Here is a 57,671-nt window from a genome sequence, read left to right as displayed (position 1 = left end):
GGCAGCGCTCGGCCAGCCCGGTCACCTCGGCGAGGCCGCGCGCGGCCTCCGCGTCCGCCTCCGCCTTGGCGGTGGCCGCGGCGAGCACGGTCGTCCCCCAGATCCCGGCCTCGGCGGTCCGCACCGACAGTTCCGGCTCCCACCGCAGCCGCCATGTCTCCCGGAACGTGCCCGTGCTGCCGGGCGAGGCGGCCGGCTCGCCCCACCGGACGCGCAGCAGCCGCAGCCGGTGCAGGAGCCTGCTGCGCCCGGCGTCGTTCTCCTTGCGCAGATCGAGCGCCAACTCGCGTTCCTCCGCCTCCGGTTTGAGCCGCAGCCGGCGCTGAAGCCGGTCGAGGTCGCGCTGCAACGGCACGGCGGGCGCACCGGCCGGCACCTCACCCAGCACGTCCCCGACCACCAGCCGGTCGCGCACCAGGGCCAGCGGAACGTCCGAACCCTCGCACAGCACCGCGCGCACGGCGTCGGTGGTCTCGCTGAGACCCGGCAGCGGCCGGCCGCGCACCGCGGCGAGCGTCTCGGCCAGCCGGACCGCCTCGATGACGTGCGCCGAGGACACGATCCGGTCCTCCGCACGCAGCAGCACCGCCACCTTCGTCAGCCAGCGCTCGACCGGCCGGTCCGGCGCGCCGAAGAGGTGGGCGTACCAGCCCGGCGAGTCGATGCCCGCGCCGTAGCCCCCGGCCCGGGCGAGCCTGCGGTGCGTCCACGGCACCCAGGTCAGGTCGGCCCTGACCTTGGGCAGCCCCTTGAGCAGCGCGCGGTCGGCGGCGACGGCTGCCTTCCGGCGCAGTGCGGGCACATGCCACGCCCCGCACACCACGGCCACCGCGTCCGACCCGAACTCCCGCTGCGCCACTCGCACTTGGATGCGCATGTACGCCTCACGCACGAGGTCCCGGTCGCCGACCTCCCCCCTCGCGTCGGTGTCGCACGCCTCCCTCAGCGCCCCCATGGCCTCCTCGATCGCGGCGAACGGCGCGAACGGATCATTCGATCCCGCCGACCGATGCTCGACGACGTCCTCCCACCAGCCCTCGGCGTCGTCATACCCGGCGACCGCGGCCAGCGCCCCGAGTGGATCCCCCCGCACCCCGTTCCCGACGCCCCCCTTCGCGTACTCCTGCTCCTTCCCGCCCCCCTCCTCGTGCTCCTTCTCCCTCTCGTGCTCGTTCGCGCGCCCGCTCTCGGTTTCCTCTCTCCCCCAGGCCAGGGTGTGGGTGGCCGGGAGGTCGATGAAGCGGGCCGGGACCCCGTGTTCCAGGGACCAGCGGAGCGCGACCCACTCGGGGGAGAACTCGGCGAGCGGCCAGAAGGCCGAACGGCCGGGCTCGTCGACGGCGTGGGCGAGCAGCGCGACCGGCGGTCGCATGTCCTCGTCGGCGGCCAGCGGGATCAGCGCGTCGGCCTCGGGCGGCCCCTCGATCAGTACGGTCCGTGGCCGGGCGGCATCCAGCGCCGCCCGTACCGCCCGCGCCGACCCCGGCCCGTGGTGACGCACCCCGAGCAGCAACGGCCACTCCGCCCCCGCGTCCCGGCCACCGCCCTCCTCGACGCCTGTCATCCCGTCCACCCGCGCCTGCGGGGCCACCTCGTGTCGTCGTCCACAGCCACCCTCCACGCTCCGCGGGCCCGCGCCCGCATCCCCTGGTTGCCGTTGGTTCCGCTGCTCCCGTTCACGCGCTCACCTCCCGGCAGGCCCGGTAGAAGTCCGTCCAGCCGGCCCGTTCACGGACGACCGCCTCCAGGTACTCCTGCCAGACGACCCGGTCGGCCGCCGGGTCGCGGACGACGGCGCCGAGGATGCCCGCGGCCACGTCCCCCGCCCGCAGCACACCGTCACCGAAGTGCGCGGCCAGTGCGAGCCCACCGGTGACGACGGAGATGGCCTCGGCGGTGGACAGCGTGCCGCTCGGCGACTTCACCTTGGTACGGCCGTCGGAGGTGACGCCTGCGCGCAGTTCCCGGAAGACCGTCACCACCCGGCGGATCTCGTCGATGCCGTCGGGTGCGGCCGGCAGGTCGAGGGAGCGCCCGATCTGGCCGACGCGCCGGGCGACGATGCCGACCTCGGCCTCGACGCTCTCCGGCAACGGCAGCACCACGGTGTTGAAGCGGCGGCGCAGGGCGCTGGACAGCTCGTTGACCCCGCGGTCGCGGTCGTTGGCCGTGGCGATGAGACTGAATCCGCGGACCGCCTGCACCTCCTGCCCCAGCTCCGGAATCGGCAGTGTCTTCTCCGACAGGATGGTGATGAGGGCGTCCTGCACGTCGGCCGGAATACGGGTCAGTTCCTCCACCCGTACCGTCGCCCCCTCCGCCATGGCCCGCATGACGGGGCTGGGCACCAGCGCGTCCCTGCTCGGCCCGTTCGCGAGCAGCTGCGCGTAGTTCCAGCCGTAACGGATCGCCTCCTCCGGTGTGCCCGCGGTGCCCTGCACCAGCAGCGTCGAGTCACCGCTGACGGCCGCAGCCAGGTGCTCGGAGACCCAGGTCTTGGCGGTGCCCGGGACGCCGAGCAGGAGCAGGGCGCGGTCGGTGGCGAGGGTGGACACGGCGACCTCGACGATGCGGCGCGGGCCCACGTACTTCGGCGAGATCGCCGTGCCGTCCGGCAGGACGCCGCCGAGAAGATAGGTGGCGACGGCCCACGGTGACAGCTTCCAGCGGGCCGGGCGCGGGCGGTCGTCCTGCGCGGCCAGCGCGGCGAGTTCGTCGGCGAAGGCATCCTCGGCGTGCGGGCGCAACGCCTCCGCCGACGCCTTCCCACTCGGTTGCGCGGACGTTGGTTCTACGGACACGGACATGGCTGAGGCCCCCTCCAGCTCGGCCGGTTCGGCATCTGGTGTCCACCGTGCACCACCCCACTGACAATGCGATCCGACCTGCGGAAACGTCCTCGCGACCGGAGACGCCGGACCGATTGTCAGTGGGAGGATCTACCTTCGATGACATGACTCAGCAGGGGGTGCGCTGGACCGCGGACCAGGTGCTGGCACTGGCGCCTGACTCCACGTCGCGCAAAGCGGGAAGCAAACTCGGCACGGCCGATCCGTGGTCCGGGACGGGCAGTTCGCCGGAGGGGGCGGTGTGGGGTCTGTGCGAGGGCAGCGGAAGCCTGCCGTACCGGACGGTCGTCGACACCGCCGGCGGAACCGGTCCGGCGTACAGGTGCACCTGTCCGAGCCGCAGGTTCCCGTGCAAGCACGCGCTCGGGCTGCTGCTGCTCTGGTCCGGCGGCGAGGGGGCGATGCCGGCGGGGCGGGCGCCGGACTGGGCCGAGCAGTGGATCGCGGGGCGCAGGCGTACGCAGGAGGAACGGGAGGCGGGCCCCGCGGGTTCCGTGGGCGGCCCCGCCGATCCGGAGGGGGCGCGCCGCCGGGCGGAGCGGCGCGCAGAGCGGATCACCTCGGGGGCGACGGAACTGGAGGAGCGGCTCACCGATCTGCTGCGCTCCGGCCTGGCCACGGCCGAGCAGTCGGGGTACGGGCTGTGGGAGGAGACGGCGGCCCGCATGGTCGACGCGCAGGCGCCCGGACTGGCCGCACGGGTGAGGGAGTTGGGCTCGGTTCCGGCGTCGGGACCGGACTGGCCGGTGCGGCTGCTGGAGGAGTGCGCGCTGCTCCACCTGCTCGACCAGGGCTGGCTGCACCGCGAGCTGCTGCCGGACGCCCTGGCGGTGACGGTCCGAGCCCGCGTGGGTCTCCCCTCCTCGCCGGTGGGTCCGCCGGTCCGGGACCACTGGCTGGTGCTCGCCCAGTACGACAGGCAGGACCCGAAACTGACGACCCGCCGCATCTGGCTGTACGGCACCACCTCGGGCCGGACCGCACTCCTCCTCTCCTACGGCGCCGCGGGACGCGCACCGGAAATCACGCTGCCCGTCGGCCTCGTCCTGGACGCCGAACTGTCCGCGTACGCGGGCGCCGGACAGCAACGGGCGGCACTCGGCGAGCAGTTCGCCCCGCCTGCCCCCACCGGAACCCGGCCTCCGGGCACGACCACGACCGAGGCGACCGCCCGCTACGGCGAGATCCTGCGCCACGACCCCTGGCAGGACTCCGTACCCGTGACACTGAACGCCGTCATACCGACCCCGGACGGCGACTCCTGGCAACTGGCGGACGCCGAAGGCGACACGGCCCTGCCGCTCACCCCCGCGGCGCTCTCCCGCCCCGGCCTGTGGCGCCTGGTCGCGCTCTCGGGCGGTGCCCCCGTCAGAGTCTTCGGCGAGTGCGGCCACCGCGGCTTCACCCCGCTGACGGCCTGGCCGACGGGCGAGGGAGAGGCGGTCCGCCTGTGCTGAACGACCCTGCGGCAGCGACAGCGAGCAACAGCGAGCACAACAGCCGCGACCGCGGCCCCACCGACGACCACGACCTCGCCGGCGATCAGAACCCCACCTGCGACTGCCCACCGACGGCTACGGCCGCCGCGACGGCACAGAAGGGAGCCTCATGAACGCCACCTCACCCGTCCCCCCGCCGCCGGCCTGGGAGGAACTGGTCAGCACGGCCCTCCTCGGCACGGACCGCCGGACGCCTGCGGGAGCGGCCCCCGGTTGGACCGCGCCGAGCGCCCTGTTGGACGCGGCGGCCGCGGAGACCGTGCGCCGACGGGCCGGTCTGCGCCCGGGCCCGGCGGCCCCCCTCCTCGAGCCGGCCGCCGAGGACCCCCGCCCGGCGCTGCCGATCGCGGCGGCCCGGCGACTGAGCCTCCTCCTGGCCGACCGCCCCGGAGGCGGGGCAGGCGGCCGCAGAGGCACGGCCCCGGACCTCATGGAGCTGCTGCCGCAGTGGCTGACGGCGGTGAACGCCCGGGGGTTCGCCGCGCCTCCCGAGTCCCTCCCCGCGCTGCTCGACGCGGCACGCGGGCGTACGGATCTGCGCCTGGCGGCGCTGGAGTTCGCCGGACCGCGCGCCCTGTGGCTGGCCCGGCTGAACCCCGACTGGCGGTTCGCCCTGCGCGCGACACCCGGCGGCGGCACCGCGCTGCCGGGCCCCGCGGAGCGGCAGCGCGTGGAAACGCTCTGGCAGGAGGGCCTGTTCGCCGAGCGGGTCACCCTCCTGACGTCGATCCGCTTCCGCGATCCCGACGCGGCCCGTGAGCTGCTGTCCGCGACCTGGTCGACGGAGCGCGCCGAGGACCGGCTGATGTTCCTCGACTCGCTGCGCACGGGCCTCGGCGCACGGGACGAGCCCTTCCTGGAGCAGGCGCTTGCGGACCGGAGCCGCAATGTGCGGGCCACCGCCGCGGAGTTGCTCTCGGCACTGCCGGGTTCGGCGCTCGCCGCACGGATGGCGGTCCGGGCCGGCACCTGCGTGGCCGTCGACCACACCGGGGACACGCCGACGCTTGTGGTGGAGGCTCCGCACGAGTGCGACGCGGCCATGGAACGCGACGGAGTGTCGGCCAAGGCGCCGCCCGGCCGGGGCGAACGGTCCTGGTGGTTCGGTCAGCTGGTGGAGGCGGCCCCGCTCGCCACCTGGCAGGTGCGACTGGGCGGCCGTACTCCGGAACAGATAGTGGCGTTGCCGGTGGCCGACGACTGGCTGGGCGAACTGCACGCGGCGTGGTGCCGGGCCGCCGTACGGCAGCGCGACGCCGACTGGTCGCGGGCGCTGCTCGGGGCGCCGTCCTCGCCCGGCGCGGGCGGGCCGGGCGCGGTCTCCCTCGCCGAACGGGCCAAGCTGCTGGGCACGCTTCCGGTGGCCGAACGCGCCGGGTGGGTCGCCGGTTTCATCGCGGCCCACGGGCTCTCCGAGGCCTTCCAGCTACTCGGCGTCTGCGCCGTTCCGTGGGCCACCCCGCTCGGCCGTTCCGTCGTCGACGCGCTCAACATCGCCCGGGACGCGGGCAGTTACCCCTGGAGCTTCAGCGGCGTGATGGGCCTGGCCGAACGCTGTCTCGACCCCGCGGAGGCAACCCGGCTCGACGCCCTCCTGGCCGTCCCGGACGAACGGGAGGACGCCTCACCGGGCGCGGGCGGGTACTGGGCGGAGGCGTTCCAGCGCCTGGGAAGGACGCTGCGGCTGCGGGCGGTGATGGCAGAGGAACTCGAGCTGCCCCAGGGACGGCGCCGGGGAAGCTCCGGCCAGCACCCTCCAGCCCGTCCGGGGATGCCCCCGCTGGGGGAGTTCGAGGAAGGGGCCCCTTGATGGCCGAACGGGGCCCGGGTGGGCAGCGCCCCCAGTGGAGGCCACCCGAGCCTCCCGCACGACAACCGGTTCAACCGCCGGAGGCAGTCGGCTGGCGCACGTTCGCCCGGACCCAGTCCACGATCGAAGCGGTGGTCGCCCCCGGCGTGAAGATCTCCGCGACGCCCTTCTCCTTCAACGGCGCGATGTCCGCCTCCGGGATGATGCCCCCACCGAAGACCAGGATGTCCGCCGCGTCCCGCTCCTTCAGCAGCTCGATCACCGCGGCGAAGAGCGTGTTGTGGGCCCCGGACAGGATGGAAAGACCGATCGCGTCGGCGTCCTCCTGGATCGCGGTGCCGACGATCTGCTCGGGCGTCTGGTGGAGCCCGGTGTAGATGACTTCCATGCCGGCGTCGCGCAGTGCCCGCGCGATCACCTTGGCTCCGCGATCGTGACCGTCGAGCCCCGGCTTGGCCACCACCACGCGGATCGGACCGGCTGCCACACCCATCACTGCCTCCATGAAGCGACTACGTCCATCCTCAATGGCACGGACACCCCGTGCCAGACCGCCCGGGGAAGTGAACGAACGTTATCGCCACCATCCCGCAACCGGCAGTTTCGCGGTGTGGACCGAGGGGGAAATCACACGAAGGGACACGTTCACCGCGCACCGCTCCCCCTCGCCACGGGGGAACAGTCGCACCGGGAGCCGCACGAGGTCGCCGTACCGTCGCGCCACAGGCCGCTGGCGTGGCGGTACGGCGCATCGGAAGGCACGATGGGCATGTAGGACAGGTAAGGCACGACAGCGGGAGCCTCGTCGCCACACCGGCGGGAATCCTTGCCGTCAGCGGTGTAACGGGTGTCACACAAGCCGTACACACCCCGCACTCCGGCCGCACCCGCCCCACTCCCTGCCGTGCCCGATCGACCTCCTCCACCGCGACTTCCACGAGGGCACACGGGGGGACAGAGACGTCCTCAGCGTGCCGACAGGAGGTCGGCCATGATGGTCACCCGGGCACTTCAGCCCTTCCTTCCGTTGTGTCAGCGACTGTTGCCGGACATGCGGACCCTTCCGGGCATCCTGAACCTCTCAAGCCTCCCGAGCCTGCCGAACCTCCCAGGCCTCCCCCGCCTTCCCGGGCTTCCCGGGCTTCCCGGGCTTCCGAGCAGACTGGCCGGACTCTCCCTGACGCTCCTCAAGGCGACCGCGCTGGACCTCGCGATCCTCGCCGGACATCTGCTCCTCTACCCCTCCGGCATCGCCCAGGAGCGCCGCGCCGCGGTCCGCCCGGCGCTGCCCGGGGCGGCCACCGCCGAGGACCCGCCCCAGCTGCCGACCCAGGCCCCGCCCCCGGTCGTCCTGCTCCACGGGTTCATCGACAACCGTTCCGTTTTCGTCCTGCTGCGCCGGAGCCTGGCCCAGCACGGCAGGCACCGGATGGAGTCGCTCAACTACTCACCGCTGACCTGCGACATCCGCACGGCCGCGGAACTGCTCGGCCGGCACATAGAGGAGATCTGTGAGCGCACCGGCAGCCCGCAGGTCGACGTGGTCGGACACAGCCTGGGCGGCCTCATCGCCCGCTACTACGTGCAGCGGCTGGGCGGCGACGGCCGCGTCCGGATACTCGTCACGCTCGGCACCCCGCACTCCGGCACGCGGGTGGCCCCGCTCGCGAACGCGCACCCGATCGTGCGCCAGATGCGCCCCGGCTCCGAGGTGATCGAGGAGCTCTCCAGGCCGGCGCCGGGCTGCCGTACGCAATTCGTCAGCTTCTGGAGCGACCTCGACCACCTCATGGACCCGCTCGAGAGCGCCTGCGTCGACCATCCCGACCTGTCGGCGCAGAACGTCCGGGTGACCGGGATCGGCCACCTCGCCCTGCCCGTGCACCCGGCCGTCGCCACCGGCATCCGGCAGGCCCTCGACACTGCCCACCCGGACGCACCCTCCGACGCACGGGCCGGCACCCGCCCGGGCAGCCCCCGTACCGGCACTCAGACCGACGGCCTGACCGTCGCCTGACCGTCGGCGTCACCGTCGGCTTCACCGTGGCCTGACCGACCGTCGCCTGACCGTCGGCCCGACCGCGCCCCCGACAGGGCCTCGACAGGCGTCCGACGACTCACGGACGGCCGGTCGACAGCCGCTCGAAATGGAACGCTATTCGAACGTAAGGCCAAACCCGCGCCCGCCGTCCCCCGAAACACGGCCGAATGCCCCTTTCCCCCAGGCATGAAACCTGCAGAAGATTGTCGTGCCCGCGTACTGCCGGGTACAGTCGCCGCACTGCTCTGGCAGCCCCTGTTGTCGGCGAAAGAGAAGTTGGTGAACGACCGTCACCCGTCGGGGATCATGACCACCCCGACCCCGGCTTCCGACGCCGCTTCGGCGCACTACACGTCGTACGGGACCCAGGAAGCCTCGTGCGACGGCTTCACCACGTACCACGGGTACGAGACCGGCGCGTTCGACGCGGTCGCGCACACCACCGGGCACTTCACGCCGGCCGACCCGCTCTTCGGTGAACTCCCGGGCGACGGCACGGCCCTCGCCGCCGGCACGTACGACACCACCCAGTGGGACGCCGACGGTCACCAGACGCAGGACACCGGCAGTCACCAGACTTTGAATTACGACGGGTACGCGGCCCAGCACCACGCCGCCGCCTACGACACGGGCGCGTACGACGCCTCCGCCTGGTCGGCCGATCACCACCAGCAGCTGTCCGTCGTCCCGCAGCAGGGGACGGCACCGGATGCCAGCGGCCAGTGGGACGCGAGCGCCTGGCTGCAGCCCGACCAGTCCGCGAGCCCCGCCGACCGGACCCAGCAGTGGGAATGGGGCACGCAGGCCTTCGACACCGGCGCGTACGACGCCACGCAGTGGAACTCCGACGGCGGCGAGGCCACCCGGCAGACCGCCGAAGAGTACGAGCAGCAGGCCGAGGTCCCGTTCGACCAGCAGGCCACCGCCACCTTCGAGCAGGTCGGGTACGACGAACACGCCCCCGCCGAGGGTGAGTTGCCCGACGACGCCCCGTTGCCCCTCCTGGACGACCAGGAGGAGACCGCGCCGGCCCCGGCCTTCGCCCCGGGTGGGCGGGCGGCCGCCCGCAACGCCAACCGTTCCCGGCGCCGGATCCCCGCGAAGCGCTCCGCCCTGCTGACGGTGGCCGTGCCCTCGGCCTGTGTGATGGGGGTCGCGGGCATCGCCGCAGCCTCGGTCGGCACGCTGACCGGCGGCGACGACAAGGACACGACGGCGTCCGCCTCGGACGCGCAGGCCGTGAAACCGTCCGCCGCCAACAACAAGCTGGACGCCCAGCTCGAGACCCTCAGCGCCGGCGCCGACGACTTCGCCGACCGGGCCAGCCGCACGCAGGAACGTATCGACCTCAAGACGCAGCAGGAGGCCGAGCAGAAGAAGGCGGCGGCCGAGGCGGCCCGCAAGGAGCGGCTGCGCCCCAAGTACGCACTGCCGGTCGCGCAGCGCGGCCTCAGCGCCTACTTCGGCCAGGCCGGCATCAACTGGATGTCCCAGCACACCGGTATCGACTTCCCGGTGTCCTACGGCACGACCGTGATGTCGGCGACCGACGGCACCGTACGGACGCAGTGGAACAGCGCCTACGGAAACATGCTGATCATCACCGCGAAGGACGGCACGGAGACCTGGTACTGCCACCTCTCCAGCTACCGGGTGTCCTCCGGTACGACCGTCAAGGCAGGCGACCCGGTCGCGTACTCCGGGAATTCCGGCAACTCCACCGGTCCGCACCTGCACTTCGAGGTCCGGCCCGCGGGAGGCTCCGCGATCGACCCGCTGCCGTGGCTGCGCAGTCACGGGCTCAACCCGACGTAAGGCCCACGTCACGTAAGCCGGCGTAAGCGCTCGTCGCGCCCCGAGCCCCCGCTGTCGCAGCGGGGGCTCACTCGTGCGTCAGAGCTTCTCGACCGGCGCGTACCGCAGCAGCAGCCGCTTCGGTTTGACGTCGCCGAAGTCGACCGTGGCCTCCGCGTTCGCGCCCGTGCCCTTCACGCCGACGACCGTGCCGAGCCCGAACTGGTCATGGGTGACCCGGTCCCCGACGGCCAGCGCGACCACCGGTTTCTCGGCGCTGCGGCGTGTCGCGAAGCCGGAGGCGCCCGCGGCCGAGGACCGCGAGCGGGACGAGGACAGCGAGGCCGCCACACCGGAGACGGGCCCGGAGGACGCGGGCGCGGTCGCCCCCGTCCGCTTCCAGTCCACGTACGTCGGCGGGATCTCCTCCAGGAACCGGGAGGGCGGGTTGTAGGAAGGCTGCCCCCACGCGCTGCGCAGCGCGGACCGCGTCAGGTAGAGCCGCTCCCGCGCGCGTGTGATGCCGACGTAGGCCAGGCGGCGCTCCTCCTCGAGTTCCTTGGTCTGGCCGAGGGCGCGCATGTGCGGGAAGACGCCGTCCTCCATGCCGGTGAGGAAGACGACCGGGAACTCGAGGCCCTTGGCGGTGTGCAGGGTCATCAGGGTGATGACTCCCGAACCGTCCTCCTCGTCGGGGATCTGGTCGGAGTCGGCTACCAGGGCGACCCGCTCCAGGAAGGCGGAGAGCCCGACCGGCGCCGTGGCCTCGCCCTCCGCCTCGCCGGTCTCCTGCTCGAACTCCAGGGCCACGGCGGCGAGTTCCTGGAGGTTCTCGATACGGGTCTCGTCCTGAGGGTCGGTGGAGGCCTGCAACTCGGCGAGGTAGCCGGTGCGCTCGAGCACCGCCTCCAGGACCGTCGCCGGAGCGGCTCCCGACTCGACGATCGTGCGGAGCTCCTCCATCAGCGCGTTGAACCGCTTCACGGCGTTCGTCGACCGTGAGGCCATGCCGTAGGCCTCGTCGACCCGCTTCAGGGCCTGCGGGAAGCTGATCTTCTCCCGCTGGGAGAGGGCGTCGATCATCGCCTCGGCGCGGTCGCCGATGCCCCGCTTGGGCACGTTGAGGATCCGGCGCAGTGGCACCGAGTCCTCCGGGTTGGCCAGCACGCGCAGGTAGGCCAGGACGTCCCGGACCTCCTTGCGCTCGTAGAAGCGGACCCCGCCGACGACCTTGTAGGGCAGTCCGACGCGGATGAAGATCTCTTCGAAGACACGGGACTGGGCGTTGGTGCGGTAGAAGACGGCGACGTCGCCCGCCTTCGCGTCGCCCGCGTCCGTCAGCCGGTCTATCTCGTCGGCGACGAACTGCGCCTCGTCGTGCTCGGTGTCGGCGACGTAGCCGGTGATGCGCGCGCCCGCGCCCGCGTTGGTCCACAGGTTCTTGGGGCGGCGGGACTCGTTGCGCTCGATGACCGCGTTGGCGGCGGACAGGATCGTCTGCGTGGAGCGGTAGTTCTGCTCCAGCAGGATCGTCGTCGCGTCCGGGTAGTCCTCCTCGAACTGGAGGATGTTGCGGATCGTCGCGCCCCGGAAGGCGTAGATCGACTGGTCGGCGTCACCGACGACGCAGAGCTCGGCCGGCGGCACGTCGTACTCGCCCGAGGGTACGTCGACGGGGTGCTCGGAGCTGCCGACCAGCTCGCGCACGAGGGCGTACTGGGCGTGGTTGGTGTCCTGGTACTCGTCGACCAGGACATGGCGGAACCGGCGGCGGTAGTGCTCGGCGACGTCGGGGAAGGCGCGCAGCAGGTTGACCGTGGTCATGATCAGGTCGTCGAAGTCGAGGGCGTTCGCCTCCCGCAGCCGCGACTGGTACATCGCGTAGGCCTGGGCGAGGGTCTTCTCGAAACCGTCGGTGGCCTGCGCGGCGAAGTCCTCCTCGTCGATCAGCTCGTTCTTCAGGTTGCTGATCTTGGCGCTGAAGGACTTGGGCGGGTAGCGCTTGGGGTCGAGATCCAGGTCGCGGCAGACCAGGGCCATGAGGCGCTTGGAGTCGGCGGCGTCGTAGATCGAGAAGGACGACGTGAAGCCGAGCCTCTTGCTCTCGCGGCGCAGGATGCGCACGCACGCGCTGTGGAAGGTCATCACCCACATCGCGTTCGCGCGCGGGCCGACGAGCTGCTCGACGCGTTCCTTCATCTCGCCCGCGGCCTTGTTGGTGAAGGTGATCGCGAGGATCTGCCCCGGGTGCACGTGCCGCTCGGCGAGGAGGTGGGCGATGCGGTGGGTGAGCACGCGCGTCTTGCCGGAGCCGGCGCCGGCCACGATGAGCAGCGGGGTGCCCGCGTGGGCGACGGCCGCGCGCTGGTTGTCGTTCAGCCCCTCCAGGAGTGCGGCCGCGTCCAGGACGGGGCGCGGGGCGCCGTCGCGGTAGTGGGTGTCCCGGTCCGGAGGCATGTCGAACTTCCCGCCGAACAGATCGTCCGGAACCGACTCCGGTCCGTGATCGTCCTCGGGCGGTGGCGGGGGTTCCTCCTCATGGGCGCGGGGGCCCTGGAGGTTCGCCAGGAAGCTGTCGTCAAAGAGGCTGCTCATCGCCCTCCGAGTCTAGGGGGCGCCACTGACAACCGGCCGCCGTCCCGGAACATCTCCCGCCCTCACCCTCCGGGAGACCCTTGTCACCATCCGCGACCAGTACGCCCGCGACGCGGAAACCTGGTCTTAGGTCACGAAAATGTATCGGGCATATCGCCCAGCAACCTTCACACGGGCCACACGAGTTGGCTACCGTGCCGAACAGGTCGTACGCCCCCCGACCGGCGAACCCCGCCGGCCCGTACGGCCTCCGCCGAGTCCGCCGCGTCCGCTCACGCCGGCCGGAACCGGGAACCCACCGAAACCCGGGGTGAATCGGCCCAACGCTCCTCCGGGGGCGGGCCGTAGGGCAACCCTTCCGATGTACCTGCCCGCGCCCTCCCCCAGCGCCCGAGCGGCCGGGGAGGGACCCCACCGCGTACCCGGTAGGCGGAGCGTTGGAAGGAGTCGCCTCCCTTGGCGTCGCAGCACCGCAAGCCGCGTTCCGCGGGCACGCGCGTGGCGGGCATACGCACCCCCGCCCTCGCCACCGCCGCCTTCACGTCCGTGGCCCTGCTCTCCCAGACGGCGAACGCCGCTGCGTCGGACGACGGCAGGCCGAGCCTGGAGGAGGTCGAGAAGAAGGTCGGCGACCTCTACCGTCAGGCGGAGTCGGCGACGGAGAAGTACAACGCAGCCAAGGAGAAGACGGCCAAGCAGCGCAAGCAGGCCGGCAGCCTCCTCGACGATGTCGCGCAGCGCACCCAGAAGCTCAACGAGGCGCGGGAGAATTCGGGTTCCCACGCCACGGCCCAGTACCGCACCGGCGCCTCCGCGCCCGACACGGCGGCCTTCCTGCTCGCGGACACCCCGCAGGACCACTTCGACCGGAACCAGCTGATGAGCCGGCTGACCGATCGCCAGAACGGCGCGGTCGACAGCTACGTCACCGAGCAGTCCGCGACGGCGAAACAGCGCCAGGAGGCCACCGAGAGCCTCGCGGGGCTCACCGACTCGCAGAACGGCCTCAGAACGGCCAAGGCCAGCGTCCAGAAGAAGCTCGGCGACGCGCGCGAGCTGCTGTCCCGGCTGACGGCCCAGGAGAAGGCACGCCTCGCGGCGATCGAGAAGCAGCGCCAGGAGGAGGCCGCGCGCCAGGCGGCGGAGCTCGCCCGGCAGCATGCGGCGGCGCGGGCCGCGGCCCAGCAGGAGAGCGGCGGCATCTCGGCGGTCACGGGGTCGAGCATGGGGTCGGTCACGGCGCCGAGCTTGGCGTCGGTCACGGGGTCGAGCACGGGGTCGGTCACGGCGCCGAGCATGGCGTCGGTCACGAGGTCGAGCATGGCGTCGGTCACGGCGCCGAGCATGGCGTCGGTCACGGCGCCGAGCATGGCGTCGGTCACGGCGCCGAGCATGGCGTCGGTCACGGGGTCGGGCACGGGGTCGAGCTTGGCGTCGGTCACGGGGTCGGGCACGGGGTCGAGCTTGGCGTCGGTCACGGGGTCGGGCATGGGGTCGGCATCGACCGGCACCTCCTCCGGGGACCTCTCGTACGCCACGAAGGCCGAGAAGGCGCTGGCCTTCGCCCGCGCGCAGATCGGCAAGCCGTACGTCTGGGGTGCGATGGGACCCGACTCCTACGACTGTTCGGGCCTCACCCAGGCCGCCTGGAAAGCCGCCGGCGTCACCCTCCCGCGCACCTCCTACGACCAGGTGAACGCGGGCACCACGGTCTCCCTCGCCGACGCCCGGCCCGGCGACCTGGTCTTCTTCTACGCCGACTTCAGCCACGTCGGCGTCTACATCGGCAACGGCATGATGATCCACGCCCCGAAGCCGGGCGCGTACGTCCGCGAGGAGTCGGTCCTGTACGACGGCGAGTCAGGCATCCACAGCGTGCTACGCCCGGCCTGAGGACACTGTAGGTCCGCATGTGAGTTGGCCTTTGTCCATCGACCTGTCCGAGGCTTGTCCGGTTGGACATGGCGATGAGAAGTCCACGGAGCCGGATTACGACCTCCTCCCCGACGACCCCGAGGACCCCACGAGCGACGCGAACTGGGAAGGGCGTAGATCTTCTGGAGGGAAGGGCTGAGCAGGGTCGATGCTGAAACGCGCTGTGAAAGGGGACCGCCGGCGCTGAGCTCAGTGAACGCAGAACTCGTTGCCCTCCGGATCCTGCATCACGACGAAACAGGAGCCCGATTCCTCCGACTCCTCGACGCGTAGCCGGGACGCACCAGCGCTCTCCAGTCGCGCCACTTCGGCAAGGACGCGCTCCTTACGGGTTGCGAACGGGACGCCGCGCCCACCGCTCACGCCGAGGTCGAGGTGGAGCCGGTTCTTGGTGGCCTTGGGCTCGGGCACCTGCTGGAACCAGATCCGCGGTCCGACGCCCTGTGGATCGACGACGGAGTCACTGCAGTCACCCGTGCCTAGCTCCTCCTCTGGCAAGCCCTGGTCCAACCAGTACGCGCGCCAGCTGGCGAAGGGCGCTGGTGGCGGCTCGACTTCGTAGCCCAGCGCTGCGGCCCAGAACGCCGCGAGTCGCTCCGGCTCGGCACAGTCGATGGTCAGCTGGAGTTTCGGATTGCTGATCATCGGCCAACACTACCGGCTGCCTGCGGGGGCCCCGGGATCAGTACCTGGCGCGTGCCCCGCTCTCGCGGCGCACCGTGCTCCTTAGCATCGGCCGCATGCCAGGCTCCCCCGCTTCCCCGCCCGCGGCACCCTCCCTCGGCTCCGTGCTGCGCGTCTGGTGGGCACGGCGGCCGCCGGTGGCGGGGGCCGCCGTCATGGCGACCGGCATCCTGTCTATCGGACTGCACCTGACAGGAAACGAGGTCGTGTCCCGGGTCGCCCTGGCGATGACGGCCGCCGCCTGGCTGGCGCTGGCGGCGGACTTCGCGGTACGGCTGGCGCGCAGGCGCGAGCGGTGGCTGACGGAGGCGGGCACGCCGGGGGCGCTGACCGCCGTGGCGGCGACGACCGTGCTCGGCACCCGCCTCACCGCGTTCGGCCGGCACACCCTCGCCGAGGCGCTGCTGGCGCTGGCGGCGGTGCTGTGGCCCGTGCTGCTCGGAACCGTCGTTCGGCGGCTGCAGCGGGGCATGCCCGGGACGGTTTTCCTGTGCTGCGTGGCCACCCAGGGCCTCGCCGTGCAGGGAGCGGTCCTCGCCGGGGCTCAGGCGGCCGCCTGGCTCGCGCACACGGCGCTCGTGCTGTTCTGGCTCGGGCTCGGGCTCTACGGCGTCGCCCTGGCGCTCTTCGACCTGCGGCAGGTGGCCGAGGGGCGCCGGGGACCAGTGGGTGGCGGGCGGCGCGCTGGCCGTCTCGGCGCTGGCGGGGGCGCAACTCCTCGCCGCCGACGACGGGGACCTGCGCCTGTGGAACGACGACGACACCGGCGTCCTGCGCACGGTGACCGTCGGGCTCCTGGTACTCGCCCTGGCCTGGTACGCCGTCCTGCTCGTCGCCGATGCGCGGTGGCCGCGGCCGCGCTACGACATGCGCCGCTGGGCGACGGTGTTCCCGATGGGGATGACGGCCGTGGCGACCCTGTCCGTCGCCGGCGCCGTCGACGTGCCGTCGTTGAAGGGGCCCGGGCAGGTGCTGCTGTGGGTCGCGGTGGCGGCGTGGCTGGCCGTCGCCGCGGCGGCCGTGGCCACGGCCCCGGCGTCCGTCAGGTCCAGAGCACCGCGATGAAGATGTTCGCCACGGTCAGCAGTCCGACCAGGCCGAACAGGGGCTTCTCCACCGTCTCGTCGTCCCGCTTCACATAGACGAGGCCGAGGATCACGATCAGCAGCGCCAGCTTCACGCCGATCTTGATGTTGTTGACGGGCTGGTCGTCCGCCTGGTTGAGGCCGACCAGGATCACGCCGGTGACCAGCATCGTCGCCGCGCCGTGGAGCATGCCCGGGACGAAGCGGGCCGTGCCCCGGCCCATCGCCTTCAGCTGTGTGAGGAAGCCGCCCAGGAGCGCGGCGATGCCGATGATGTGCAGACCGACGAAAAGATGGATGAGTACGTCCATGAAACCGGATGCTAATCAGCCGTGCGGGTGCCCTCCGACACCGGCCCTCCCCTTGCGGCGGCATTTGCATATATGCGTGCCATAGCAGCCTGGCGCTCCAACGTGTCCCGAAACCGCCGTTTCGGTCAGCGCGCTGCGCGAACCCGACGGCCCGCGTCCGGATTTCCGGGCACATGTGATCACGCCGCGGTCCGCTCGTGTCACTTCCGTACTTCGCGTTACCCAACCGTCACAGCCGGGCCTAGCGTCCTGCCCCAGGTGACCGGCTCCCCACCGCCGCCCGGGCCAGGGGCGGCAGTCGGCCACCACCGCCGAGAAGGTCCGGCGGCGTCCCGCTCCCCCTGTGCGGGCCGTCGCCGGACCCGTCAGCAGCCCCCCGGGGCCGTCCGTCCGCTCCCCCGGACGGTCATCCGGTGGCTGTACGGACGGACGAGGCGGTCGTACGAAAGGACGTGCAGTCCCACGTGGCAGCGCACCGCAAGCCCCGACAGCGCTCGCTCGGCGGCCAGACGGCCCGCACGGCGTTCACCCTCGCTCTCGCGGGCGCCGCGACGGCGACGGCCTTCGACGGAACCGGACAGGCCGAGCCGAACCTGACGCCGGCCCAGGTCAAGGCGAGGGTGGCCAAGCTCTACCAGGAGGCGGAGGCGGCCACCGAGAAGTACAACGGCGCGAGGGAGAAGGCGACATCGGCCGAGCAGCGACTGGAGACCCTGCGGGACGAGGCGGCACGCAAGGAGGAGAAGCTCAACGCGGCACGGGACACGCTGGGTTCGATGGCCGCCGCACAGTACCGCAGCAGCGGCCTCGACCCTGCCGTACAGCTGGCCCTCTCCGACGACCCCGACCAGTACCTCGACGGCGCCGCCTTCGCCGAACGCGCCGGCGCCCGCCAGTCCGCCGCCGTCACCCAGGTACGCAGACAACTGCGGGAGATCGAGCAGCTGCGCGGCGCCGCACGCGTCGAACTGACCTCGCTCAGGACCCGCCAGGCCGAGTTGAAGACGCGCAAGAAGACGATCACCGGCAAACTCGACGCGGCGCGGCGCCTGCTCTCCCAGCTGACGACGGCGGAGCGGGCCGGGATCGGTGAGGGAACCAGCGGCGGCGGCACGGGCGGCCGTGCCTCGCGCGCCTCGGCAGACGGACGTGACAGCCTCCCGGCACCCGGCTCCGCCACCGCCGAAGCCCCCAACTCCCGTGCTGCGGAGGCCGTTTCCTACGCATACTCCAAGCTCGGCAGCCCCTATGTGTGGGGCGCGACCGGGCCGAACGCCTTCGACTGCTCGGGCCTCGTGCTCGCCTCGTACCGCTCCGCCGGCGTCTCCCTGCCGCGCACCACCTACGCCCAGATCGGTGCCGGGCAGCACGTCTCCCGCTCCGAACTCCTCCCGGGCGACCTGGTGTTCTTCTACTCCGGCATCTCCCACGTCGGCCTCTACATCGGCAACGGCCAGATGATCCACGCCCCGAACCCGTCGGCTCCGGTACGCGTGGCACCGATCGACGAGATGCCGTTCGCGGGCGCGACGCGAGTGGTGTGAGGCCGCTCGTCCCTCACACCAGCCGTCGTGCCGTGGCCCAGCGGGTCAGCTCGTGCCGGTTGGACAGCTGGAGCTTGCGCAGCACCGCCGAGACGTGCGACTCGACCGTCTTGACGGAGATGAAGAGCTGCTTGGCGATCTCCTTGTAGGCATAGCCACGGGCGATGAGCCGCAGGACCTCGCGCTCGCGCTGGGTGAGCCGGTCGAGGTCCTCGTCGACCGGCGGAGCGTCGGTCGAGGCGAAGGCGTCGAGGACGAACCCGGCGAGCCGCGGCGAGAAGACGGCGTCGCCCTCCTGCACCCGGAAGATGGAGTTGACCAGGTCGATACCGGTGATCGTCTTGGTGACATAGCCGCGGGCGCCGCCACGGATCACCCCGATCACGTCCTCCGCCGCGTCCGACACGGACAGGGCGAGGAAACGCACCGGCTGCTCGGCATCGGCCATCAACGGGGCGCAGCGCCGCAGCACTTCGACCCCGCCCCCGCCCGGCAGATGGACGTCGAGGAGTACCACCTCGGGCCGGGTCGCGGTGATCACCGTGACCGCCTGGTCGACGTCCGCCGCCTCACCGACGACCTCGACGCCCGTCTGCTCGGTCTGGCCGATCTCGGCCTGCACTCCCGTACGGAACATGCGGTGGTCGTCGACCAGGACCACGCGCACATGGCGCCCGCCCGTGCCGTCGCCGGAGGACTTCGCCGGCTCGGCCGCCTCCGCCGGTCCCGTCGTGCCGTTCGTGTCGGTCGGGTCGCTCATGACGTCTTCTCCGCCCTCTCCATCTCCAGCTCGACCTCCGTGCCGCCGTCCGGGACGGCCCGCAGCCGCGCCGTGCCGCCGTGGCGCTCCATGCGGCCGATGATCGATTCTCTGACGCCCATGCGGTCGACGGGTATCGAGTCGAGGTCGAAGCCGGGTCCGCGGTCCCGGACGGACACGAAGACCGTCCGGCCCTCGACTTCGGCGTAGACCTGCACGGCGCCGCCGTCGCCACCGTACTTGGCCGCGTTCACCATCGCCTCACGCGCGGCCTGCATCTGTGCGCCGACCCGTTCGTCGAGAGGGCAGTCGCCGACGACCACGACCTCGATGGGGACGCCGTGCTTGTCCTCGACCTCGGCGGCGTTGCGCCGCACCGCGTCGGCGACCGTGGTCGGCTCGTCGGCCTCCTCCTTGCCGGTGCCCTCGGGTTTGTAGAGCCAGGTGCGCAGGTCGCGCTCCTGGGCGCGGGCCAGGCGGCGCACCTCCCCGGCGTTCTCCGCGTTGCGCTGGATCAGCGTCAGGGTGTGCAGCACCGAGTCGTGGACATGGGCGGCGACCTCCGCGCGCTCCTGGGCCCGGATGCGCATCAGCCGCTCCTCGGAGAGGTCCTGCGTCATACGGACCAGATACGGACCGGCGAGTAGCGTGATGCCGACGAGGACGGCGAGGGCCGCCTGCAGCACGGAGCCGAGATGGGCGGCGGAACCCTGGAGGACGAAGATGCCGGAGACACCGGCCGTGACCAGCAGCACTCCCGCGCCCGCGCGCAGGAGCGTGAGCGTACGGCGTCTGCGGCCCACCTCGACCCAGCGGGCGCGGCGCGCGTTGTCCGCCTGGCGCCAGACGAGGGCGACGCCCGCGCCGACGAGGACGGCGGGCAGCAGATACGCCTTTGCGCCGCTGCCCAGATTCACATTGCCCACGAAGACCATGGCGACGACGACCATGAGGAGCAGCGCGACGATCTGCCCCTTGTCCGGTTTGCGCGCGACGAGCCGGCGACGGCCGTCGGGTGCGGTCTCGGTACCGACGAGCGCCGGGGACTTCTGGCCGCCGACACCGCCGACCCCGAGCGGCACGAAGAACCAGAAGGCCGCGTAGAGCAGGGCGCCGAGACCGTCCGCCATGAACAGGCCGGCGAAGACGAGCCGCACCCACACCACGGGCAGCCCGAGATGCCCGGCGAGCCCCCGCGCCACGCCACCCAGCCAGCGTCCGTCACTGCTGCGGTAGAGCTTGCGCGGCGGCCGCGGTTCGGCGAGTGGCATGGCTGCGGCTTCCGGCATGCCAACGATGGTCACACGGGCGCCGGTCCAGGGCATCAGGGTTCGCCCCCGAGACGCCCCTGATCTCCGGGACCCCGGCGGTTCGAACGCCTCCCCCGCCCCGGATCAGGGCCGATATCAGGGTCCGACCAGGGTCGTTCCGACTGCCGCGAGGGCGGCTCTCCCGCCACCATGGACTCATGACAGATCACCAGCACGCCGCGGACGCCGTGCCCGACGGGGGCACCGCGTCCGACGCGGCCGCACCGTCCTCCGGCGCCCGGGGCGCCGCGGGTGCGGAACCTCGCGCGCACGAGCGGGCGGGCGCGCACGAGAAACGGGGAGAGCGCGCGGGGCGGGGCCCGTCCGAGGACGCGGACGCCGACGCGGAGGCGGGGACGAAGGCGACCGCGGAGGGGGAGGAGGGGACGAAGGCGGACACGGGGACGGAGACGGGAATGAAGGCGGGGATGAAGGCGGAGCCGGGGGCGGCGGCCAGGACAGCGGTCGAGGCGGCCACCGAGGCCGCGACAGCCGCCGCGGCGGCTGCCCACACCGCCGCGGGAGCCGGCGGCGGAACCGGAGCCGGCGGCGGTTCGACGGAGGGAAGCACGGGGCCGGGAGCAAGCCAGGGGCCGGGGGGAAGCCCAGGGCCGGGAGGCCCCGGGACGCCGCAGGGCACCGAAGCGGTCGGGCCTCCGCCCAGGTTCCGGCGGGACCGTGAGCACAAAGTGCTCGCCGGGGTGTGCGCGGGCCTGGGACGGCAGTGCGACATGGACCCGGTGATCTTCCGGATCACGCTCGCCGTGCTCTCCGCGACCGGTGGCATCGGGCTCATCTTCTACGGCTTCGCCTGGCTCTTCGTCCCCTGCGTCGACGAGGAGCAGAACGAGGTGCGCAAGCTCCTGACCGGCCGGGTCGACGGGCAGGCGCTGGCGGCCGTGCTGTTCGCCCTGGTCGGCTGCGGGGTGTTCCTCTCGATGCTGAACAACGGCAGTGTGCTGACCTTCGCCGTCGTCGTCTCCTTCCTTCTCGCGGGCGCCGGTTACTGGTCTCGGCACCGGGACTCCTCGGACCCCGACCCGCTGGCCGCCCAGGCCGTGGCCGACGCCCCGCCGGAAGCCCAGGCACCGCCCGTCCCCTCCGCCTACCCCTCCTGGTGGCGCGACCCGATCGTCAAGGACGGCACGCACGACGGCGGCACGGGCTATCTGTGGGGCCCCTGGGAGGTCCGCGACCGGGGCTTCACCGCGGCCATCAACGTCGACCTCGTCGGCCACACGCGCCGACCCGAGGACATACGCGCCCCGCGCCAGCCGTACGCCGGACCGCGCGGCCCGCGCTGGATCGGCGGCTGGCTCTTCCTGCTCGCGGTGCTCGCGGGTGGCCTCGTCACCCGGCTCACCTGGGACGACCACCCGCTCGGCACCAGCCTTCAGGCCGGCCTGGCGACCGCGCTGATCGTGCTCGGCGTGGGCATAGCGGTCAGCTCGTTCCTGGGGCGGACAGGTGCCGGCTCGGTGTTCCTGGCGATCGTCACGGCGGCCCTGCTGGCCGGTACGACCGTCCTGCCCAAGGACATCGGCACGCGCTGGACCGACACGCTGTGGCAGCCCACGGCGGTGACGGCCGTACGGACGACCTACGACCTGGGCACCGGGGACGGCACCCTGGACCTGTCCCGGCTCGAACTCGCGAAGGGACAGACGGTGAGCACCAATGCCGAGGTGGGGGCGGGCCGACTGCGGGTGATCGTGCCGCCGGACGTGACCGTGAAGGTGAGGATCGACGTGGGCCTGGGAGACATCCAGCTGCCGGGCGACGACAAGAAGGACGTGGACGTGCAGCCGGACCAGCACAAGGAGGTGACCCTGTCACCGATCTCGGGTCAGAAGAAGGATGCCGGGATCATCGACCTCGATCTCCAGGTCGGCGTGGGACAGGCGGAGGTGGCCCGTGCTGCGTCATGAGTTCCGGCCGGGCAGGCTCGTCGCCGGCGCCTTCTTCACCCTCGCGGGCGTGATCTACGCGGGCGACGCGGGCGGCCTCTGGGAGACGCCGTGGTTCGTGGTCATCCCGGTCGTCGTGGCCGGACTCTGCCTGGCGGGCGCGACGGGCGTGGTGGCCAGGAGCATCCGCAGAAGACGGGGTACGTCCCACCGGGCCGCTCCGGCCGGGACCGGCCCTGGCGCGACCCCCTGACCCGGAAGCGGCCCCCTCAGCCCACGGTCCACGCGTCGGAGGGGCCCGGTCGGCCGAAGTTCCTACCCGGCTCGGGCCCCCGCCCGAGGTTGAGCGGGCCGAACTCGTCCATGCAGAAGACGACTTCGGGCTCGCCTTCCTCGGGCAGGACCTCCCCGTCGGCGATCGCGTAGAGGTGCTCGACGCGGGCCTTCTTGGCCGCGCAGTCCGGGTCGCGGGAGGTCTTCCAGGACTTCAGGCGTTGAAAGGAGACGCCTTCCTTACGGAGCAGGATGCGCAGGCCCTCGTGGCTGATGTCGTCGATCACCCCCTCTGCGACCAGGAAGTCCGCCAGCTCGGACAGACTCCAGGTGGAAAAGGGGCAGGTCGTGCTCAGTCGGCTTGGACTTCGCGATCTCTTCATCTCGCGGCGCTCGGGCAGCGTGAACGTCCTGGGCCGCCCGCCCTTGTATTTCGGGTAGAGCGAGTCGAAGTCGTCGGTGTTGAAGTTATGGATCACATCGCGGACCCGGTCGTCGCTGGTGAACGACACTTCGGCGATCTTCGCCAGGGGCATCCCCTGCGCGGACAGCAGAACCGTCTGGGCCCGCCGCCAGGTCACCGGCGACCCGGTGCCCCTGCGGATAATCCGCAGCAGCCGCCGGCCCTCGTCATCGTCGATCTCCCGGACCTGCACTCGTTTCAGCCACGTGATCATTCTGGCCGTCCGGTTGCCGCGCCGGGCGACACCGGCCTGTTGACCGGACTACGGGAGGACGCGCCGGGCGGTAGCGCATCCCCGCTCGGGCGTCGACGGCTTCTACGACTGGGCGGTGGCGTGGGACCGCCGCTTTGCCAGGATGCGCCGGTTCCCGCCCGGAGCCGGCCGGGTGGTCAGTCCAGGGCGGGGCGTGTGCGGCGTGCGGTGTGTGCGGGCCGCCCGACTGCGGCGTACCAGACCAGGGCCGCACATATGAAAGCCGTCGCCGCGGAGACCAGTGACCTTGTGAGGGTGTCGTTCCGTGCGCCGGAAACAAGGGCGACGGCCAGTGCCAGCGTCAGGGTGATGACGGGCAGCGCACGGGGGCTCCGCGTGGCGCCTGGCACGGCGGCCGGCGGCAGCAGCCAGGTTGCGAGGCCGTAACAGGCACAGGCCAACAGTGTGGCTCCCAGCACTTCGCTGGGCCGGTGGCCGCCCATGGTCGCGCTGGCGGCGGCGATGCAGGCGAGCCACAGCACACCGGCCGTGGCGACGTAGGGGCGAATGCGGGGGGAAACCACGAGGACGGCGGCGAGGGTCAGCGCGGCGGGGATGGCCGTGTGCCCGCTGGGGAAACCCTGATCAAGGAGATTCTCCGGCGCGCCCACCAGATCGGGGCGGGGCAGCGTCGATTTGAGCACATCCTTGCCTCCGGTCGTGAAAATGACGACCCCGAGCGCCGCGCACCCCGGCCACCAGCACCGCCGCACCAGGGTGAGGACCACGATGACGGCCAGGCCCACCATCACGGTGGGCTTGGCACTCAATTCCAGCGGCGGCAGGGGCGTCGAGCCGTAGGCCGATCCTGACAGGGGATAGATCCATGCTTCCTCGCCGCCCTGTTCACCGAGACCAAACAGGGCGTTCTCAGCTCGTTGCCCCCACGGGGTGCAGATGGCGAGCAGGTAGACCGTCAGGAACCCCAGGGTGTACAGCAGAGCCGGCATCCACAGCCGTGTCGTACGCGACGGGCTGGGGGCGTCAGGGGCCTCGGGGGCCTGCCTCGAGGCCCCCGGACGGTGCGCGGGCAGGGACCGAGAATCGTGCTGAGTCATCGCTCTGTTTCTTCCGTAGGGGGGAGTTCGGTCACGCACGTCTTGCGGCACGACGTGGGCCGCCGGGCTCGGCCGGCCCACCGGGGGTCCGCTCCTATTCGGCGAGTGCCTGCCCCTGTCGGCGCTGGGCGGCGATCGCCAGGGCGGGGAGGGGTGCGATCAGCAGGATGAGGACGACCAGGTCCGGAAAGGACTGCATGAACGCGTCCGGCCGGACGACGATCGCCTGCGTGCGGACGATCGCGAACGCCGCGACGGGGATCAGCCACCGGTGGTCGCCGGTGGCGGCCGTCGCCACCCACGCGGCGATCAGCGCGGCGACTTCGAGGACGAACAAACCGCGCTGGAAAGCCGGACTGACGGAGATGATGTGCAGGCCCCCGGCCACGAACATGGCGAGCAAGACGGGGGCCAGCCAGCGGTACGAGCGGCGTCGCAGACGGCTGGGACGGCAGAGCGCCAGCACGGCGCACGCGGCGCACAGTGCCCCCGACAGCACCAGGTCACGGGCCGTTATCGGGGCGCCGAGACCGTAGTAGCCCAGGCCCGCCTTGCCCTCGTCGCCGAAGAGGGTGCGGCCGTGGGACGTGGCGCCGGCCCACATCATGGCTGCCGCGGCCGGCAGCGCGATCCACGGTCTGCCGCGCAGCAGGGCGATCAGGCAGCCCAGCGGGAGCAGCCCGTAGGGCAGCAGCCGTATCCGCGTGGGACCTTCGGCCCACGGGTACCAGCCGGAGAAGTGGAAGGCGATGGCGTGCTGTCCGGGGTCGATGTGCAGTACCCAGTGCCACACATCCTGCAAGTACGGAACCAGCGCCAGCGCGGCGAGGGCCAGGGCGGCCAGATGGATGCCGTCCAGCCACCACGGCCGGGCCGTGTCGTCGACGACGGCACGGGCGCGGGCCTGCACCCCGGCGCGCACCAGGGCGGCAACTTCCCGCGGCGGGGGCCAGGAGCGGCCGGGATACGCCTCGGACAGGCAGGCCAGCACCTCCTCTCCCTGCCGGGAACGGTAGGGCTCGGGATAGGCCGCAAGCAGCAGACGATTCATGCCGGGGCCGCTCCGGCGTCCCGCGAGTGTCCGATGACGACGGCCGCCGCCTGCTGCATCCGCAGCGCCTCCCGGCCGAGCGCCTCGGTGCCGTCCTCGGTGAGCCGGTAGTAGCGCCGCGCCCGCCCGTCCACGATCTCCTCATGGCCGGCGGCCACCAGCCCGGCCCGCTCCATCCGCTCCAGCGCGCCGTAGAGAGTGCCGACAGCGATCCGGAGCCGCCCGTCGGTGGCCTGCTCGGCAGCCTTGATGATGCCGTAACCGTGCAACGGACCATCCATGAGTGCAGCAAGGATGAAGTACTGCGGTTCCGTCAAGGGCGGATTCCGTCTGGTCATGCACCGAGTATATATCGAGCTACGAAATATATCTGCCAGCCCTGGGTGATCACCGACAGCACTTCCACGCCCGCGGCGAGCGTCACTCTCTCCCGGCCGGCGGGCGCGACGGCGATCTCCTCGACGCACCCGCGCGGCGTTGGCGGATGCTCGCCGTGACCTGATCCGGGCCGAGCGGAATGTCATTCCCACCGTGTCCGCCGGACCCGTCTCGCCTCCGTTGGATCTTCCATGGACCAGATCCTGTTCGCCCGGACCGGCCGGGAGATCAAGAAGATCGCCAAGTCCAAGCCAGCCGAGCACGGCCTGCCGTGCTCGGCCTGGAGCCCAGCCAAGCTGGCCGACTTCCTGGTAGCCGAGGGGGCGTTCGACGACATCAGCCACGAGGGCCTGCGCATCCTGCTCCGTAAGGAAGGCGTCTCCTTTCAACGCCTGAAGTCCTGGAAGACCTCCCGCGACCCGGACCACGCGGCCAATAAGGCCCAGGTCGAACACCTCTACGCGATCGCCGACGGTGAGGTCATACCCGAGGAAGGCGAGCCCGAAGTCGTCTTCTGCATGGACGAGCTCGGGCCGCTCAACCTCCAGCCCCACCCCGGGCGGCAGTGGACCGAACGTGGCGGCCGCCACAAGGACCCCGCCCGGGAACCGAGGCCCCGCCGGCGGGCGACCTACACCCGCCCGCACGGGTCCGGCACCTGTTCGCCGCCTATGACCTGGCCAAGGGCAAGCTCTACGGGGCCACATCAAGTCGAGGAAGAAACGGACCAGGTTCCTGGAGTTCTGCCGTTGCCTGCGCAGCCTCTACCCGCCCGAGATCCGCATCGCGATCGTGCTCGACAACTCGACCAGGGCAGCATGATCCGTCGCTACATCATCTGGTGAAACGAGCACGCCGCCGACGAACGCCTCCGCGAGGTCGTGAACAGGGCGAACGTTGCCTGATGTGGCACTAGAAGCAGCCCCAGCCGGTCATCAGGCAGCCGCCTGGCCCCGTCCACGCCGTCGCCGCCTCATCAGGGCATCCAATGACCAGACGGACGCCCCAGCCAGCACCAGAGGAACCCAGCAAAACATGTATGGGAGGTCGTTGCCGTAGTAGTACGGGTCCGAGGCCCAGCTCACCGTCAGCCACAGGCTGAGCGAGATCAGCGCGCCGCCGAGTGCGGCGAGTCGGGTGAGGACGCCCAGCAACGTCCCGATACCGACGGCGAGTTCACCGAAGGCCATCGCGTAGCCGAAGCCGACGGGGCTCTTCAGAGCCATGTCGACCAGGGCCGGGACGGCCGAGGAGTCACGGACGGCACGCATGGTGTCGCCGACCGAGCCGGCGCCGCTGCCCTTGAGGAAGGCGCCGTCGGTGAGTTTGTCGAGGCCGGCGTAGATGAAGGTGACGCCGAGGAAGATCCGCAGGGGAAGGAGGGCGTAACGGGTGGCGGTGTCCCGCCAGTCACGGCCGCCGCCGTCGAGGTAGGGGGGGTGGGTATCCGTCCGCATGCCGTGAGTCATCGCCCGTAGCCGCCTCTCGCCCGGAGTGGTGGAACCCTCAACAGACCATACGTACGAAATGGGGGCTACGCTCAACTGTTCGCACGAGCTCTCGGGACCGCTGGTTCACTTCTCCAGATCGATTCACTCCGCCCGGTGGACCGCCTGTGCTTGACCGGCTCACCCCCGCCCCACCGGTTCGGTCCGGCTCGTCCCCTCTCACCGGCTCACCCCACCTCACCTCACCCCACCCCACCTCACCGGTCGGTTCGGCTCACCGGTGTCGTCCCGCCCCCGTCCGCTCTTGCTCGCCCCCGTCCACGCTCCCGACCCCGGTTCAGTCCGTGACGTCGATCGCGTAGCGGTTCGTCTCGGCTCCCGCAGCCGTGACGACCTGTACGTCCACCCGCCCCGGTTCCACGTCGGCCGGGACGGGGACGGTGAGTACGGCGTCGGTGGGGTTGCTGAAGCCGCCCGTGACCGGCACGAGGGGGACGTGCACATGGACGGGGCCGATGCGGACGACCATGCGGGAGAGACGATCGGCGGTCTGGGCGCCGGGCGGGACGAATCCGGCGCCGCGGATCTCGATGTCGTCGCCGGTGCGGATCGGGGCGTCGAGGTCGCCGGCCTCACGGGAGCGGACGACGGAGAGGATGACGGGGCGGCCGCCCTCCGCGTACTTGCCGGCGAGGTAGGTCGCGGCCGAGACCAGCACCACGACCGCCAGGCCCCAGGGCAGGTCGGGCAGTTGGTCGGGGCGGCGGGCCAGGCGGACGGCGGCGAAGACCAGGGCGACGGCGCCGATCACGACGTACTGGATGTCGGCGAAGGTACCGCGGCCGGCGTCGTCGGTCAGCAGGTCGGCCGCCCGGGGGCGATGGGCGCGGACCTTCTGCAGCCGCTGGGCGAGGATGCGCAGGCCGACCACCCGGCGTACCAGTACCGCGATCCCGCAGACCACGGCGAGGACGGTCACCGCACCGGCCCCCCGGGCGAGGTCGAGCCCGGAGAGCAGCGCGTCGCGTTCGGCGTGGCCCGAGGCGGCGGCGAGCCGGCCCACCAGGACCAGCACCGCGTAGGCCACGAGCAGCACCCAGGCGGCGGCGACGGCGCGCGAGGTGGAGAGGCGGTTGTCCTCGCCGATCACGGGGGCCAGCGCACCGCCGCGTGCCCGGTGGAACCAGGAGGCGGCGGTCAGCGCGCCGGCGACGAGGAGTGCGGCGATGAGTCCGGCGGTGCGGGCGTCGGTCCAGCCCGCGCCGATGGCGGTCAGGGACTGCACCAGCAACAGGGCGACGACCGCCACCCACACGGTGACCGCCGTGCGGAGCCAGAGGCGGGACAGCCAGGCCTCGCCCTCGGCGCGGCCGCGTTCGGCGACGAGTTCCGCGGACTGAGTGAGCTCCTCGGAGACCCACTGCCGGGAGGCCGAGACGGAGTGGGCGACGGCGGCCGGCAGACCGTGTCCGGCCGCGAACCCGTCCCGTTGCAGCAGGAACTCGGCCACCGCTCGCCGGTGTCCCGCGCGGGCCCCGTGCGGGCAGTCCCCGCAGGTACAGCCGCCCTCGTGCGCGCCGGGCCCCCGGCTCGACTCCGTGCCCTGTCTCGCCTCCTGCACCGCCATGTCCGACGCCCGCCTTCCCCACGACCCGATCGGATGGCGGCCCTCGAGGAACCCGGTGTGGATCCCGGCCGCCGCCTGTGAACAACTCCCCCGCAATGACAGCGAATTGTGCCCTACGGGAACACCCTCCGTTCCCGGCAGGTCTGGTCAGCACGGGTGAAGCGGGCAGGGCCGTGTTGACCCGGCTGCGAGAATTTCCGTATGGCCGAGATCATCCAGCGTGACGGGACCTGGGCCTTCGACGGCACAACGGTCAGGATCACACCGGGACTCCACCGCTCCGTACCGCTGTTCCGGCAGACGTACGGGGAGATCAGCGTGCCCCTGGAGGCGGTCGCCGGGATCGTCTACGAGCCCGAACGCAAGCGCGGCCGGTTGCGGATGCGGCTGCGCGAGGGGGCCGATCCGCTGTTGCAGGCGACCGGCGGGCGGCTGCCCGGCCCGGCCGATCCGTACCGGCTCGTCGTGGACGTGGACCGTTCCGGGGTCGCCGAGTACCTCGCCGAGGAGATCCGGCACGCGCTGCTGCTCGACGGGATCCCGGGCGAGCCGACCAAGGCCTATCTCCTGCCGGGTCCGCCGGTTCCGGTCTCCGTGCGTTGCTCCGACGGCACCGTCTCCTTCGACGGCACCCAGGTGCGGGTCGACTGGGCGGACACGTCGGACCGGGTGAAGCGGGCGACGGGCCCGCGCGTGATCGACGTCGGCGATGTCGTGCGGATCGAGTGGCTGCCCAACTCGGGATACGAGGACGGCTTCCTGCGGTTCGTGACCCGCGAGACGGTGTTCTCGAAACTGCCGGCCGAGAAGGACCCGTACGCCCTGGATCTGTGGGGGAACGTGAGCCGCGACCTGCTCACGGCACTGGTGGCGACCGCGGTCACCGCCCGGCTCCCCCACCCCTCCGGCCGCACGAGAGCGGAACAGGAGCTCGGGTACGGGCCCGGGCGCGGGCAGGAGCTCGGGTACGGGGGGCCGGTCCGCAGGCGCGGGCTCACGGCGGCCGTCCCGCCCCCGGCCGACCACCACGACGTGCTGCTCCGCCGGCTGCGCGAGTTGGGCCAGTTGCACCGGGACGGAGTGCTCACGGACGAGGAGTTCGCCCGGATCAAGGCGGTCGTACTGAGCGGCTTCCAGGAGACGGAGACGGAGAAGGAGTCGGAGGCGGAGAGGGGGCCAGAGAGGGAGGCAGCGAGGGAGAGGGAGAGAGGGACGCGTTCCAGGACGTGACCCACAGGACACGGTCACAGGCGGCGCGGCTCGCAGGACGCGGCTGCGGGACAGGACTCCCAGGGCACCGCCGCAGGGCGGGTCTCAGCTCAGCAGATCCGGCTCGCTGCGGCTGATGTCCTGCCAGAGGGGCTGGTAGTTGATCCAGGCCACGAGGTCGCCGCCGAGCTGTTCCCGGGTCGCCACCGCCGCCCGGTGGTCGATCAGGACGGGCCGGCCCGCCGCCCGCGCGGTCAGCTGGACCTGGCTGGAGCGTTCCATCGACACGAACCACCAGGCGGCCGCGTCGACCGAGTCGCCGACCGTCAGCAGCCCGTGGTTGCGCAGCACGAGCGCCTTGCGGGAGCCGAGCGCCGCCGCGATGCGCCGCCCCTCCTCCGCGTCGACGGCAACGCCGGTGTAGGCGTCGTAGAGGGCGTGGTCCTCGTAGAACGCGCAGCTCTCCTGGGTGATGGGGTCGAGCAGTTCGCCGAGCGCGGCGAGGGCACGGCCGTGCACCGAGTGGCAGTGCGCCACGGCGACGACGTCGGGGCGGGCGGCGTGCACCTGGGCGTGCACGGTGAAGGCCGCCTGGTTGACGTGGTAGCGGCCCTCGACGACCTGTCCTTCGGCGTTGGCCAGCACCAGGTCACCGACGGTGACGTGCTTGAAGGACATACCGAACGGGTTGACCCAGAAGCAGTCGTCGAACTCCGGGTCGCGGGCGGTGATGTGCCCTGAGACGCCGTCCTCGAAGCCGAGCCGTCCGAAGATCCGTACCGCACCGGCCAGCCGTTCCTTGCGGTGGCGGCGTTCGTCCTCCACCGAGTCGTGCATCGGCGGCAGCGCGAACTGCAGCCGGTCGGTGGGCAGCGGGGCAGGCGGCGTGGGCCCGTGCATCGGTCCTCCAGCACTGGGTTGCTTTACGACGCGGAAGTTACCGTCGGGCAGCGCAAAAGGGCAGAGCCGTTATGTAAAGATGACGATTTCCGTCACCTCCGGAGCACACCTTGAGTATCGCCGACCGCCACATCACCGCCCTGATGCGTCAGATCGCGACGCGCGACGCCATCGAGCTCGTCCACCCCTTCGCGGAGTTGCAGACGTTCGGCGCGCTGGTCTACATCGCCGAGTGCTACGGCTTCCGGTACGAGAGTGTGCGCCTCGTCGGCAAGCACCGCGTCATGCACGTCCAGCTTGTGCGCGACCCCAGCCCCTGGGCGCGGCAGAAGGCCGCGGCGAACTCCGCGGCCTTCCCCGACCCCGGCCCGGGCCGCCCGGTGCCGGGCATGTACCTGGGCTCGCTCACCCCGGTCCCGGAGGCGCAGGGGGACGTGGACGTGATCACGGCGATGATCCGCCACGACGCCCTCGGCGCCGCCGCCAACCGCAAGCAGCTGCTGGCCATCGGCTGGGGCTCGGCGGCGCTGTTCCTGCTGATGGCCCCGCTGACCGGCACGTACGCCGTGCTGCTCCCGCTCGCCGTTCTGATGCCGCTGCTGATGCTGGGCGCCCTGCGGCTGAACACGAGGCGGCGCGCGAAACTGGCCCAGCGGCTCACGGCGGCGGGCTGCACGCCGGTGCGGGACGCGGCGGGGCGGGAGCGGTACGTACGGCCGGTGCCGCAGGGGTTCTGACCCGACGGACAGCGCGACCGACAGGCGTACCGGCAGACACACGCGCCGGCAGACCGACAGCGATACCGGACAGAGGATGTCGGGTATCAGGGTCACACTCGCCGTATGACAGCGAACTGGGCGGCCATCGCCGCAGCGGAACCCGAACTCGCGAAGACCGCCGAGGAACGCTTCGGGGCCTTCACGCACCACGTCCTCGCGACCCTCCGCAAGGACGGCTCCCCGCGCACCTGCGGCATCGAGGTCCGTTTCCTCGCCGGCGAGCTGTGGCTCGGCATGATGCCGGACTCGCTCAAGGTCCTCGACCTGCGCCGCGACCCGCGCTTCTGCCTCCAGGCCAACCCCGGCGAGGGCACCGGGACGGGCGGGGGCGATGTACGGATCGCGGGCCGGGCGGTCGAGGTGACGGACGGGGAGGCGATGGCGGCGTACGTGAAAGAGGTGGAACCGCCGCAGCCGTTCCACCTCTTCCGCACCGAGCTGACGGAGGTCGTACGGACCTACGTCGAGGACGACACCTGGCTGGTCGCCCAGGTCTGGAAGCCCGGAGAGCCGGTGCGCACCCTCAAACGGACCTGAACCCCTCTCTCAGAGGGTCCCGGCAGGGCCTACTCCCACTCGATGGTGCCCGGCGGCTTCGAGGTCACGTCGACGACGACCCGGTTGACGTCGCGGACCTCGTTGGTGATCCGGGTGGAGATCTTCGCCAGGACGTCGTACGGCAGGCGCGACCAGTCGGCCGTCATGGCGTCCTCGGAGGAGACCGGGCGCAGGACGATCGGGTGACCGTAGGTGCGGCCGTCGCCCTGGACGCCGACGCTGCGGACGTCCGCGAGGAGGACCACCGGGCACTGCCAGATCTCCCGGTCGAGACCGGCGGCCGTCAGCTCCTCGCGGGCGATCGCGTCGGCGTCGCGGAGCAGGTCGAGACGGTCCTTGGTGACCTCGCCGACGATCCGGATACCGAGGCCGGGGCCCGGGAACGGCTGGCGCTGGACGATCTCCTCCGGCAGGCCGAGCTCCTGGCCGACCATGCGGACCTCGTCCTTGAACAGCTTGCGCAGCGGCTCGATCAGCTGGAACTCGAGGTCCTCGGGGAGGCCGCCGACATTGTGGTGCGACTTGATGTTCGCGGTGCCGGTGCCGCCGCCGGACTCGACGACGTCCGGATAGAGCGTGCCCTGGACGAGGAAGGCGACCTCGGGGCCGTCGTCCGCGATGATCTCCGCCTGGGCCTGCTCGAAGACGCGGATGAACTCGCGGCCGATGATCTTCCGCTTCTCCTCGGGGTCCGAGACTCCCTTGAGGGCGGTGAGGAAGCGCTCCTCCGCGTCCACGACCTTCAGCTGGACGCCGGTCGCGGCGACGAAGTCCTTCTCGACCTGCTCGGTCTCGCCCTTGCGCATCAGACCGTGGTCGACGTACACGCAGGTCAGCTGGGAGCCGATGGCCTTCTGCACGAGGGCCGCGGCGACCGCCGAGTCCACGCCGCCGGAGAGGCCGCAGATGGCGCGCTTGTCGCCGACCTGCTCGCGGATGGCGGCGACCTGCTCGTCGATGACGTTGCCGGTGGTCCAGTCCGGGCTCAGGCCCGCGCCCCGGTACAGGAAGTGCTCCAGCACCTGCTGGCCGTGCGTGGAGTGCATCACCTCGGGGTGGTACTGGACGCCGTACAGCTTCTTCTCGTCGTTCTCGAAGGCGGCGACCGGGACGACGTCCGTGGAGGCGCTGACGACGAAGCCCTCGGGGGCGGCGGAGCAGGCGTCGCCGTGCGACATCCACACGGCCTGCTCGTCCGGGGTGCCCTCGAAGAGGGTGGAGGACGAGCGGGAGACGTGCAGGTCGGTGCGGCCGTACTCACGGGCGCCGGTGTTGTCGACCGTGCCGCCGAGGCTCTGCGCCATCAGCTGGAAGCCGTAGCACATGCCGAAGACGGGGACGCCGGCCTCGAAGATCTCTCGGTCGAGACGGGGGGCGCCCTCCTCGTACACGGACGACGGGCCGCCGGAGAGGACGATCGCCGCCGGGTTCTTGGCGAGCATCTCCGCGACCGGCATGGTGCTCGGCACGATCTCGCTGTAGACCCGCGCCTCGCGGACTCGACGGGCGATGAGCTGGGCGTACTGCGCGCCGAAGTCGACGACCAGGACGGTGTCGGGGGCGGCGGCAGTAGGAGTCGCTGATGACACGGGGGCCTTCCGGCGGTGGGGCGGGGTCTCTGTGTAACCCGATTCTACCGAGGTGGGCGCGGGAGCGGACCCGGGCCGGAGGCACCACCGCGTCTCAGGATGCGAACGGCCCCGCGAACCGCCTTTGACCTCACCCGGCGACCCTGCATACTGGCCGCATGCTTTCGCACACGACCTTCCTCTTTACCTATGGCAACCGGCCCACCGGCTGCCATGGTCGTGCTGCTTGAGCAACTGACAAGCGACTTCCCAGGCGCCCCGGGCCGACAAGGCCCGGGGCGCCTGTCGTTCTCCCGGGTCCTGCCGCTCAGGGGCACCCCTACTCACCACAGGAGCCCCCATGACCGCCATCGACGTGACCGGCGCCCGCACCTCCGACGCCCGCACCTCCGACGCCGCCGACGTCATCACCGGCGCCCGTGAGCGCATCGACGCACTGGACGACCGGATCATCGGTCTGATCCAGGAACGGATGGCCGTCTCCGCCGTCATCCAGGAGGCGCGGATCACCTCCGGCGGCCGTCGCGTGAACCTCTCCCGCGAGATGGAGGTCCTCGGCCACTACCGGGACGCCCTGGGCAAGCCCGGCACCTCCCTGGCGATGACGCTGCTCGAACTGTGCCGGGGCCGGGTCTGAGGTCGGGCGCCGGTCCGGCTCCGCTCTCACCCGTACGGGCGCGTGACCGCCTCCCGGACGGCCTCGTTGGTCCCGGTGTCCGTTCCAGCCAGGGGCGGGCCCGGAATAACCACGCGTGGCTCGCTGGAGCGATGAGGCGTACGGATCGTGGCGTGCGCCGTGGGACCTCGCTCCGGACAAGTGACCGGACGGCAGGGGACAGCAGCCCGGTCACCCAAGAGAACGGCCGGCCTCGGGGACGCCCGGGGCCGAGCCGACCGGCGAAAAATGCAAAAATGCACAAGGGCCGGGTCAAACGGTTGCGGGGGCCGCGCTCATCCAGCACGATGCGTAGAAAGCCCCGAACAGGCCCAGGTCCCCCTGTGGCAACCGCCTGACGCGCGTTGCCCGCACTGCCAAAAGTCCAGGCCAGCGGCGCGACCCCCCGGCGCCGCTCCCAGGCACCGGCGCTGCCCTGACGCCGGTGCTGACGATAAAGAAGGGCCTCGCGGCTCCGTCCCGCGAGGCCCTTCGTCATGTCACGCCCGCGGCACTCACTTCATGGCGTTCCGGGCCGCGGGGAAGCCGGCCTCCGCCGTCCGAGGAATCCCGCGGAGCGCGACGCGGGATGTTCCGCCTCCGCCAGGACGTCGGTGATCGGGGTCGAGCAGGAGTGCGGGACCGACGTGGGAGACCTCCGGCCGACAGATGTGTGACGCGGGACACATAAGGATTCTGTGAGCCCGGTACAACTGTTCCCAACCGTCGCCTGTCACACCTACCGACCCAAGGCCCACTCCCACACCCCCATGCGGAAGGCCTCCCCACCGTCTTTCCGAGGTCTTCATGAAGCTTCGCCGCACGCTCGTCACCGTGGCCGCGACGGCCGTCATCGTGCCGCTCGCCCTGCTGTCCGCGCCCGCCGCCTTCGCGGAGGAGAGCGGATCGCCGTCGGCCGGCTCGTCCGCTTCGGACGACACCTCCGCCTCGCCGTCCGGTTCGAGCGACTCGAGCGCGTCCGCCTCCGCCTCGGAGTCCGGCACCTCGTCCCCGTCGGCGTCCGGGTCGCAGAGCGGCAGCGCGTCCAGCTCCCCGTCCGGCAGCTCGTCGCCGTCCGCCTCCGGCTCGGGGAAGGCCTCCGCGAGCCCGTCGGCGAGCGAGGGCGGGTTCGACCCGGACACGGACTGCAAGACCTTCGACCTGGACGAGAAGCTCACGGCCGAGATCAAGGGTCTGCCCAGCAAGATCGTCGCCGGTTCCGGCTGGCACGACTTCACGTACGAGGTCGGGAACGACTCCGACGTGGACTTCAAGAACGTGTACATGGCCGTGTTCCTGGACTACGCCGACGACACGGACGCCTGGCTGTCCGAGGGCCTCGCGGTCGTCCAGGTCAAGGAGGACGGTAAGTGGACCAACGCCTACCAGGACTCCTACGAGGACGAGAACGGCAAGACGGTCAACATCACGGGCTCCTTCCTGGCCCAGCTGGACGAGCTGGAGGCGGACTCCTCCGCCACTCTCGACCTCCGTGTGAAGGTCAAGGCGTCGGCCCCGGCGGGCTCCGCGCTGGCGCTGAGCGACGCCCTGTACGTGGGCGACGACTCCGACTGCCACTTCAACGGTGACTACTACGACGTCGAGATCCTCGCCTCCGGCAACGACGCGGACGGCGTCGACGACGCCAAGCCGAACGGCGACAAGCCCACCGACGGCGCCAAGCCCCAGGGCGGCGCCAAGCCGATCAGCGGCAGCCTGGCCTCGACCGGTTCGAACTCCGCGCTGCCGATGATCGGCCTGGTCGGCGGGGTCGCCGTGGTGGCCGGCGCCGGTGCGGTCTTCACGGCCCGTCGCCGCAAGGCCGGCACGCACGCGTAACGCGTATCGAGACCAGCGAAGGGACCTGCGCTCGGAGGGGGGCGCAGGTCCCTTCGCCTATTGCCCGATCGGCCATCGCCCGGGCGGGACGGCCTGCCCTTGACCCGGGCGGGACGGCCTACGGCCCGGGCGGGACGGCCTGCCGGCCCGTGACTTGGGCGGGACGGCCTGCCGGCCCGTGACTTGGGCGGGACGGCCTGCCGGCCCATGACTTGGGCGGGACGGCCTGCCTATGGCCTGGGCGGGACGGCCGGCATCCCCAGGAACGGCAGGCGCAGCGCGCCGAACGCCTCCGCCGGCACCGCCGGACTGACGGGTTCCACCGGCTTCAGCCGCTCGTAGGCCGCCCCCTGCGCCGGCCGGAGGTCCGTCTCGCCCTTGTTCGGCCAGTACGACATCGCGCGTTCGGCCTGGGCGGTGATGGTGAGCGACGGGTTCACACCCAGGTTCGCCGAGACCGCCGCGCCGTCGACGACGGAGATCCCGGGGTGGCCGTAGAGGCGGTGGTACGGGTCGATGACGCCCGTCTCGCGCGAGTCGCCGATCGGACAGCCGCCGAGGAAGTGCGCGGTGAGCGGGGTGCCCATCAGCTCGCCCACGTTGGAACCGGCGAAGCCGTTGATGTCTGCGGCGATCGCCGAGGCGGCCTCCGAAGCGGCCCTGATCTGCTTGGGGTTGGGGGCGCCGTGCCCCTGCCGTGCCGTCAGCAGGCCCCGGCCCAGGCCCGCCGGCTTCAGATACATCGTCAGCGAGTTGTCCAGGGACTGCATCACCAGGCCGATGATGGTCCGCTCCGACCAGCGGCGGTTGGAGAGCGAGCGCAGGACGAGGAGAGGGTGGCGGGCCGCGTTCGCCAGCCAGCCGGCGACCCGCGACGATCCCTCCGCGTACGGCACCTGCAGGATCGACAGACCGCCCATCGAGTTGGAGCCCTTGCCGTAGCGGACCGGCTCGATGTGGGTGCTGTCGTCCGGGTGGACGGACGAGGTGATGGCGACCCCGCGCGTGAAGTCCACCTTCGCCGCGCCCGTCACCTTGCGATATCGGCGGTCGTCGGTCTGCGCGCCGACCAGCGCCTCCGAGTTGGTGCGGGTCAGCTCACCCAACCGGTCCGAGAGGTAGGGGAGTTGGCGGTTCGCCTTCATCCGGTGCAGCAGCGTCTGGGTGCCGTAGGTGCCTGCGGCGAGAACCACGCGGCGGGCCTTGAAGACCCGGCCCCGCGCCTTGCGGCGGTCGTCGGTGGGGAGGGTGGCGACCGCGTAGCCGCCCTGGGAGTCGTCCGTGACGGACACGACCGTCGTCAGCGGGTGCACGACCGCGCCCGCCTTCTCCGCGAGGTGGAGATAGTTCTCGTTCAGGGTGTTCTTCGCGCCGTGCCGGCAGCCGGTCATGCACTCGCCGCACTCGGTGCAGGCCCTGCGGGCCGGGCCCGCGCCGCCGAAGTAGGGGTCGGCGACCTGCTCCCCCGGCTTCGCCTTCGCCGACCCGTCGCCGTCCTCCCCGTCCCCGAAGAACACACCGACCGGCGCCATGTGGAAGGTGTCGCCGACGCCCATCCGCTCGGCGGCCGCCTTCAGGTGCACGTCGGAGGGGGTCGTCGTCGGGTTGAGCCGTACACCCAGCATGCGCCGCGCCTGGTCGTAGTACGGCTTCAGCTCCTCCTGCCAGTCGGTGATGTCGCGCCACTGGGGGTCGTCGAAGAAGGGCTTCGGCGGTACGTAGAGGGTGTTGGCGTAGTTGAGGGAGCCACCGCCCACGCCCGCGCCGGCCAGCACCATGACGTTGCCCAGGAGATGGATGCGCTGGATGCCGTACATGCCGAGTTTGGGGGCCCAGAGGTAGTTCTTCAGATCCCAGGAGTTCCTGGGCAGCGACTCCCGGGTGAAGCGACGGCCCGCCTCCAGGACGCCCACGCGGTAGCCCTTCTCCGTCAGGCGCAGGGCGGTCACCGAGCCGCCGAAGCCCGAGCCGACGACGAGGACGTCGTAGTCGTAAGCGTCCTGGGACACATGCTCTCCTCGTTGAGAACGGGTGTGGTGGGGTGCGCTCCGGCGCGGGCCGCTCCAGCGCGGGCCGCTCTAGCGGAAGCGGAAGGCCTTCATCAGCTTCAGGCTCCTGCTCATGAACTCCGCGTACTTCTCGTCGTCCATGCCCAGCGCCGGGGCCATCGGCAGCAGGCGCTGCTGGGCGATCGTCTGGGCCTCGGTGTACTTGAGGATTCCCTCGGAGCCGTGGCGGCGGCCGAGACCGGAGTCCTTCATGCCGCCCATCGGGGACTGGACGCTGCCGTAGGCCGAGGCGTAGCCCTCGTTGACGTTCACCGTGCCGGCCCGCACCCGGGAGGCGACCTCCCGGCCGCGGCGGCCGTCCTTCGTCCAGACCGACGAGTTCAGGCCGTACGGCGTGGAGTTGGCGAGTTCGACAGCCTCGTCGTCGGTCTTGAAGCGGTAGATCGAGACGACCGGGCCGAAGGTCTCCTCGGTGCAGACGGACATGGGTTCCGTCACTTCGTCGAGGATCGTCGGCTCGAAGAAGTACGGGCCGACGTCCGGGCGGGCGACGCCGCCCGCGACGACCTTGGCGCCCTTGGCGACGGCCTCCTCCACATGCCGGGTCACGGTCTCCAGCTGGCGCTCGCCCACCAGGGAGCCCATGTCGGCGCCGTAGGCGAGGGAGGTGCCCAGACGCATGGCCCTGGTGCGGGCGGCGAAGCGCTCGAGGAAGGCGTCCGCGATCGACTCGTGGACGTACAGCCGCTCGATGGAGATGCAGAGCTGGCCCGCCGAGGAGAAGCAGGCGCGGACGGCGCCGGCGGCGGCCTTCTCGATGTCCGCGTCCTCGAGCACCAGCATGGCGTTCTTGCCGCCGAGTTCGAGGGAGACGCCGACGAGACGGGCGGCGGCGCCCTGCGCGACCTCACGGCCGGTGCGGGTGGAGCCGGTGAAGGAGACGTAGTCGGCGTGCCGCACGACCTCCGGGCCGATGACGGGACCCTCACCGAGGACGACCTGGAAGACGTCGGCGGGCAGCCCCGCCTCGACCAGCAGGTCACGGGCCCAGAGGGCGGTCAGGCAGGTCTCGGTGTCCGGCTTCATCACCACCGCGTTGCCGGCGACGAACGCGGGCAGCGCGTCGCCGACCGACAGCTCCAGCGGGTAGTTCCACGGGGCGATCTGGCCCACGACACCGCGCGGGTGGCGCAGTTCGGTGACCTTCGTCAGCGTCGGCATGGCGCCGGCGTGCCGCTTGGGGCGGAGGTAGGCGGGGGCCTTGCGGCCGTAGTGCCGGGCGGCGACGGCCACCGCCTGCACCTCCTCGTGGGCGTGCAGACGGGCCTTGCCGGTCTCCAGCTGGATCAGGTCGAGCACCTCGGCCTGGCGCTCCAGCACCAGGTCGTGGAAGCGGAGCAGGACGGCGGCGCGCTCCCGTACGGGCGTCCGCTCCCAGACCGCCTGCGCCTTGCGGGCCGCCTCGAAGGCCTTCAGTACGTCGTCGGGGGTGGACTCGGGCAGGTCGGCCAGCTTCCCGCCGGTGAACGGCGTGTGGTTGGCCGTACGGCCGGAGCCGGTCACGCCCTTGGTGAGCTGGGCGACCAGCTCCGGGGTGACCACGTCTGCGGCGGTACGGACGCCGGTGGGCGCGGGGGCGAGGGGGTTGGTACCGGTCGTGGTCTTCCCACTGATCTCGGTGCCGGTCTTTTCCGGGGCCTGCGAGTCCGTCATGAGGCGCAGGGTATGACGTGGGGAAGACTTTGGGTACCCGCCGGTAATACGGTTTCACCGACCGCACACACGGCGCCAGCGTTCACTGGCAAGAAACCTGCTGATCAGGACGTTGTGCCCGGTCATTTACCGATCTCCAGGCGGTCGCGCGCCTCTTCGAACACCGCCGTGACCTGCTGCTCGTCCGGCGCGTCCGGCGCGTCCGGGAAGGCGGCCTCCTCCGGTCCCTCCTCCCCGGCGGGGACCGGCCCCGGCCGGCCTCCCGCCACCGCCGCCAGTGTCGCGGCGACCTCCGCCGGGCCGGGCCGCCGTACCGGGTCGCGCACCAGAAGCCGTCCGACGAGCGGGCCGAGCGGGCCGGCCCGCCGCGGCTCAGGCGGGTCGGCGGCGACGATCGCGGCGAGCGTGGACTCCACGGTCGTACGGCGGAACGGGGACCGGCCCTCGACGGCCGTGTACAGCAGGACGCCGAGGGACCACAGGTCGCAGGCGGGACCCGCGCCGCGCCCGGACAGCCGCTCGGGGGCGGCGAACTCCAGCGAGCCGGCGGACCCGCCGTCGGCGGTGCGGGATTCCTCGCCCTGGGCAGGGACTATGCCGAAGCCGGTGAGGACGACACGGCCGTGGGGGTGCCCCCGCTCGAGCGATGTCGGGAGCGGGGGAGGCCCGAGCAGGACGTTGGCGGGCTTCAGGTCCCGGTGGACGATCCCGACGGAGTGCGCGGCGCGCAGGGCGCCCAGGACGGCAAGGCCGATCCGGGCGGCCACGGCCGGATCCAGCGGGCCGCGCTCCAGTACTTCGTGCAGCGACTCGCCGCGGACCAGTTCCATGACTATCCAGGGGAGTCCGCCCTCTGCGGCGGCCCCCGGCCCCTCCTCCACCACCACGTCGTGGATGGCGACGGCGGAGGGGTGGTCGACGCGGGCGGCGGCCCGGGCCTCGCGGTGCAGGCGGCGGGCGGCCCTGCGGTGGAAGTCGTCCCGCGGATCACCCGCTGACCGGGGCTGCTTGACGGCGACTTCGCGCCCCGTGAGCTCATCGAGCGCCCGCCAGACGGTGCCCGTCCCGCCGGAGCCGATACGTTCCAGCAGCCGGTAACGCCCGCCCACCGTACGGCTGTCGGCGCCGCCGGGACGCCCGTCGTTGCTCATGCCTCCATGACTACCACGATCACCGGGCCCCTCACCCGCCCAGGGCGAACCGTCCCGCTTCCCGCCGTCGCACCTCCACCGCGCCCGAACCGCCGAAGTACGCGGGGATAACCAACTCCTGCTGATCCGAGACCCGTTCGAGGACACGGGTCCGGCTGGCAGCCGAGTTCGGGACGACACCGGGGCGCCATCACACCCGGACGGTCCGAAACGTGCCGGTCCAGAACCTGCCGGTCCGGAGTTCGTCGGCCCAGAACTCGCCGGTCCAGAACTCGCCGACCGAGAAGTCGTCGGTCTAGAGCTTGTCGATCTTGAGGTTGGCGATCGCGGTGCGGGCCACCTCGCGGCCCCGCTCGGTGAAGTCGCCCTTGCCCGGGTAGCCGATCAAAAACTTGTACATGTCACCGCCGGCGGACTTGTAGTACAGGATCCTGAGCTCGCGCGGGGCGGGTTCCTGGCTGTCGCCGGTGGTGTAGAAGACCGTGTTCCCGGCCGCCTTCCGGCCGTGGAAGGTCTCGTCGCCGTCCGTCCGGGTCTTCGGCCCCTTCGGCATGTCGAGCTCGTAACTGCCGGACTCCTTGAAGTCGCCGTCGTCGGCGTACATCTCGGCGGCCGCGGAGGCCTTGATCTCGTGGTTGGCGTCCGCCGCCCTGCGGTTCACCTCCAGGACGACCGAGATCGCGCCGCTCGGGTCGGTGTAACTGACCCAGAGGCCGTCGGTCTTCTTCTCCGGCTCGCTGCGCACATAGCTCGCGGGCACCGCCAGCGTCGCGGTGACGTCCTGCTCGTGCTTCGTCTTCCAGCCGTCCGGCAGCGGCCCCGCGAACGGGTCGGCGACCACCAGGTACACCGCCACCGCCGCCGCGACGACCGCCGCGCCGAGCCCGGTCCACGCCGTCCGGCCGAACCTTCGCCGCACGCGGGGGACTTCCGGGTGCCGCACGACCTGCGTGGCCTGGGGCTCGGGCGGGTTCGCGGCCGCCTCCAGCAGGACCCGTACCCGCGCTGCGGGCGGGCGGCGCGTCGGGTCCTTCTCCAGCAGGCCGTTGACGGCCTCGGCGAGCGGGCCCTGAGCGGCGGCGGGCGGCGCGGGCACGGCGTTGAGAACGGACTGGAGCGTGGCCGGGGTGTTGCTGCGGCGGAACGGCGAGACGCCCTCCGTCGCCGCGTACAGCACCACGCCCAGGGACCACAGATCGGCGGCCGGGCCGGGACGCTGGCCCAGCACCCGCTCGGGGGCTATGTACTCGGGCGAGCCGACGATGCCACCGGTGTCGGTCAGGTTCGTCTCGCCCTCGATCTGGGCGATGCCGAAGTCGGTGAGCACGATGCGGTCGTGGCGGCCGAGGAGGATGTTGTCCGGCTTCACGTCCCGGTGCAGGATGCCCGCCGCGTGCGCGGCCTCCAGCGCCCCGAGCACTTCCAGGCCGATCCGGGCCGCCTCACGCGCGCTGAGCGTTCCCTCCTGGAGGGTGTCGCCGAGTGAACGCCCGTGGACCAGCTCCATCACGATCCACGGCCGGCCGTCGACGACCGCCACATCGTGCACGTTCACGACGGCCGGATGGTCCAGCCGGGCCGCGGCCCGCGCCTCGCGGCGCATCCGCTCGAACACGTTGGCCTGTTCGCGTTCGGGAAGATGGTCCGGTACCCGGGGTTCCTTGACGGCGACCTCGCGGTCCACCGTCTCGTCCTTGGCCCGCCACACCGTGCCCATGCCGCCGTGCCCGAGCTTGGCGAGCAGCCGGTAGCGTCCCGCGATGAGCCGCCCGACGCCCGGTTCCTGCGTCGGGGCGACCTGGGCGGGCACCGCGCCCTGCTGCGGCCGCGCGGGGTGCGGCGACTGCGGCGGCTGGGGCAGGTGCGGCGGCTGGGGCAGTGATGGCGGCTGCGGCTGTGACAGGTGCGGCGGCTGCGGTGGTTGCAGAACAAAACTCGTCGTCTCGTCGGCCTCGTGGCCGGCGCCCCCGTTGTGGCTCATGGGTCCATGCATATCGCGCCAGGCAGGCCGGTATCCACCGGCAGCGGCCACCGGTCACAGACCCGTGACGCGTGACGTTCCTTATCTCCCGTTTAGGTCGATACGGTGAACGTGTCGACCGCGACGTCGAAGTACTCCCGCGCCTCCCGCACCTTCCCGACCGGCGCCGACACCCACACGTCGTACAGCAGGCCGCCCTCCTCCCAGCACAGGTCGTACGTGTGCCGGGGCCCCTCCGCCGCGCTGAAGCCGTTCCAGGTGAACTCCCAGAGGGCGGCGGGCCCTCCGCCGTGGCTGGTCTCGGTGACCCGGCCGTCGTGATAACCCGGGTTGGTGTCCGAGCCCTGGGCGGCCGCGCGCTTCATCACGGCCGACGGTCCGCCGGACTGCGTGGCGGCGACCTTGATGCCGAGCCGGAAGACCTGCCCCGGGGACAGGTAGAAGACCCGCTCGCCCTGCGGCAGCCGCGTGAAGTCCTCCGGCACGGCGAGCGCGAACCCGGCGGGATCCTCCGCCACCCGGTAACCGGAGGGGGCCGTCGGCGTGCCGGGACGGTCGTCGGAGGCGGGGGACGCCGAGCCGGCCGTAGCGGCAGTGGTGGGCGCGGAGGACCGGGACGAGGTGGCGGAACCGGACGGGGACCGGGCCGCCGAGGACCCCTCGGCCGAGGTCGGCGCGGGGCTGGCCGGGCCGCTCACCGAGGCTCCCGGCGCCGAACTCGTGGGTGTTCGCCCGCCGTCGCCGTCGCCGTTCACCAGCAGCGCCGCCGCCGAGATGCCCGCCCCCGCCATCGCGGCGACCAGCAGCGCGGCCACGAGCACACCCCGCGTGGAGCGCTCCCGGGCCGGCGGCTCCCACCGCGGCTGGGGCAGGTCCGCCTGGGTCGGCGTGTACCCCGACGACACCGGCGGCGGCGTACGCCCGGTGTCCAGGAAGGCGCGCAGCAGCCGTTCCGCCTCAGCGGCACCCAGCCGCCGGTCCGGATCACGCTCCAGCAGTCCCCGCACGACGGGCAGCAGCGGCGCGGCCTGTGCGGGTGTCCTGATCTCGGCGAAGACGACGGCGTGCAGGATCCCGCCCAACGAGTCGCGGCGGAACGGGGACTCACCGCTCAGCGCCGTGCACAGCAGCGCGCCGAGCGACCACAGGTCGGACTCCGCGCCGGTCCGCGCCCCCGACATCCGCTCCGGCGCGGTGTACTCGGGCGAACCGACGAACGACCCCGTCTCGGTGAGCGTCGTGGCGCCCGCGACCTGCGCGATGCCGAAGTCGGTGAGGACGACACGGTCGCTGTCGCGTTCGAGCAGGACGTTGGCGGGCTTGATGTCCCGGTGCAGGACCCCGGCCGCGTGCGCCGCGCGCAGGGCGCCGAGCAGGGCGATACCGATCCTCGCCGCCTCCTCGGGCTCGATCGGCCCCTGTGCGGCGATCCGGTCGGCGAGCGAACCGCCGTCGATCAACTCCATGACGATGTACGGGCGTTCGCCGTCCTCGACGACGTCGTGCACGACGATGATGTGCGGGTGGCTCAGCTGGGCCACCGCCCGGGCCTCGCGCAGGGTCCGGTCGCGGCGCCCGCGCGCCTCCTCGGCGGAGAGCGTGTCGTCCTGGGTCAGCTCCTTGACGGCGACACGGCGTCCCAGCAGCTGGTCGGTGGCGCCCCACACGATCCCCATGCCCCCGCGCCCGAGCCTCGCGTCCAGCCGGTAACGGCCCGCGATGACCCGTGCGCCGTCCCGGCCCCCCTCGGTCCCCATGGGCCCATCATGCCCCACCGGACACCACGCCTCCGGGGCGCCGTCCGGCCAACTAACGGGACCGGCCCGCCACGAGCCGGCCGACGGCACCACATGGCCGGAACCCTACGAAGTCGGCTCGCGCCAGCTCTGCAGTACGGACTTGAACTGCTTGGCCGCCGCGGTCCAGTCCTCGGCGGGCGAGGACATGTAGATCACGTACTCGCTGCCGTCGCGGGCCATGTACGTCTCCTCGATCGCGCGGCGCGGCCCGGGAAAGTCCGAGTCCTTCGCCAACGCGGTCCAGGTGTACTCCCATTCGGAGCCGGCGCGGTCCCGGTAGACGTTCTGCTCCAGGGTGACCCGGTTGTAGTCGACGAGCCGCTGGAGCTGCTGTTCGAGGTCGACCTGATGCGCGTACGGGTCACTGAAGTCGGGGGACCTGTCGAGGGCGATACGGACGAAGTGCTTGCCGCCGTCGGGTGTGTAGTCGATCTGCTTGAGGTCGCCGTCGTCCTGGTACACGTTGCGCTCCCACCCCTCGGGCAGGGAGAGCCCGAAGCCCAGCGGATCGTCGACCGGCTGCCAGGAGTTCGGTACGGCCCCTTCTTGGGCGGGGGTGTCCGTCCCGGCGGGGGTGCTCTGGCTCGACGAGACGGACGGCGATGCGGACCCGCCGTTCCCCTGCCGCCCCTCGTCCCACTTCTGCCACGCCACCGCCGTACCCCCGCCTACCAGGGCGGCGAGGACGACCACGAGCGCGAGCAGACGCCGACGGCGCGGCCGGCCCGGCCGGATGGCCGGGCCCGGGCCCGGATTCGTCGGCCCCACGGCGGTCGGCTCGGTCACGGGATGGCCGGGTACGGGCGTCGGCGCGGCCGGTGCCACCGGTACGTACGAGGTGGGAGGGGACAGGGGGTGTGCCGCGGGGTGGTGATCCCCGGTGGCCCGGTCGGGCCCACCGAACTGCGTCGGCACATACGCCTGTGCCCCGTTGGGGCGTCGTCCGTCGGCCGCCTCGGCGAGGAGCTGCTCGGCCTCGGCGGTGTCGGGGCGGGCGGCCGGGTCCTTGCGCAGCAGGGCGGTGATGACCGGACCGAGCGGGCCCGCGTAACGGGGATCGGCGGCCTCCTCCTCGACCACGGCCTGAAGAGTGGTCAGCGGCGAGGTGCGGCGGAACGGCGACCGTCCCTCGACCGCCGTGTACAGCGTCGCGCCCAGTGCCCACAGGTCGGAGGACGGGCCGGGGTCGTGGCCGCGCACGCGCTCGGGCGCCAGGTAGTCCACCGAGCCGACGACTTCCCCGGTCCGCGTGATGGTGCTGTCACCCTCGATCTGGGCGATGCCGAAGTCGGTGAGGAGGACGCGGCCGTCGTCGGAGAGAAGCACGTTGCCGGGCTTGACGTCACGGTGCAGGACCCCGGCGGAGTGCGCCGCACGCAGGGCACGCAGCACCCACAGCCCGATCCGGGCCGCCTCGGCGGGCTCCACCCGCCCGTCCTCCTTGACGGCGTCGGCCAGCGAGCGGCCCTCGACCAGCTCCATCACGATCCACGGGCGGCCGTCGTGCTCCAGCACGTCGTGCACGGTGACCACGGCCGAGTGGTTGATCCGCGCGGCTGCCCGGGCCTCCGCCCTGGTCCGCGCCAGCAGGACGGCCTGGTCGCTCTCCGCGACATAGAGCGCGGCCGTCAACTCCTTGATGGCGACTGCCCGGTGGAGCAGCTCGTCGTGCGCACGCCACACCCGGCCCATGCCGCCGCTCCCGATGGCGTCGGCGAGCCGGTAGCGACCCGCCAGGAGCAGGCCCTGCATCTGATTCACGTTGCCCCGCAATGCTCTTGACAGGGTCAGCGTAAAGACCGGGCCGCTTCCGGGGAACCAGCGGGGTCCCATGGAGACAGCACTGTGACGGTTGTCGCTTCCACGGCCGGAGCGGAACCGGACGGGAACCGGTTGCGGCGGGTTGGGGCCAGGCGGACGCTCAGCCGGTGTACTGGTAAGTCGCCGACGCCTGCTCGAACAGCCGGGTGACCTCGTCCCGCTCGGCCTCCGGCCCCCTGACCTGCACGATGTGGTACCGCCCCGAGATGAGGATCGCGACGTTGCGGACGTACAGCTCCTGTCCGCCGCCGTCGGTCCAGGTGAACTGCCCCTCGGCCATGGTCCGCGAACCCACCGTCGTCGTGCGCAGCCCGGAGGCCGTCGCCCAGCTGGAGTCACGGTACGGCTGGAGCTCGCTCTCCTTCTCCCGCTGATAGGCCATCGGGTCGCTGCCGTTCGACGACGCGCTGTCGCGTCCGGGTACGACGATCAGCTCGAAGTCACCGTGCGCGTACACGACCTGGCCACGCCCGTTCTTCGGCGAGCGGTCCCAGCCGTTGGCCACGGCGACCTTGAAGCCGGCCTCGTCCGCGCGGACGGTGAACCCGTCGGCGACGCCCGTCCCGGACCCGCCGGTCTGCGTCTGGGTGGCCTCCGCCGCCGAGGACGCCGTGGCCGCGGAGGAACCGGTGCCCGGCGAGGTCTGGTCGGGCCGGGGCGCGCTGCTCGCGTCGGGTGCCTGGCCGTCCGGCACCCCGGTGGCCCCGGTCCGCCGGGAACCGTCCGTACCGGCCGCGTCCTCCTCGCCCGACTTCGGCATGAACATCAGGGCGTACGCGATCGCCGCGGCCAGCACGAGCAGGATCAGCACCAGCAGGGTGCGGCCCAGGCTGCGGGGCGAACGGTCCGTCTCCGGCCGGCCGCGCTTGTGCCGCCCGTGTGTCGCGGGCAGACCGGCGCGCCGTCTGCGCACCAGTTCGCCCCTGCGGCGCACGATCGGCAGCCGGCGCGGATCGGTCGGCGGCGCGGCGACGACATACGTCCCCGCCTCCGGCTCCGGCGCGGACCGCACCAGTGAGCGCAGCCAGCCCCGCAGCTCCTCGAAGTCGAGTCGCTCCGTCGGGTCCTGGCGCAGCAGCGACTCGACGACCGGCCTGAGCGGACCGCACTCCTCGGCGAAGGCGGGCGGCTCGGCGCACACCAGCTGCACCAGCTCGGCCGTCGACTCCTCCGGGTAGGGCGCGTGCCCCTGTACGGCCCGGAACAGCAGCGCGCCCAGCGCCCACAGGTCGGTCGCGGGGCCGATCGGCGCGGCCAACTGCCAGTTCTCGTGCACCGGTCCGGCCTGCTCGGGCGCCCACCGTTCGGTGACCGGCCCGACCACGGCCATCCGCGCCTGCCGCGCCCGCTCGGCGGCCAACGCGGTGGCGGGCCCACGCCGGACGGCACTCCCCGACACCCCGTCCGCCGACTCGCCCCAACGCTGCCCCTGACCCTGACCCTGGACGGGGATCTGTGCGCCGGGGGCGGGTGTGAGCGAAGCGTGCGGCGCCGGAGCGGAAGCCTGCGGTGAGCCGACGGAACCGGGGCCGATGCTGTGGACGTGAGCGGACGACCCCTGTCCGTACCCGGCCGGGCCGGACATGGGCGCGCCGGGCAGGGGCGCACCCGAGACGCCATAGGGGTCGGCGATCTGCCCGGGAGGGTTGCCTCCCCCGGTCCCGTGGCCGCCGTCGGCCGGATTCCGGGCGCCCGGCAGCGCCGCGCGTCCGTTCTGCTGCGCCTCCTGGGCCTCCTGCACCCGGGCCGCCGCCCGCGCTCCCGCACGGTACGCGGCGATCGCCCCGGCACGGGCGGCGCGGATGTCTCCGCCGGTGTCCATGGGCGCCCTGCGGGCCACCGTCCCGCCCCCGCCGGACGGTTCACCCGACGGGACCGGCAGCGCACCGGACCCCCGCGCCTCTATTGCGGCCCGCCGAGCCGCCTCCGGATCGACCGCACCGCCACCGAGCCCGTCCCCACCGGAACCGAGCCCGTCCCCACCGGAACCGATCCCGACAGAACCACCAAATCCACCAAAGCCCTCGATCCCACCGGAACCACCGGAACCACCAGGCCCGCCAACACCCTGTGGCGCACCGAATCCTGCGGAACCGCCACCACCGGGACCAACCGGGCCCCCAGAGACACCGGGGCCGGGGCCGCTGGAACTTTCCGGGCCGCCGAGAGCCCCCGGGCCGTCCGGTTGAAGGGGGCCGGTGGAACCCCGAGGCGAGTCCGTCACACCCCGCGTGCCCGCCGCCGGGTCCTCGGTCGGCACCGGGTCGTACCCGCACAGCGCCTCTTCCGCCGCGCCGACCGCCAGGCCGGTCAGCATGACCCGCCCGTCGTCGCAGACGAGGACCGTGCGCGCGGTGATGTTCCGGTGCACCCAGCCGTGGGCGTGCAGCACCCGCAGTGCCATGAGCACGTCGGAGGCGACCTCGGCCGCCCGGTACGGCGTCAGGGGCTTCTCGGCGAGCAGTGCCGCCAGCGGCCGTGCGGCCACCAGCTCACTCACTATCCACAGCGAACCGCTCTCCGCGAACACGTCGAAGACCTGGTCGAGCCGCGGGTGGTCGGGAATGCTCGCCGTGGCCTGCGCCGCCTCCATCGCACGCCGCACGACGGGGTCGGCGGGCCGTCGGGTCCCCTCACCCGCGCCGACGCCTCGCGTCCTCGGCCGCCGCGCCCCGCTTTCCCGCGCCTGGAACCCCTCGGGCAGCCCTTCGGCGTCGAGCACCTCCGCCTCGACGACCTCGGGCAACGGGACCTGGCGGACCAGTACTTCCTGTCCGCTGTAGGTGTCGAAGGCCCGCGTCTCGGTGAGTTCGTACTCGTCGGAGGGCGGCAACGGCAGGCGGTAGCGGTCGACGAGCACCCGACCCGCATAGTCGTCCACGTTGCCTCCCCCGGCCGCCCGGTCGGTCAATCCCGTTCGTGTTGCGAGCCGTTACAGCCGTATCCAGCCGTATAGCTGGATGCGTACGGTCCGCAAGCACTCACGATACGTGCCGGAGGCAACCTGCAAAGAGGGGATGCCCAGATCTCACGCCCCGACAACGGTTGCCCGGGGTTGCAAGGTGTCTGCCACTCGGCGGCTGTCACTTCTTCGGCGTGAAGGAGTCCGCGAGCGCCGTCCAGGTGGTCCGCCGCAGTTCGGTGCCCCACGCGGCGGACTTCGCCGTGTACATCAGCGCGTACCCCTGACTGTCGTTCACGACGAATCCGCGGTCGATGGTGCGGTACGCCGTCCCGCCGTCCGTGTAGGTGAACTCCCAGTCGGCCGTGTTCCAGCCGCGGTAGTCCACCTGGTCTATCCGGATCTTCTTGTACTGCGAGCGCTTCATGCCGCGCTCCTGGTTCTTCCAGTCGGCGACGGGGTCGTCCTTGGGCGTGGTCGTCCAGGCGACGAGCAGCTTCTGGCCGTCCGGGCCGGTGAAGCGGTCCCCCGCGGAGTCCGAGGACTTGAACTTCCACCCCGCGGGCAGCCTGATCGAGTACCCCTGCCCGCCCTTGTGCGTCGTCGTCGCCCCGGTGCCCCCGGACCCGGTGCCCCCGGCCGTGGAGGTGTCGCCCGTCGCGGAACCGGTCGGCGCGCCGGACTGTGAGGACGACCCGTCCGTACGGGTCCCGCTGCCCTCGTCCTCCTTGGTGTCGGCGCTCGTGCTCCCGCCGGCCACCGCCCGGGAACCAGCGCCGCCCGGCGAGCCGTTGGCGGTGTCGTCGTCACCGCCGAGCGTGATGGCAAGCACGGTGCCGAGCACCGCGAGCACCACGACCACGGCGATGATCACCAGCGTGCGCTTGGGCACCACGTCGGTCAGCGGCGCCCGGGGCACGGGCCGCGGCGGCAGATCGGGCGGCGTCATCACGGGCCACCCGGAGCTGCGCCCGGCACCCCCGCCATTGACCCCAGACCCGGACCCGGACCCGACACCAGCACCAGCACCAGCACCAGCACCAGCACCAGCACCCGTGCCGGAACCCGCGCCTGAACCTGTCCATGCGCCGGACCCGGCACCCGAACCGGAACCGGAGCGGGCCGCCGGAACGGACGCGGCGGACGACGCCCCGCCGGACCCCGGCCCGGACGCCGGCCTCGGCGCCGAGGCCGGAGCCGACGCCGGTGCCGATCCCGTGGCGGGCCGGGAGGCCGGGGCCACGGGCGCGGCGGCGGACGAGGCGGTGGCCCCGGTTCCCCGAGCCGCCCCACCCTCCTGCGCCCCGCTCTTCTGCGCCTCGGTCGCGCTCACGGAACCGGAAGCGCTCGTCCCGTTCGACGACTTGGCGCGGGCCGCGGCCGCCGAGGTCGCGGCGCCCGCCGCGACGGCGGCCTTCCGCACCGACCGGAACGCGCCGCGCAGCTTCTCGCCCGCCTCCGCACCCGCCGAACTCCCCTTGCCGTTCGAGGCGTCCGGCAGCGCGGGCAGCGGCACGACCTTCGTCGCGTCCGCCGCCTCGGCGTGCCGCGGCTCGGGCGCGTGGAGCACCGCGTTGAGCATGGCCCGCGCACCGGCGTCGTCGAGCCGCCGTGCGGGATCCTTGGTGAGCAGGCCGTAGATGACGTCCGTCAGCGGACCCGCGTTCTTCGGCTCCTCCAACTGCTCGGTCATCACCGCGGTGAGCGTGGCGATCGCCGAACCCTTGTCGTACGGGGGTGAACCCTCGACCGACGCGTACAGCAGACCGCCGAGCGACCACAGGTCGGCCGCCGGTCCCGGCTTGTGACCGCGGGCCCGCTCCGGGGAGATGTACGAGGGCGCGCCGACGAGCATGCCGGTGGAGGTGATCGACGGGTCGCCCTCGACCTGGGCGATGCCGAAGTCGGTCAGCACGACCCGGCCGTCCTCGGCGATCAGCACGTTCGACGGTTTCACGTCACGGTGCAGGATGCCCTCGCGGTGCGCCGAACGCAGCACGTCGAGGATGGCCAGCCCGACCTCCGCCGCACGCTTCGGTTCCAGCACGCCGTCCTCACGGATGACCTCGGCGAGCGACTTGCCCTCGACGAGTTCCATCACGATCCACGGCCGGTCGTCCTCCTCGACCACGTCGAAGACCGTCACCGCGCTGTTGTTGCGGATCCGCGCGATGGCCTTGGCCTCGCGCAGCGTCCGCGTGATCAGCCGGCGCTTCTCGTCCTCGTCGATGTTCCCCGGGAACCGCAGCTCCTTGACGGCGACCGTGCGTCCGAGGGTCTCGTCCTCGGCGCGCCACACCGTCCCCATGCCGCCGCGGCCGAGTACATCTCCCAGCCGGTACCGCCCGGCGAGGAGACGTGCGCTCTTGTCCTGACGGGATGCTCCCGCCCGCTCCGCCTCCGACATGCGTCCCCTCATGCAACCCGCCCTGACAGAGCCTTCATTGTCCCTCACCCGACAAGTGCCCGACGCCCAGGGTGCCCCTCATCCCCTCGCGACCGTACTCAGGAGCGGAGCATTCCGGCCAGAAGGTGCAGCACGCTCCGGCCAGGGAGCCCCACGAGCCCCCTCCGAGGAGCGGGTACCGGGTGAGGTGGGACGTGACCGTCCCTGGATGATGAGCGAGCCGGGGAAGAGCGAATGCTGGAGGAGCCGTGTTCGCGCCACTTCGGAGCATGGCGGCCGCGCCCGCGGCCCTCGCGCTCCTCGGCCTGTTCACGGCCGGTCCGCAGGCGACCCCCGTGCCGCACACGGACCGCCTCCTCGCGCTGCTCCTCAGCCGGGGCAGGGCGCCCGCCGCCGCCCTGCTGGCCCATGAGGAGAGCGGCACCCGCTACGCGGAGGCGGGCCCGGGCATCTCCCGGTCCGACCACTTCCGGGCCGGCAGCATCACGAAGACCTTCCTCGCGACCGTCGTGCTGCAACTGGCCGACGAGCACCGGCTGTCGCTGTCCGACACGGTGGAGTCGCACCTGCCGGGTCTGGTGCGCGGGGCGGGCAACGACGGGCGCGCGCTGACCCTGCGTTCCCTGCTCACTCACACCAGCGGCCTGTACGACTTCACCCAGGACACCGAGGGCGCCGTACCTCTCACTCCGCTTCAAGCCGTCCGAATCGCTGTCACCCACCCTCCGGCCGACCGCGGCCGCTTCGCCTACTCCAACACCAACTACGTCCTGCTCGGCCTGGTCGTCGAGCAGGTCACCGGCCGCTCGTACGCCATGGAGGCCGAGCGGAGGATCATCGCTCCCCTGCGTCTGACGGGCACCTCCTTCCCCGGCTCCCGCACCTCTCTGCCCTCCCCGCACGGCCGCGCCTTCGACTCGGACGGGACCGACGTCACCGAACTCGACCCGCGGGTGGCCGGGGCCGCGGGCGAGCTGGTGACCACGCTCGCCGACCTGGACCGCTTCTACGCGGCACTGCTCGGCGGCGAACTGCTGCCCCCACGCCGGCTGCGCGAGATGCTCGACACCCGTACCGCACACGGCTCGTACGGCATGGGCCTGTTCCCCGCGAGACTCCCGTGCGGCGTCACGGTGTGGGGACACAACGGCCGGATCTCCGGCAGCTACGTGCGCACCGCGGCCACCGTCGACGGTCGGCGTGTCCTCACGTTTCGCGTGAACACGACGGCGATCGCAGACCCCGGCCTCGAACCGGCCTTGCTCGCCGCCGAGTTCTGCCCTCGCATTCCGTAGAACGAGCCGGTTCCGAACGAAGATCCCGACTCACGACACCCGTTCGAGTGAAACAGCCGGGCGAGAGCCTGTTCCGGCCCACGCGAGCCGGGCTCCGGGCCGCCAGGTCCGGCCCGGAGCCACAAAGGCTGGGCCCTGAGGTCCGGCCCGGAGCCGCGAGGTCCGGAGCCCGGCCGAGGGCAAGCAAACCGTGTACGGGCCACCCAGGCCGATCCGGGACAGCCGGATCCGGCCCGGGGACAATCCGGAGACCGGTCACGGGCGCGAGGGCAGCGGAGCCGGTCTGGGGGGCGAGGGCAGCGGGAGCCGGTCCGGGGGGCAAGGGCAGCGGGAGCCGGCCCCAGGGTGAGCCAGAACCGGCCCGGGACGAGCCCGAACCGGCCCGAGGCATCCCGGGACCCGCCCGCGGCACCCCGGGACCCGGCGCCCGACCACCGGGCGGGTGGGTTCAGACGGGTGCGATGTCGGGGGCTCCCAGTCGGGCCGCGTCCGCCGTCAGGTCGTCGGGCTGGCGCTGGGACTCCCGCTCGGCCTCGACCCGCTTCTCGTAGTGCTGGACCTCGCGCTCGATGCGGTCCTTGTCCCACCCGAGGACCGGCGCCATCAGCTCGGCGGCCTCGCGGGCGCTGCGCGTGCCGCGGTCGAAGGTCTCGATGGAGATGCGGGTACGGCGCGTCAGGACATCGTCCAGGTGCCGTGCCCCCTCGTGGGAGGCGGCATAGACGATCTCGGCGCGCAGATAGTCGTCGGCGAACTGGAGCGGCTCGCCCAGCGCCGGGTCCGCGACGATGAGATCCAGCACCTCCTCCGCCATCGCCCCGAAGCGGTTCAGCAGATGCTCCACCCGCACCACGTGCAGGCCGGTCCGAGCGGCGATCCGCGCCCGTGCGTTCCACAGCGCCCGGTAACCCTCCGCGCCCATCAGCGGCACGTCCTCCGTGACGCAGTCGGCGACCCGCTGGTCGAGGCCGCGCACCGCCTCGTCGACCGCGTCCTTCGCCATCACCCGGTACGTCGTGTACTTGCCGCCCGCGACCACCACCAGCCCCGGCACCGGATGCGCGACGGTGTGTTCCCGCGACAGCTTGCTGGTGGCGTCGGACTCGCCGGCCAGCAGCGGCCGCAGCCCGGCGTAGACACCCTCGACGTCGTCGCGGGTCAGCGGCACCCTCAGCACCGAGTTCACGTGCTCCAGCAGATAGTCGATGTCCGCGCTGGAGGCGGCCGGATGGGCCTTGTCGAGGTCCCAGTCGGTGTCGGTGGTGCCGACGATCCAGTGCCGGCCCCAGGGGATGACGAACAGCACGGACTTCTCGGTGCGCAGGATCAGCCCGGTGGTGGAACTGATCCGGTCCCTCGGCACGACGAGGTGGATGCCCTTGGACGCGCGGACGTGGAACTGCCCGCGCTCGCCCACCATCGCCTGGGTGTCGTCGGTCCACACACCGGTGGCGTTGACGACCTGCCGGGCGCGGATCTCGTACTCCCCGCCCCCCTCGACGTCCTGCACCCGCGCGCCCACGACGCGTTCGCCCTCGCGCAGGAAACCGGTCACCCGCGCGCGGTTGGCCGCCTTCGCGCCGTAGGCCGCGGCCGTGCGCACCAGGGTGGCGACGAAGCGGGCGTCGTCCATCTGGGCGTCGTAGTACTGCAACGCGCCGACCAGTGCGTCCTTCTTCAAGGCGGGCGCGACGCGCAGGGCGTGCCCCCGGGTCAGATGGCGGTGCATCGGCAGGCCACGGCCGTGCCCGCGGGCCATGGACATCGCGTCGTAGAGCGCGACGCCGGAACCGGCGTACAGGCGTTCCCAGCCCTTGTGCTGGAGCGGATACAGGAAGGGCACCGGCTTCACCAGATGCGGAGCGAGCCGCTCCAGCAGCAGCCCGCGCTCCTTCAGCGCTTCCCGCACGAGTGCGAAGTCGAGCATCTCCAGGTAGCGCAGTCCACCGTGGATCAACTTGCTGGACCTGCTCGAGGTGCCCGAAGCCCAGTCGCGTGCCTCGACCAGCCCCGTGGAAAGGCCGCGCGTCACGGCGTCCAGGGCGGTGCCCGCGCCGACCACACCGGCTCCCACCACCAGCACGTCCAGTTCACGCTCGGCCATGGCTGCCAGTGACTCGGCTCGCTGCGCCGGCCCCAGTGTCGCTGTCCTCACCGCTGCCTCCCGCTGTAGATCGCGCCGGCCGCACCCTCAGGGCGAGATCCGGTTCGTATCCCCCATGCCCAAATTCTGACCGCGTTGCCCGACTTCAGCCACCACTCGCCCCCAGCCTGTGGACAACTCTCACGGAACCTGAACCGGCCTTCCGGACAACACGGCCGGTCCCGGCCGATCAGGACACCGCCCGAGCTGCTCGATCGACACAGCCGACCAACACAGTCGATCAATCCCGCATAACGGTCATATTTACTCCTAGTCTGACATTGCGCTCGTCCACTCTGTCCACAGGGCTTGCGCACCTGTCCCACCTCGGTTACTGGGAAGGACGGCATACGCCATGCCCGCAGATCTCGCCGTCATCGGACTCGGCCCGCTCGGCCTGCCCGTGGCCCAGGCCGCCGTGGCCGCCGGCATCCCCACCATCGGCTACCGCACCGGCCCCGAGGCCGGCTCCCTCAGCCCCGCCGAACTGCGCAGGATGCTCTCGGGAGGCTTCCGGCCCGCCACCAACCCCGCCGAACTGGGCCGGGTGCGCACCGCCGTGATCTGCGCCCCGACCCCGCGTGACACGGACGGCGGACTCGACCTGAGCCAGGTGGAGGCGGCCGCCCGCACTCTCGCCGGACACCTGCGCCCGCACACCACCGTGATCCTCGAGTCGCCCGTGTACCCCGGGGCCACGGAGGAATTCCTGCGGCCGCTCCTGGAGGAGATGTCCGGCCTTCGCGCGGGCCGCGACTTCCACCTCGCCTACTCCCCCAGCCGGGTCGACCCCGGCAGCCGCACCTTCACCCCGGCCAACACTCCGAAGGTCATCGGCGGCCTCACCCCCGCGTGCACCGAGTCCGCCGCCGCGTTCTACGGCCGTCTCACCGACAAGGTGGTACGCGCGCGTGGCCTGCGGGAGGCCGAGACCGTGCAGCTCCTGGAGACCAACTTCCGGCACGTCAACATCGCCCTCGTCAACGAGATGGCCGTCCTCTGCCACGACCTGGGCGTCGACCTGTGGGACGTCGTCCGCTGCGCGGAGACCAAGCCCTTCGGCTTCGAGGCCTTCCGCCCCGGTCCCGGTGTCGGCGGCCACTCCGTCCCCCTGGACAGCACCGGCCACCCCGGCAGTCCGCTGCGCATGGTCGAGCTGGCCCAGCAGGTCAACAACCGCATGCCCCGCTACGTCGTCCAGCGCGCCGCCGCCCTCCTCAACGAGCACGGCAAGTCGGCGCGGGGCGCGCGCGTGCTGCTGCTCGGCGTCACCTACAAGCCCGACCTCGCCGACCAGCAGAACACCCCCGCGCGCGAGATCGCGGTCCGCCTGATGGAGCTCGGCGCCGCCGTCAGCTACAACGACCCGCACGTCCCGTCCTGGAGCGTCCTGGACCGCCCGGTGCCGCGCGCCGACTCCCTCTACGAGGCCGCCGCCGAGGCCGACCTGACGATCCTCCTCCAGCAGCACCGGACGTACGACCTCCAGGGGCTGTCGGTGAAGGCACAGCTGCTGCTGGACACGCGGGGGGCCACCCCTACGGGGGCGGCGCACCGGTTGTGAGCCCGGGGCGCACACGGCCGCCCCGTGCTCCGGGGGCTGGTGGCGTACGGCACGGCCCGCCGGTAACGTACGAAACAGGTGGAGCCCACCGCAGCGGTCACTGCGGCAGGCTCCAGGATGGATCACGGAGTGTCCGCCCCTAGTGTGTGTGGGGGCGGCCGCTCATCGTCCGCAACAGGTGGAGCCCACCGCAGCCGATACTGCGGCAGGCTCCAGGATGGATCACGGAGTGTCCGCCCCTAGTCGGTATGGGGGCGGCCGCTCACCATCCGAAAAGACGCAAGATCCACCTCCTCCGGCACTGCACCGTCCGAAGACGGCATCGGTCCCAGCGGGTGGGCTTGCGGTGACGGCCCATGGGCGCCCCCTTCCACGACGCCGCCCATGACCCGGTGAACGGCACGTTCAGGAACTCGGGCCGGGCCCCGAGGGCCGGGGTCCGGACCCATGTCCTTGGAAGGGGGCACCCCACACAACTGGGGCGCCGATCCGGACGCTACCGCCCGCGACCCCCCTGACCAGCCCACTTCCCTCCCGAACGCAACCGAGCGCCCCCACCCCACGCCACACGCCCCGGTCCCCGCGGGCATACGAAAGGGGCCCGCCCCCACCCCCCAGCGCGCGGTGCCCCCCCCCCCCCAGGCCCCCCCCCAGCAGAACCACCCCCGGCGCGTAAAAAAAA

38 protein-coding genes and 4 pseudogenes (1 of these 42 running past the window's edge) are annotated in these 57,671 nt (G+C 72.1%); 17 read left to right on the top strand and 25 right to left on the bottom strand.

What is annotated here, in order from left to right:
- Positions 1-1,564, bottom strand: partial view of a DUF5682 family protein gene (locus ACFWBB_RS29050; protein WP_385278211.1) — the 5' portion only. 926 nt of this gene lie to the left of the window's left edge; only the first 1,564 of its 2,490 coding nucleotides appear in the window; the start codon lies at positions 1,562-1,564; its stop codon lies off the left edge, out of view.
- A gap of 112 nt (positions 1,565-1,676) precedes the next feature.
- Positions 1,677-2,807 carry an AAA family ATPase gene (locus tag ACFWBB_RS29045; protein WP_385278209.1) on the bottom strand — a complete coding sequence of 377 codons (1,131 nt, stop codon included), beginning with the start codon at positions 2,805-2,807 and terminating at the stop codon, positions 1,677-1,679.
- 146 nt (positions 2,808-2,953) lie between these two features.
- Between ACFWBB_RS29045 and ACFWBB_RS29040 the strand changes: the two genes are divergently transcribed.
- Entirely contained in the window at positions 2,954-4,306 is a 1,353-nt protein-coding gene (locus ACFWBB_RS29040) for an SWIM zinc finger family protein (protein WP_385278207.1), read from the top strand.
- Between the two features lie 151 nt (positions 4,307-4,457).
- Positions 4,458-6,158 (top strand): DUF5691 domain-containing protein, encoded by a 1,701-nt coding sequence (locus tag ACFWBB_RS29035; protein WP_385278205.1) that lies wholly within the window; start codon positions 4,458-4,460, stop codon positions 6,156-6,158.
- 70 nt (positions 6,159-6,228) lie between these two features.
- On the opposite strand, the gene ACFWBB_RS29030 is transcribed toward ACFWBB_RS29035, so the two are convergent.
- On the bottom strand, positions 6,229-6,651 hold the full coding sequence (locus tag ACFWBB_RS29030; RefSeq protein ID WP_385278203.1) for a cobalamin B12-binding domain-containing protein: 423 nt from the start codon (positions 6,649-6,651) through the stop codon (positions 6,229-6,231).
- 498 nt (positions 6,652-7,149) lie between these two features.
- On the opposite strand from ACFWBB_RS29030, the gene ACFWBB_RS29025 reads away from it, so the two are divergent.
- Both ACFWBB_RS29025 and ACFWBB_RS29020 read left to right on the top strand, forming a co-directional pair.
- Positions 7,150-8,175, top strand: coding sequence for an esterase/lipase family protein (locus ACFWBB_RS29025; protein WP_385278201.1), 1,026 nt, complete (start codon positions 7,150-7,152; stop codon positions 8,173-8,175).
- A 330-nt stretch (positions 8,176-8,505) separates the two neighbouring features.
- A complete protein-coding gene (locus ACFWBB_RS29020) occupies positions 8,506-10,014 on the top strand; it encodes a M23 family metallopeptidase (protein ID WP_385278226.1) in 1,509 nt (502 codons plus the stop codon).
- A 78-nt stretch (positions 10,015-10,092) separates the two neighbouring features.
- Here ACFWBB_RS29020 and pcrA read toward each other — a convergent pair whose 3' ends face one another.
- Positions 10,093-12,588, bottom strand: coding sequence for a DNA helicase PcrA (gene pcrA, locus ACFWBB_RS29015; protein WP_385278199.1), 2,496 nt, complete (start codon positions 12,586-12,588; stop codon positions 10,093-10,095).
- A gap of 456 nt (positions 12,589-13,044) precedes the next feature.
- Here pcrA and ACFWBB_RS29010 point away from each other — a divergent pair, with 456 nt between their 5' ends.
- Positions 13,045-14,481, top strand: a complete 1,437-nt coding sequence (locus ACFWBB_RS29010; RefSeq protein ID WP_385278197.1) for an NlpC/P60 family protein — start codon at positions 13,045-13,047, stop codon at positions 14,479-14,481.
- A 231-nt stretch (positions 14,482-14,712) separates the two neighbouring features.
- Here ACFWBB_RS29010 and ACFWBB_RS29005 read toward each other — a convergent pair whose 3' ends face one another.
- Positions 14,713-15,168: a VOC family protein gene (locus ACFWBB_RS29005; RefSeq protein WP_385278195.1), complete on the bottom strand. Its 456-nt coding sequence runs from the start codon at positions 15,166-15,168 to the stop codon at positions 14,713-14,715.
- A 95-nt stretch (positions 15,169-15,263) separates the two neighbouring features.
- On the opposite strand from ACFWBB_RS29005, the pseudogene ACFWBB_RS29000 reads away from it, so the two are divergent.
- Positions 15,264-16,272, top strand: a pseudogene (locus ACFWBB_RS29000) (tellurite resistance/C4-dicarboxylate transporter family protein).
- Here the strand turns inward: ACFWBB_RS29000 and ACFWBB_RS28995 are convergent.
- Positions 16,250-16,603 (bottom strand): hypothetical protein, encoded by a 354-nt coding sequence (locus tag ACFWBB_RS28995; RefSeq protein WP_385278193.1) that lies wholly within the window; start codon positions 16,601-16,603, stop codon positions 16,250-16,252. The pseudogene ACFWBB_RS29000 and the gene ACFWBB_RS28995 sit on opposite strands and share 23 nt — an antisense overlap.
- Positions 16,604-17,067: 464 nt before the next feature.
- On the opposite strand from ACFWBB_RS28995, the gene ACFWBB_RS28990 reads away from it, so the two are divergent.
- On the top strand, positions 17,068-18,147 hold the full coding sequence (locus ACFWBB_RS28990; protein ID WP_385278224.1) for an NlpC/P60 family protein: 1,080 nt from the start codon (positions 17,068-17,070) through the stop codon (positions 18,145-18,147).
- Positions 18,148-18,160: 13 nt separating this feature from the next.
- Here ACFWBB_RS28990 and ACFWBB_RS28985 read toward each other — a convergent pair whose 3' ends face one another.
- Both ACFWBB_RS28985 and ACFWBB_RS28980 read right to left on the bottom strand, forming a co-directional pair.
- Positions 18,161-18,907 carry a LuxR C-terminal-related transcriptional regulator gene (locus ACFWBB_RS28985; RefSeq protein WP_385278191.1) on the bottom strand — a complete coding sequence of 249 codons (747 nt, stop codon included), beginning with the start codon at positions 18,905-18,907 and terminating at the stop codon, positions 18,161-18,163.
- Positions 18,904-20,196, bottom strand: coding sequence for a PspC domain-containing protein (locus ACFWBB_RS28980; protein ID WP_385278189.1), 1,293 nt, complete (start codon positions 20,194-20,196; stop codon positions 18,904-18,906). Before ACFWBB_RS28980 ends, ACFWBB_RS28985 begins: the two co-directional genes overlap by 4 nt.
- Positions 20,197-20,645: 449 nt before the next feature.
- Here ACFWBB_RS28980 and ACFWBB_RS28975 point away from each other — a divergent pair, with 449 nt between their 5' ends.
- Both ACFWBB_RS28975 and ACFWBB_RS28970 read left to right on the top strand, forming a co-directional pair.
- Positions 20,646-22,145, top strand: a complete 1,500-nt coding sequence (locus ACFWBB_RS28975; protein ID WP_385278222.1) for a PspC domain-containing protein — start codon at positions 20,646-20,648, stop codon at positions 22,143-22,145.
- A complete protein-coding gene (locus ACFWBB_RS28970) occupies positions 22,132-22,377 on the top strand; it encodes a hypothetical protein (RefSeq protein WP_385278187.1) in 246 nt (81 codons plus the stop codon). The genes ACFWBB_RS28975 and ACFWBB_RS28970 overlap by 14 nt, the downstream gene beginning before the upstream one ends.
- Before the next feature lie 16 nt (positions 22,378-22,393).
- Here the strand turns inward: ACFWBB_RS28970 and ACFWBB_RS28965 are convergent, their stop codons facing one another.
- The 4 genes from ACFWBB_RS28965 to ACFWBB_RS28950 all read right to left on the bottom strand — a co-directional run bounded on the left by ACFWBB_RS28965 (position 22,394) and on the right by ACFWBB_RS28950 (position 25,560).
- Positions 22,394-23,074 carry a helix-turn-helix domain-containing protein gene (locus tag ACFWBB_RS28965; RefSeq protein ID WP_385278185.1) on the bottom strand — a complete coding sequence of 227 codons (681 nt, stop codon included), beginning with the start codon at positions 23,072-23,074 and terminating at the stop codon, positions 22,394-22,396.
- Between the two features lie 176 nt (positions 23,075-23,250).
- Positions 23,251-24,063, bottom strand: coding sequence for a phosphatase PAP2 family protein (locus ACFWBB_RS28960; RefSeq protein WP_385278183.1), 813 nt, complete (start codon positions 24,061-24,063; stop codon positions 23,251-23,253).
- A 202-nt stretch (positions 24,064-24,265) separates the two neighbouring features.
- Positions 24,266-25,222 carry a hypothetical protein gene (locus ACFWBB_RS28955; RefSeq protein WP_385278181.1) on the bottom strand — a complete coding sequence of 319 codons (957 nt, stop codon included), beginning with the start codon at positions 25,220-25,222 and terminating at the stop codon, positions 24,266-24,268.
- Positions 25,219-25,560: a helix-turn-helix transcriptional regulator gene (locus ACFWBB_RS28950; protein ID WP_351186968.1), complete on the bottom strand. Its 342-nt coding sequence runs from the start codon at positions 25,558-25,560 to the stop codon at positions 25,219-25,221. The genes ACFWBB_RS28955 and ACFWBB_RS28950 overlap by 4 nt, the downstream gene beginning before the upstream one ends.
- Before the next feature lie 261 nt (positions 25,561-25,821).
- Between ACFWBB_RS28950 and ACFWBB_RS28945 the strand changes: the two are divergent.
- Positions 25,822-26,445, top strand: a pseudogene (locus ACFWBB_RS28945) (IS630 family transposase); the annotation flags it as partial.
- A 90-nt stretch (positions 26,446-26,535) separates the two neighbouring features.
- Here ACFWBB_RS28945 and ACFWBB_RS28940 read toward each other — a convergent pair.
- Positions 26,536-27,069, bottom strand: a complete 534-nt coding sequence (locus tag ACFWBB_RS28940; protein ID WP_385278178.1) for a DoxX family protein — start codon at positions 27,067-27,069, stop codon at positions 26,536-26,538.
- Positions 27,070-27,385: 316 nt separating this feature from the next.
- On the bottom strand, positions 27,386-28,675 hold the full coding sequence (locus ACFWBB_RS28935) for a hypothetical protein (protein ID WP_385278176.1): 1,290 nt from the start codon (positions 28,673-28,675) through the stop codon (positions 27,386-27,388).
- Positions 28,676-28,876: 201 nt separating this feature from the next.
- On the opposite strand from ACFWBB_RS28935, the pseudogene ACFWBB_RS28930 reads away from it, so the two are divergent.
- Positions 28,877-29,809: pseudogene (locus ACFWBB_RS28930) on the top strand (DUF4429 domain-containing protein); the annotation flags it as partial.
- 180 nt (positions 29,810-29,989) lie between these two features.
- On the opposite strand, the gene ACFWBB_RS28925 reads toward ACFWBB_RS28930, so the two are convergent.
- Positions 29,990-30,784 (bottom strand): class II aldolase/adducin family protein, encoded by a 795-nt coding sequence (locus tag ACFWBB_RS28925; RefSeq protein ID WP_385278174.1) that lies wholly within the window; start codon positions 30,782-30,784, stop codon positions 29,990-29,992.
- Between the two features lie 110 nt (positions 30,785-30,894).
- Between ACFWBB_RS28925 and ACFWBB_RS28920 the strand changes: the two genes are divergently transcribed.
- A complete protein-coding gene (locus tag ACFWBB_RS28920; RefSeq protein ID WP_385278172.1) occupies positions 30,895-31,521 on the top strand; it encodes a hypothetical protein in 627 nt (208 codons plus the stop codon).
- A 105-nt stretch (positions 31,522-31,626) separates the two neighbouring features.
- The gene (locus tag ACFWBB_RS28915) at positions 31,627-32,100 is read left to right on the top strand and encodes a pyridoxamine 5'-phosphate oxidase family protein (protein ID WP_385278170.1); all 474 of its coding nucleotides are present in this window, start codon (positions 31,627-31,629) and stop codon (positions 32,098-32,100) included.
- A 29-nt stretch (positions 32,101-32,129) separates the two neighbouring features.
- Here ACFWBB_RS28915 and guaA read toward each other — a convergent pair whose 3' ends face one another.
- Positions 32,130-33,710 carry a glutamine-hydrolyzing GMP synthase gene (gene guaA, locus ACFWBB_RS28910; RefSeq protein ID WP_385278168.1) on the bottom strand — a complete coding sequence of 527 codons (1,581 nt, stop codon included), beginning with the start codon at positions 33,708-33,710 and terminating at the stop codon, positions 32,130-32,132.
- Between the two features lie 340 nt (positions 33,711-34,050).
- On the opposite strand from guaA, the gene ACFWBB_RS28905 reads away from it, so the two are divergent.
- Positions 34,051-34,347: a chorismate mutase gene (locus ACFWBB_RS28905; RefSeq protein WP_385278166.1), complete on the top strand. Its 297-nt coding sequence runs from the start codon at positions 34,051-34,053 to the stop codon at positions 34,345-34,347.
- A gap of 825 nt (positions 34,348-35,172) precedes the next feature.
- Complete coding sequence (locus tag ACFWBB_RS28900; protein WP_385278164.1) at positions 35,173-36,204, top strand: LPXTG cell wall anchor domain-containing protein; 1,032 nt, start codon at positions 35,173-35,175, stop codon at positions 36,202-36,204.
- A 230-nt stretch (positions 36,205-36,434) separates the two neighbouring features.
- Here ACFWBB_RS28900 and ACFWBB_RS28895 read toward each other — a convergent pair whose 3' ends face one another.
- The 8 genes and pseudogenes from ACFWBB_RS28895 to ACFWBB_RS28860 all read right to left on the bottom strand — a co-directional run bounded on the left by ACFWBB_RS28895 (position 36,435) and on the right by ACFWBB_RS28860 (position 51,987).
- Complete coding sequence (locus tag ACFWBB_RS28895) at positions 36,435-38,213, bottom strand: GMC family oxidoreductase N-terminal domain-containing protein (RefSeq protein ID WP_385278162.1); 1,779 nt, start codon at positions 38,211-38,213, stop codon at positions 36,435-36,437.
- A 69-nt stretch (positions 38,214-38,282) separates the two neighbouring features.
- Entirely contained in the window at positions 38,283-39,926 is a 1,644-nt protein-coding gene (locus ACFWBB_RS28890) for a succinic semialdehyde dehydrogenase (protein ID WP_385278160.1), read from the bottom strand.
- A gap of 209 nt (positions 39,927-40,135) precedes the next feature.
- Positions 40,136-41,077: pseudogene (locus tag ACFWBB_RS28885) on the bottom strand (serine/threonine-protein kinase); the annotation flags it as partial.
- Positions 41,078-41,372: 295 nt separating this feature from the next.
- Entirely contained in the window at positions 41,373-43,058 is a 1,686-nt protein-coding gene (locus tag ACFWBB_RS28880; protein ID WP_385278158.1) for a serine/threonine-protein kinase, read from the bottom strand.
- 92 nt (positions 43,059-43,150) lie between these two features.
- Complete coding sequence (locus ACFWBB_RS28875) at positions 43,151-44,815, bottom strand: protein kinase (protein WP_385278156.1); 1,665 nt, start codon at positions 44,813-44,815, stop codon at positions 43,151-43,153.
- Between the two features lie 105 nt (positions 44,816-44,920).
- Positions 44,921-46,609, bottom strand: a complete 1,689-nt coding sequence (locus ACFWBB_RS28870; protein WP_385278154.1) for a serine/threonine-protein kinase — start codon at positions 46,607-46,609, stop codon at positions 44,921-44,923.
- A 169-nt stretch (positions 46,610-46,778) separates the two neighbouring features.
- Positions 46,779-49,559: a protein kinase gene (locus ACFWBB_RS28865; RefSeq protein WP_385278152.1), complete on the bottom strand. Its 2,781-nt coding sequence runs from the start codon at positions 49,557-49,559 to the stop codon at positions 46,779-46,781.
- A gap of 202 nt (positions 49,560-49,761) precedes the next feature.
- Complete coding sequence (locus tag ACFWBB_RS28860; RefSeq protein ID WP_385278220.1) at positions 49,762-51,987, bottom strand: serine/threonine-protein kinase; 2,226 nt, start codon at positions 51,985-51,987, stop codon at positions 49,762-49,764.
- Positions 51,988-52,256: 269 nt separating this feature from the next.
- Between ACFWBB_RS28860 and ACFWBB_RS28855 the strand changes: the two genes are divergently transcribed.
- Positions 52,257-53,282, top strand: coding sequence for a serine hydrolase domain-containing protein (locus ACFWBB_RS28855; protein ID WP_385278150.1), 1,026 nt, complete (start codon positions 52,257-52,259; stop codon positions 53,280-53,282).
- A 448-nt stretch (positions 53,283-53,730) separates the two neighbouring features.
- On the opposite strand, the gene ACFWBB_RS28850 is transcribed toward ACFWBB_RS28855, so the two are convergent.
- Entirely contained in the window at positions 53,731-55,437 is a 1,707-nt protein-coding gene (locus ACFWBB_RS28850; RefSeq protein ID WP_385278148.1) for a glycerol-3-phosphate dehydrogenase/oxidase, read from the bottom strand.
- Between the two features lie 343 nt (positions 55,438-55,780).
- On the opposite strand from ACFWBB_RS28850, the gene ACFWBB_RS28845 reads away from it, so the two are divergent.
- Entirely contained in the window at positions 55,781-56,989 is a 1,209-nt protein-coding gene (locus tag ACFWBB_RS28845) for a nucleotide sugar dehydrogenase (protein ID WP_385278146.1), read from the top strand.
- Positions 56,990-57,671 lie beyond the last annotated feature (682 nt).

The sequence above is a fragment of the Streptomyces sp. NPDC060000 genome (assembly GCF_042737375.1).
GTDB lineage: Bacteria > Actinomycetota > Actinomycetes > Streptomycetales > Streptomycetaceae > Streptomyces.
The sequence above is the reverse complement of the archived record's forward strand: the minus strand, read 5'-3'. Positions and strand labels throughout refer to the sequence as shown.

What these genes read in the sequence shown, in the direction of transcription:
- ACFWBB_RS29045 (WP_385278209.1), bottom strand. Translation starts at nt 2,807, where the DNA reads ATGTCCGTGTCCGTAGAACCAACGTCCGCGCAACCGAGTGGGAAGGCG.
- ACFWBB_RS29040 (WP_385278207.1), top strand. Translation starts at nt 2,954, where the DNA reads ATGACTCAGCAGGGGGTGCGCTGGACCGCGGACCAGGTGCTGGCACTG.
- ACFWBB_RS29035 (WP_385278205.1), top strand. Translation starts at nt 4,458, where the DNA reads ATGAACGCCACCTCACCCGTCCCCCCGCCGCCGGCCTGGGAGGAACTG.
- ACFWBB_RS29030 (WP_385278203.1), bottom strand. Translation starts at nt 6,651, where the DNA reads ATGGGTGTGGCAGCCGGTCCGATCCGCGTGGTGGTGGCCAAGCCGGGG.
- ACFWBB_RS29025 (WP_385278201.1), top strand. Translation starts at nt 7,150, where the DNA reads ATGATGGTCACCCGGGCACTTCAGCCCTTCCTTCCGTTGTGTCAGCGA.
- ACFWBB_RS29020 (WP_385278226.1), top strand. Translation starts at nt 8,506, where the DNA reads ATGACCACCCCGACCCCGGCTTCCGACGCCGCTTCGGCGCACTACACG.
- pcrA (WP_385278199.1), bottom strand. Translation starts at nt 12,588, where the DNA reads ATGAGCAGCCTCTTTGACGACAGCTTCCTGGCGAACCTCCAGGGCCCC.
- ACFWBB_RS29005 (WP_385278195.1), bottom strand. Translation starts at nt 15,168, where the DNA reads ATGATCAGCAATCCGAAACTCCAGCTGACCATCGACTGTGCCGAGCCG.
- ACFWBB_RS28995 (WP_385278193.1), bottom strand. Translation starts at nt 16,603, where the DNA reads ATGGACGTACTCATCCATCTTTTCGTCGGTCTGCACATCATCGGCATC.
- ACFWBB_RS28985 (WP_385278191.1), bottom strand. Translation starts at nt 18,907, where the DNA reads ATGAGCGACCCGACCGACACGAACGGCACGACGGGACCGGCGGAGGCG.
- ACFWBB_RS28980 (WP_385278189.1), bottom strand. Translation starts at nt 20,196, where the DNA reads ATGCCGGAAGCCGCAGCCATGCCACTCGCCGAACCGCGGCCGCCGCGC.
- ACFWBB_RS28975 (WP_385278222.1), top strand. Translation starts at nt 20,646, where the DNA reads ATGAAGGCGGAGCCGGGGGCGGCGGCCAGGACAGCGGTCGAGGCGGCC.
- ACFWBB_RS28965 (WP_385278185.1), bottom strand. Translation starts at nt 23,074, where the DNA reads ATGATCACGTGGCTGAAACGAGTGCAGGTCCGGGAGATCGACGATGAC.
- ACFWBB_RS28960 (WP_385278183.1), bottom strand. Translation starts at nt 24,063, where the DNA reads ATGCCGGCTCTGCTGTACACCCTGGGGTTCCTGACGGTCTACCTGCTC.
- ACFWBB_RS28955 (WP_385278181.1), bottom strand. Translation starts at nt 25,222, where the DNA reads ATGAATCGTCTGCTGCTTGCGGCCTATCCCGAGCCCTACCGTTCCCGG.
- ACFWBB_RS28950 (WP_351186968.1), bottom strand. Translation starts at nt 25,560, where the DNA reads ATGACCAGACGGAATCCGCCCTTGACGGAACCGCAGTACTTCATCCTT.
- ACFWBB_RS28940 (WP_385278178.1), bottom strand. Translation starts at nt 27,069, where the DNA reads ATGACTCACGGCATGCGGACGGATACCCACCCCCCCTACCTCGACGGC.
- ACFWBB_RS28935 (WP_385278176.1), bottom strand. Translation starts at nt 28,675, where the DNA reads ATGGCGGTGCAGGAGGCGAGACAGGGCACGGAGTCGAGCCGGGGGCCC.
- ACFWBB_RS28925 (WP_385278174.1), bottom strand. Translation starts at nt 30,784, where the DNA reads ATGCACGGGCCCACGCCGCCTGCCCCGCTGCCCACCGACCGGCTGCAG.
- ACFWBB_RS28915 (WP_385278170.1), top strand. Translation starts at nt 31,627, where the DNA reads ATGACAGCGAACTGGGCGGCCATCGCCGCAGCGGAACCCGAACTCGCG.
- ACFWBB_RS28905 (WP_385278166.1), top strand. Translation starts at nt 34,051, where the DNA reads ATGACCGCCATCGACGTGACCGGCGCCCGCACCTCCGACGCCCGCACC.
- ACFWBB_RS28900 (WP_385278164.1), top strand. Translation starts at nt 35,173, where the DNA reads ATGAAGCTTCGCCGCACGCTCGTCACCGTGGCCGCGACGGCCGTCATC.
- ACFWBB_RS28890 (WP_385278160.1), bottom strand. Translation starts at nt 39,926, where the DNA reads ATGACGGACTCGCAGGCCCCGGAAAAGACCGGCACCGAGATCAGTGGG.
- ACFWBB_RS28880 (WP_385278158.1), bottom strand. Translation starts at nt 43,058, where the DNA reads ATGAGCCACAACGGGGGCGCCGGCCACGAGGCCGACGAGACGACGAGT.
- ACFWBB_RS28875 (WP_385278156.1), bottom strand. Translation starts at nt 44,815, where the DNA reads ATGGGGACCGAGGGGGGCCGGGACGGCGCACGGGTCATCGCGGGCCGT.
- ACFWBB_RS28870 (WP_385278154.1), bottom strand. Translation starts at nt 46,609, where the DNA reads ATGCAGGGCCTGCTCCTGGCGGGTCGCTACCGGCTCGCCGACGCCATC.
- ACFWBB_RS28860 (WP_385278220.1), bottom strand. Translation starts at nt 51,987, where the DNA reads ATGTCGGAGGCGGAGCGGGCGGGAGCATCCCGTCAGGACAAGAGCGCA.
- ACFWBB_RS28855 (WP_385278150.1), top strand. Translation starts at nt 52,257, where the DNA reads ATGGCGGCCGCGCCCGCGGCCCTCGCGCTCCTCGGCCTGTTCACGGCC.
- ACFWBB_RS28845 (WP_385278146.1), top strand. Translation starts at nt 55,781, where the DNA reads ATGCCCGCAGATCTCGCCGTCATCGGACTCGGCCCGCTCGGCCTGCCC.